This window comes from Corynebacterium camporealensis, from assembly GCF_000980815.1.
GTDB lineage: Bacteria > Actinomycetota > Actinomycetes > Mycobacteriales > Mycobacteriaceae > Corynebacterium > Corynebacterium camporealense.
This window is the reverse complement of record NZ_CP011311.1, coordinates 1898154-1955824: the sequence shown is the minus strand read 5'-3', so window position 1 is coordinate 1955824 and position 57671 is coordinate 1898154. Positions and strand designations below refer to the sequence as shown.

General features: G+C 60.3%; 46 protein-coding genes and 4 tRNA genes (2 of these 50 cut by a window edge). 29 read left to right on the top strand and 21 right to left on the bottom strand.

The genetic code is table 11. The features are described from left to right. Both UL81_RS09105 and UL81_RS09100 read right to left on the bottom strand, forming a co-directional pair. On the bottom strand, nt 1-1608 hold the 5' portion of the coding sequence (locus UL81_RS09105) for an ATP-dependent DNA helicase (RefSeq protein WP_035107221.1). 300 nt of this gene lie to the left of the window's left edge; 1608 of the gene's 1908 nt are visible here — the first part of the coding sequence; its start codon is at nt 1606-1608; the stop codon falls past the left edge of the window. A gap of 3 nt (nt 1609-1611) precedes the next feature. Beyond that, nucleotides 1612-2934: a nicotinate phosphoribosyltransferase gene (locus UL81_RS09100; RefSeq protein ID WP_035107220.1), complete on the bottom strand. Its 1323-nt coding sequence runs from the start codon at nt 2932-2934 to the stop codon at nt 1612-1614. 69 nt (nt 2935-3003) lie between these two features. Here UL81_RS09100 and clpS point away from each other — a divergent pair, with 69 nt between their 5' ends. Genes clpS through rdgB form a run of 7 tightly spaced genes read left to right on the top strand, consistent with a single transcriptional unit; the run spans nt 3004 to nt 7403 of the window. Continuing rightward, entirely contained in the window at nt 3004-3330 is a 327-nt protein-coding gene (gene clpS / locus UL81_RS09095; RefSeq protein ID WP_236684462.1) for an ATP-dependent Clp protease adapter ClpS, read from the top strand. A gap of 6 nt (nt 3331-3336) precedes the next feature. After that, entirely contained in the window at nt 3337-3849 is a 513-nt protein-coding gene (locus UL81_RS09090; RefSeq protein WP_035107218.1) for a DUF2017 domain-containing protein, read from the top strand. A gap of 24 nt (nt 3850-3873) precedes the next feature. Beyond that, complete coding sequence (locus tag UL81_RS09085) at nt 3874-4488, top strand: rhomboid family intramembrane serine protease (protein WP_046453511.1); 615 nt, start codon at nt 3874-3876, stop codon at nt 4486-4488. After that, on the top strand, nt 4481-5257 hold the full coding sequence (gene murI, locus UL81_RS09080; protein WP_035107216.1) for a glutamate racemase: 777 nt from the start codon (nt 4481-4483) through the stop codon (nt 5255-5257). The genes UL81_RS09085 and murI overlap by 8 nt, the downstream gene beginning before the upstream one ends. Nucleotides 5258-5312: 55 nt before the next feature. Continuing rightward, the gene (locus UL81_RS09075) at nt 5313-6068 is read left to right on the top strand and encodes an MBL fold metallo-hydrolase (RefSeq protein ID WP_046453510.1); all 756 of its coding nucleotides are present in this window, start codon (nt 5313-5315) and stop codon (nt 6066-6068) included. A 13-nt stretch (nt 6069-6081) separates the two neighbouring features. Then, nucleotides 6082-6810 (top strand): ribonuclease PH, encoded by a 729-nt coding sequence (rph, locus tag UL81_RS09070; protein WP_046453509.1) that lies wholly within the window; start codon nt 6082-6084, stop codon nt 6808-6810. Then, nucleotides 6804-7403: an RdgB/HAM1 family non-canonical purine NTP pyrophosphatase gene (gene rdgB / locus UL81_RS09065; protein WP_046453508.1), complete on the top strand. Its 600-nt coding sequence runs from the start codon at nt 6804-6806 to the stop codon at nt 7401-7403. Before rph ends, rdgB begins: the two co-directional genes overlap by 7 nt. Here rdgB and UL81_RS09060 read toward each other — a convergent pair. Then, on the bottom strand, nt 7400-7747 hold the full coding sequence (locus UL81_RS09060) for a DUF3817 domain-containing protein (RefSeq protein WP_035107215.1): 348 nt from the start codon (nt 7745-7747) through the stop codon (nt 7400-7402). The genes rdgB and UL81_RS09060 overlap by 4 nt on opposite strands. An 11-nt stretch (nt 7748-7758) precedes the next feature. Then, nucleotides 7759-8169, bottom strand: a complete 411-nt coding sequence (locus UL81_RS09055) for a hypothetical protein (protein WP_035107214.1) — start codon at nt 8167-8169, stop codon at nt 7759-7761. 62 nt (nt 8170-8231) lie between these two features. Here UL81_RS09055 and UL81_RS09050 point away from each other — a divergent pair. Further along, nucleotides 8232-8316: transfer RNA gene (locus UL81_RS09050), tRNA-Leu, on the top strand. Nucleotides 8317-8391: 75 nt separating this feature from the next. Here the strand turns inward: UL81_RS09050 and UL81_RS09045 are convergent. Next, nucleotides 8392-9351, bottom strand: a complete 960-nt coding sequence (locus tag UL81_RS09045; RefSeq protein ID WP_035107213.1) for an HNH endonuclease signature motif containing protein — start codon at nt 9349-9351, stop codon at nt 8392-8394. Between the two features lie 458 nt (nt 9352-9809). Between UL81_RS09045 and pflB the strand changes: the two genes are divergently transcribed. The 3 genes from pflB to pflA are packed head-to-tail and all read left to right on the top strand — an operon-like array spanning nt 9810 to nt 13035. Continuing rightward, complete coding sequence (pflB, locus tag UL81_RS09040; RefSeq protein WP_035105822.1) at nt 9810-11900, top strand: formate C-acetyltransferase; 2091 nt, start codon at nt 9810-9812, stop codon at nt 11898-11900. 13 nt (nt 11901-11913) lie between these two features. Beyond that, on the top strand, nt 11914-12165 hold the full coding sequence (gene grcA2 / locus UL81_RS09035) for an autonomous glycyl radical cofactor GrcA2 (protein WP_035105823.1): 252 nt from the start codon (nt 11914-11916) through the stop codon (nt 12163-12165). After that, on the top strand, nt 12166-13035 hold the full coding sequence (gene pflA / locus UL81_RS09030) for a pyruvate formate-lyase-activating protein (protein ID WP_035105825.1): 870 nt from the start codon (nt 12166-12168) through the stop codon (nt 13033-13035). It begins immediately after the preceding gene. Between the two features lie 46 nt (nt 13036-13081). On the opposite strand, the gene UL81_RS09025 is transcribed toward pflA, so the two are convergent. After that, nucleotides 13082-13480 carry a hypothetical protein gene (locus tag UL81_RS09025; protein ID WP_035105827.1) on the bottom strand — a complete coding sequence of 133 codons (399 nt, stop codon included), beginning with the start codon at nt 13478-13480 and terminating at the stop codon, nt 13082-13084. A gap of 37 nt (nt 13481-13517) precedes the next feature. Between UL81_RS09025 and UL81_RS09020 the strand changes: the two genes are divergently transcribed. The 5 genes from UL81_RS09020 (at nt 13518) to acpS (ending at nt 25605) form a co-directional block, all read left to right on the top strand. Further along, the gene (locus tag UL81_RS09020; protein WP_035105828.1) at nt 13518-14753 is read left to right on the top strand and encodes an alpha/beta fold hydrolase; all 1236 of its coding nucleotides are present in this window, start codon (nt 13518-13520) and stop codon (nt 14751-14753) included. A gap of 43 nt (nt 14754-14796) precedes the next feature. Next, a complete protein-coding gene (locus UL81_RS09015) occupies nt 14797-15906 on the top strand; it encodes an SPFH domain-containing protein (protein ID WP_035105829.1) in 1110 nt (369 codons plus the stop codon). Nucleotides 15907-16023: 117 nt separating this feature from the next. After that, on the top strand, nt 16024-16215 hold the full coding sequence (locus UL81_RS09010) for a hypothetical protein (protein ID WP_046453507.1): 192 nt from the start codon (nt 16024-16026) through the stop codon (nt 16213-16215). 106 nt (nt 16216-16321) lie between these two features. Next, nucleotides 16322-25198, top strand: coding sequence for a type I polyketide synthase (locus UL81_RS09005; protein WP_046453506.1), 8877 nt, complete (start codon nt 16322-16324; stop codon nt 25196-25198). After that, entirely contained in the window at nt 25195-25605 is a 411-nt protein-coding gene (gene acpS / locus UL81_RS09000; protein ID WP_236684461.1) for a holo-ACP synthase AcpS, read from the top strand. The genes UL81_RS09005 and acpS overlap by 4 nt, the downstream gene beginning before the upstream one ends. On the opposite strand, the gene UL81_RS08995 is transcribed toward acpS, so the two are convergent. Then, nucleotides 25602-26246 (bottom strand): TetR/AcrR family transcriptional regulator, encoded by a 645-nt coding sequence (locus tag UL81_RS08995; RefSeq protein WP_035105832.1) that lies wholly within the window; start codon nt 26244-26246, stop codon nt 25602-25604. The genes acpS and UL81_RS08995 overlap by 4 nt on opposite strands. A 3-nt stretch (nt 26247-26249) precedes the next feature. Further along, on the bottom strand, nt 26250-26720 hold the full coding sequence (gene bcp / locus UL81_RS08990) for a thioredoxin-dependent thiol peroxidase (protein ID WP_035105951.1): 471 nt from the start codon (nt 26718-26720) through the stop codon (nt 26250-26252). Nucleotides 26721-26873: 153 nt separating this feature from the next. Between bcp and UL81_RS08985 the strand changes: the two genes are divergently transcribed. Continuing rightward, on the top strand, nt 26874-27152 hold the full coding sequence (locus tag UL81_RS08985) for a DUF3618 domain-containing protein (RefSeq protein ID WP_035105833.1): 279 nt from the start codon (nt 26874-26876) through the stop codon (nt 27150-27152). A 45-nt stretch (nt 27153-27197) separates the two neighbouring features. Here UL81_RS08985 and UL81_RS08980 read toward each other — a convergent pair whose 3' ends face one another. Further along, nucleotides 27198-27743, bottom strand: a complete 546-nt coding sequence (locus UL81_RS08980; protein ID WP_035105835.1) for a nicotinamidase — start codon at nt 27741-27743, stop codon at nt 27198-27200. Between the two features lie 36 nt (nt 27744-27779). Here UL81_RS08980 and UL81_RS08975 point away from each other — a divergent pair, with 36 nt between their 5' ends. Continuing rightward, a complete protein-coding gene (locus UL81_RS08975; protein WP_035105837.1) occupies nt 27780-29066 on the top strand; it encodes a glutaminase in 1287 nt (428 codons plus the stop codon). 131 nt (nt 29067-29197) lie between these two features. On the opposite strand, the gene UL81_RS08970 is transcribed toward UL81_RS08975, so the two are convergent. Continuing rightward, nucleotides 29198-29270: transfer RNA gene (locus tag UL81_RS08970), tRNA-Lys, on the bottom strand. Nucleotides 29271-29540: 270 nt separating this feature from the next. On the opposite strand from UL81_RS08970, the gene UL81_RS08965 reads away from it, so the two are divergent. Then, the gene (locus UL81_RS08965; RefSeq protein ID WP_046453505.1) at nt 29541-30749 is read left to right on the top strand and encodes a L,D-transpeptidase; all 1209 of its coding nucleotides are present in this window, start codon (nt 29541-29543) and stop codon (nt 30747-30749) included. Nucleotides 30750-30771: 22 nt separating this feature from the next. On the opposite strand, the gene UL81_RS08960 is transcribed toward UL81_RS08965, so the two are convergent. The 4 genes from UL81_RS08960 to orn all read right to left on the bottom strand — a co-directional run bounded on the left by UL81_RS08960 (nt 30772) and on the right by orn (nt 33186). Beyond that, entirely contained in the window at nt 30772-31362 is a 591-nt protein-coding gene (locus tag UL81_RS08960) for a hypothetical protein (RefSeq protein WP_035105839.1), read from the bottom strand. 117 nt (nt 31363-31479) lie between these two features. Then, a complete protein-coding gene (locus tag UL81_RS08955) occupies nt 31480-32130 on the bottom strand; it encodes a hypothetical protein (RefSeq protein ID WP_035105841.1) in 651 nt (216 codons plus the stop codon). 283 nt (nt 32131-32413) lie between these two features. Continuing rightward, a tRNA-His gene (locus UL81_RS08950) sits at nt 32414-32489 on the bottom strand. A 49-nt stretch (nt 32490-32538) separates the two neighbouring features. After that, nucleotides 32539-33186 carry an oligoribonuclease gene (orn, locus tag UL81_RS08945; protein WP_035105843.1) on the bottom strand — a complete coding sequence of 216 codons (648 nt, stop codon included), beginning with the start codon at nt 33184-33186 and terminating at the stop codon, nt 32539-32541. Nucleotides 33187-33431: 245 nt separating this feature from the next. On the opposite strand from orn, the gene UL81_RS08940 reads away from it, so the two are divergent. Further along, on the top strand, nt 33432-34931 hold the full coding sequence (locus tag UL81_RS08940) for an alanine/glycine:cation symporter family protein (protein WP_035105844.1): 1500 nt from the start codon (nt 33432-33434) through the stop codon (nt 34929-34931). Here UL81_RS08940 and cmrA read toward each other — a convergent pair. Beyond that, nucleotides 34928-35740 (bottom strand): mycolate reductase, encoded by an 813-nt coding sequence (gene cmrA, locus UL81_RS08935; protein WP_046453504.1) that lies wholly within the window; start codon nt 35738-35740, stop codon nt 34928-34930. The two genes, UL81_RS08940 and cmrA, sit on opposite strands and share 4 nt — an antisense overlap. A 66-nt stretch (nt 35741-35806) precedes the next feature. Further along, entirely contained in the window at nt 35807-36436 is a 630-nt protein-coding gene (locus UL81_RS08930; RefSeq protein WP_046453503.1) for an alkaline phosphatase family protein, read from the bottom strand. A gap of 243 nt (nt 36437-36679) precedes the next feature. On the opposite strand from UL81_RS08930, the gene UL81_RS08925 reads away from it, so the two are divergent. Both UL81_RS08925 and UL81_RS08920 read left to right on the top strand, forming a co-directional pair. Continuing rightward, nucleotides 36680-45349, top strand: a complete 8670-nt coding sequence (locus tag UL81_RS08925) for an SdrD B-like domain-containing protein (protein WP_035105846.1) — start codon at nt 36680-36682, stop codon at nt 45347-45349. 134 nt (nt 45350-45483) lie between these two features. Continuing rightward, a complete protein-coding gene (locus UL81_RS08920; RefSeq protein ID WP_035105847.1) occupies nt 45484-45909 on the top strand; it encodes a hypothetical protein in 426 nt (141 codons plus the stop codon). A gap of 122 nt (nt 45910-46031) precedes the next feature. On the opposite strand, the gene UL81_RS08915 is transcribed toward UL81_RS08920, so the two are convergent. Then, nucleotides 46032-46105, bottom strand: a tRNA-Arg gene (locus tag UL81_RS08915). Between the two features lie 92 nt (nt 46106-46197). Between UL81_RS08915 and UL81_RS08910 the strand changes: the two genes are divergently transcribed. The 5 genes from UL81_RS08910 to UL81_RS08890 all read left to right on the top strand — a co-directional run bounded on the left by UL81_RS08910 (nt 46198) and on the right by UL81_RS08890 (nt 52049). Next, nucleotides 46198-48261, top strand: coding sequence for a cytochrome c oxidase assembly protein (locus UL81_RS08910; RefSeq protein ID WP_144407180.1), 2064 nt, complete (start codon nt 46198-46200; stop codon nt 48259-48261). A gap of 222 nt (nt 48262-48483) precedes the next feature. Beyond that, the gene (locus UL81_RS11520; protein ID WP_052097747.1) at nt 48484-49179 is read left to right on the top strand and encodes a single-stranded DNA-binding protein; all 696 of its coding nucleotides are present in this window, start codon (nt 48484-48486) and stop codon (nt 49177-49179) included. 89 nt (nt 49180-49268) lie between these two features. Continuing rightward, the gene (gene ettA / locus UL81_RS08900; protein WP_035105849.1) at nt 49269-50939 is read left to right on the top strand and encodes an energy-dependent translational throttle protein EttA; all 1671 of its coding nucleotides are present in this window, start codon (nt 49269-49271) and stop codon (nt 50937-50939) included. A gap of 20 nt (nt 50940-50959) precedes the next feature. Next, on the top strand, nt 50960-51388 hold the full coding sequence (locus tag UL81_RS08895) for an acyl-CoA thioesterase (protein ID WP_035105850.1): 429 nt from the start codon (nt 50960-50962) through the stop codon (nt 51386-51388). A 28-nt stretch (nt 51389-51416) separates the two neighbouring features. Then, nucleotides 51417-52049, top strand: coding sequence for a hypothetical protein (locus UL81_RS08890; RefSeq protein WP_046453502.1), 633 nt, complete (start codon nt 51417-51419; stop codon nt 52047-52049). On the opposite strand, the gene chrA is transcribed toward UL81_RS08890, so the two are convergent. Then, on the bottom strand, nt 52046-53212 hold the full coding sequence (gene chrA, locus UL81_RS08885; protein ID WP_035105958.1) for a chromate efflux transporter: 1167 nt from the start codon (nt 53210-53212) through the stop codon (nt 52046-52048). The genes UL81_RS08890 and chrA overlap by 4 nt on opposite strands. 141 nt (nt 53213-53353) lie before the next feature. Here chrA and ald point away from each other — a divergent pair, with 141 nt between their 5' ends. Further along, the gene (ald, locus tag UL81_RS08880) at nt 53354-54445 is read left to right on the top strand and encodes an alanine dehydrogenase (protein WP_035105851.1); all 1092 of its coding nucleotides are present in this window, start codon (nt 53354-53356) and stop codon (nt 54443-54445) included. A 49-nt stretch (nt 54446-54494) separates the two neighbouring features. Here the strand turns inward: ald and UL81_RS08875 are convergent, their stop codons facing one another. Together UL81_RS08875 and UL81_RS08870 are read right to left on the bottom strand one after the other, a co-directional pair. After that, nucleotides 54495-54878, bottom strand: coding sequence for a globin (locus UL81_RS08875; RefSeq protein ID WP_035105852.1), 384 nt, complete (start codon nt 54876-54878; stop codon nt 54495-54497). Nucleotides 54879-54882: 4 nt separating this feature from the next. Beyond that, nucleotides 54883-55890: a mechanosensitive ion channel family protein gene (locus UL81_RS08870; RefSeq protein ID WP_035105853.1), complete on the bottom strand. Its 1008-nt coding sequence runs from the start codon at nt 55888-55890 to the stop codon at nt 54883-54885. A 127-nt stretch (nt 55891-56017) separates the two neighbouring features. Between UL81_RS08870 and UL81_RS08865 the strand changes: the two genes are divergently transcribed. Next, entirely contained in the window at nt 56018-57166 is a 1149-nt protein-coding gene (locus UL81_RS08865; protein ID WP_046453501.1) for a cystathionine gamma-synthase, read from the top strand. On the opposite strand, the gene UL81_RS08860 is transcribed toward UL81_RS08865, so the two are convergent. Further along, a protein-coding gene (locus UL81_RS08860; RefSeq protein ID WP_035105854.1) for an FAD/NAD(P)-binding protein crosses the window boundary here: on the bottom strand, nt 57163-57671 show its 3' portion. 1363 nt of this gene lie beyond the right edge of the window; only the last 509 of its 1872 coding nucleotides appear in the window; its start codon lies beyond the right edge, outside the window; its stop codon occupies nt 57163-57165. The genes UL81_RS08865 and UL81_RS08860 overlap by 4 nt on opposite strands.

Here is a 57671-nt window from a genome sequence, read left to right as displayed (position 1 = left end):
ACGATCAATCAGCACCAGCGAGCACGCAGGACCTGGCACATCCACGCCCTGCCACAGCGTCAGCGTGCCAAACAGACACGAGTTCTCATTCTTGGCAAACTTTTCCACCAACGCGCCGATGGAGTCTTCGCCTTGGACGTAGACATCGAAAGGCACGCGCGCCCGTAGCTCTTCTGCGGCCTGCTCTGCTGCACGCCGCGAGGAAAACAACCCCAACGTGCGCCCACCGGCAGCCATGATCAGCTCGCGCATTTCTTCCAGCGTCTCGTCTGCTAGACCATCGCGGCCCGGCTGCGGCAGATGCCGCGCGACGTACAAGATGCCCTTCTTCTGTGGGTCAAAGGGGTATCCCACATCGAGTGAATCCCAGTCTCCCTGCGGCATGCCCCACTGCGCGGCCATCGCATCAAAGCGCCCACCCAGCGCCAACGTCGCTGACGTCAGCACCACGGTCTGCTCACCAAACAGGCGCTCCCGCAGCAACTCCGCAATCGACAGCGGCGCCACCGCCAGCGAGTCGTCCTCCAACCACACGACGTCTTCGTCGTTACCGGCAAAGACCTCCAGAATCCGCGCCACGGTCTGAGCCATCACCGCCAGGTGGTTGGCCAGATTCTGCCGCTCCGCGAACTTCTCCGGGTCGCTGGTCTGTTCACCCTCCGGCGTGCGCGCAACCTCCTCGCGCGCACTCGCAATCGTCTTGCCCAGCGCCTCAATTTGCGACTGCGCATCCTCCGGCAAATCCGTCAAACGGCCTGGCTCGTATTCCGCCAACAACTGCTGAAACTCATCGGCCTGCTCTGCTAGACGATGCCCCTGCGCACCCAACGACTTCACACGATTCGCCGCCATCTTGATACCGCGCGCCGTCAGCTCCGCCGTCGAGACCGAGGTAATGCGCCCGTCGAGCTCATGCGCCTCGTCGATAATCACCACGTCATGTTCAGGTAGCACGTTGACGTCCGCGGCAGCATCGATAGCCAGCAACGCGTGATTGGTCACCACCACATCGGCCTTGTTCGCCCGCCGACGCGCCAGCTCCGCAAAGCATTCCTCCCCGTGCGGACAACGCGACGCCCCCAGACACTCTGCCGAGGTCACCGACACCTGCCGCCAGGCCTCCTCCGAAACACCCAACTCATCGCGGTCGCCGGTCTCGGTTTCCTCGGCCCATTCATGGAGGCGCTTCACTTGTTTTCCGATGCCATAAGCTTCACCCCCGAGCCCATCATCCAGCATCTCTGCCTGCGCAATCTTATTCATGCACAGGTAGTTCGACCGGCCCTTCATAATTGCGAAGGTCGGCTTGACCTCCAGCTCGTCTTCGAGCGCTTCCACTAGCCGCGGCAGGTCGCGCTCGACGAGCTGCCGCTGTAGCGCCAACGTCGCGGTCGAGACAATCACCGTCGTCTCAGATTCCTGCGCATGCCGAATCGCTGGCACCAAATACGCCAGCGACTTACCGGTACCCGTACCGGCTTGCACCGCCAGGTGGCGCTCCTTCTCGAGCGCCTCCGTAACGGCATTGGCCATGCGAATCTGGCCCTCGCGGCGGGAGCCTCCGAGGGCGGTGACGGCGGCATCGAGAAGCTGCTCGGTCGAGCTCACCGGCTACCCCTGAGTAAAGCCGACCATGCGGGTCGGCACCGCCGGCTCGTCGCGGGTCAGCGCCAGGCCCTCCCACGGCAGCGTCTTGCGTGCCGCAGCCAGGTACTCGCGGGATTCTTCCAGCGTTGGCAGGCCCTCGACCGTCTGGCCGTCGCGCATGAGCGGAATGGTCATCTCGCGGGCCTCGAGATGCTGCTCCGGTGCCTCCTGCGACATCGGGTAGACCTGTTCCTCGACGGCCACGCCAGTGGAACGGTAGGTGCGCTGCGCACGCTTCGCCCCGCCCACAGAGCGCTTCGAACGCGAACGCTTTGCGACGGGATTACCCTCCACCTCCACAACCTTGTAGACCATGCCTGCAGTCGGCGCACCAGAACCCGTCACGACGGAGGTGCCGACACCGTAGACGTCGACCGGGTCGCCGCGCAGCCCCGCAATCGCGAACTCATCCAAGTCCGAGGAGACGACAATCTTGGTGTTGTGGTTGCCCAACTCATCGAGCTGCTTGCGCACGCGCCGGGTCACTGCACCCAGGTCGCCGGAGTCGATGCGCACGCCACCCAGCTTCGGACCAGCCACGCGCACGGCAGTCTCCACGCCCTTGGTGATGTCGTAGGTATCAACCAGCAGAGTCGTATCCACGCCGAGAGTCTCAATCTGCGAGCGGAAAGCGTGCTCCTCGTTCGGGGTGCCGTCGTCGTTGACGTGCCCCAGCGTCCACGCGTGCGCCGCAGTACCCGAGACCGGAATGCCGTAGCGGTGGCCCGCCTCCAGGTTTGAGGTGGCCTGGAAACCTGCCAGGTATGCCGCACGTGCCGAGGTCACAGCCGCGTACTCTTGGGTGCGACGCGAACCCATCTCAATAATCGGTCGACCATCCGCGGCCGTGACTATACGAGACGCCGCCGACGCCACCGCCGAATCGGAGTTCATAATCGACAAAATGACTGTCTCCAACACGATGCACTCGGCAAACGTGCCACGCACGGTCAGCAGCGGGGAGTTGGGGAAGTAGAGCTCGCCTTCGCGGTAGCCGTCGATATGCCCGCTAAACCGATAGTTGCGCAGGTAGTCCTTGGTGTCATCGTCCAAAAAGTCCAAAAACTCCAACTGCGCTTCGGAGAAACGGAAATCCTCCACGGCGCGCAGGACGCGAGCAGTACCCGCAACGACGCCATAACGACGCTCGTTGGGCAAGCGGCGGGCGAAAACCTCACAGGCGACCTGGCGGTTCGCTGTACCATCCCGCAATGCGGCCTGCAGCATGGTCAGCTCATACATATCAGTCAAAAGCGCAGAAGAGCGCCCGGTATCTACGGTATTCACCCCGCTGACTTTACTCCCCGCCCGGCCAGAAATGCACGGAGCGTTAAGGAATTGGTTAGGCTAGTGGGCATGAATGCACAATTCCAACCCGTATGCATGGGCTCCCCAATGGCTACGCCGGAGCTGGACGAGGACCTCGAGGTCGACGTCGCGACCAGCGAGAACCTGCCATGGATGTGCATTGTCTGGGATGACCCAGTCAACCTGATGAGCTACGTGTCTTACGTCTTCCAGACCGTTCTGGGATACGACAAGAAGCGCGCCAATGAGTTGATGATGCAGGTCCATACCGAAGGCAAGGCCGCCGTATCCTCCGGCGAGCGCGATAAGATCGAGGCCGACGTGAAAAAGCTGCAGGTCGCCGGCCTGTGGGCAACCATGCAGCAGGCGGGGTAGTAGCGAATGCAACCATGGAAGAAGAAAAAGTCGCTCATGCGCGCACCGAAGTTCGTCACGGTGTTAGAGCCCATGGAACGCGAAGTCCTAGGCGATCTCACCTCCTCGGTCGCTGAGGCGATCATTAAGCGCGCACAGTCGGCCCCGCAGGACGAACTGGCCGACATGCTCGACATGCCCTCTGGCCATACCGAAGCACCCGAGGACCCCTCGCTCGCGCGCCTGTTCCCGGACTTCGAAAAACCGGGCGATGAAGAATACGACGGCGACAACGCCCTGTTGCGCTCCCTGCATGAAAACGACATCGCGCGCTCCAAGCTGCAGCACTTGCAGGTCATCAACTCCGCGCTCGGCCCCACCGGCGGGGTAGAAGTGGCCATCTCCGAAGAAGAAGCCCACCAATTCGTCGCCGGCCTCAACGACCTGCGCCTGTACATCTCCGCAGGCGAAGGCGATGAAAACCTCGTGGAGTGGCTGGCATATTGCCAGGACAGTCTCCTCCAAGCGCTGATGGACTAGACCTGCGCTAAAGTAGGGCGCATTATGACTACGACGAATCAGGGCGCCTCGCATAACTACACCCACCGCGGCAGAATCTCGACGGGAATCCGGCTCGCGGTGGGCTTTTTGGTCGTGACCTGGGGTGTCCACCTGGTCAATTTCATCCTCGGTGGCACCTTAAGCGTCTTCGGTATCCACCCGCGCGACCCGATGGGTCTACTCGGCATCATCTTCGCCCCTATCCTGCACGGCAACTGGGAGCACCTGATTTCCAACTCCGTCCCGGGTGCTATCTTCTGCTTCCTCATCGGTCTGTCCGGCCGCAAGGCGTTCTGGGAGGTCACCGCGATTGTCGCCCTGGTCGCGGGCATGGGCACGTGGCTCTTCGGTGGTGTTGGCACGCTGCACATCGGCGCCTCCAGCTTGGTCTACGGCTGGCTGGCCTACCTGGTCATCCGCGGCATCTTTAACCGCTCCCTGCTGCAGATTCTGCTGGGCATCGTCATCGGCTTTATGTACTCCGGCCTGATTTGGGGCGTGCTGCCCATCTACGAGGGCGTGAGCTGGCAGGGCCACCTCTTCGGCGCTATCGGCGGCATCCTCGCCGGCATGGCCATTACTTCCGACGACCCGGTCAAGGCGGTGCGCCGTGCCTGATGCCAGCGCACCGATTGGCATCTTCGACTCCGGCGTCGGTGGGCTTACGGTTGCGCGCACCATCGCCGAGCAGCTGCCGCAAGAATCCATCATCTACATCGGCGATACCGCGCATAGCCCCTACGGCCCGCGCCCGATCGCGGAGGTTCGCCAGCTCTCCCAGCGCATCGCCGACGAGCTCATCGAGCGCGGCTGCAAGATGATTGTCATTGCCTGCAACACCGCCACCGCAGCATTCCTCCACGATGCACGCGAGCTTTACGATGTCCCCGTCGTCGAAGTCATCCGGCCCGCCGTCCGCCGCGCCATGGCAACCACCCGCAACGGCAAAGTCGGCGTCATCGGCACCGAAGGCACCATCAACTCCGGCGCGTATCAGGACTTGTTCGCCATCAACCCGGCCGTCGAGGCGCACGCGGTGGCCTGCCCGGACTTCGTGCCTTTTGTCGAGCGCGGCATCACCGCCGGCCGGCAAATCCTCGGCGTCGCGGAAGGGTATCTGGCCCCGCTGCAGTCTGCGGGCGTCGATACGCTCGTTCTGGGCTGCACCCACTACCCGCTGCTGACCGGCATCTTGCAGCTAGCGATGGGCGACAACGTCACCCTTGTCTCCTCTGCGGAAGAGACCACCAAGGACGTCATGCGCGTGCTCACCCAGCAAGATCTGTTCGCCCCAGAAGGCAACGTGCCCACACGCGTCTTCGAGTCCACCGGCGATCCGGAAACCTTCGCGCGCCTGGCAGAACGCTTCTTAGGCCCGCAGATCTAGGAAAAGTCGTCTCGTAATACAGCAAATTGTTAGCTTTCATGGAACTATTGAGTCCATGAAGCTGACCATCCTTGGCTGCTCCGGTAGCGTCCCCACCCCGGCCAATCCGGCCTCGGGTTATCTGCTGTCCTTCGACAATGCGCCCTCCATCATCATTGATATGGGCCCTGGCACGCTGGCTCAGTTGCAAACGCACCAGGACCCTTGCGATGCGCACGTGCTCTTTTCCCACCTGCACGCCGACCATTGCTTGGATTTCCCCTCGTTGATGGTGTGGCGTCGTTTCCACCCGACGGCACCGGCGGCAAGTCGTAATTTCTGCATCGGCCCTTACTACGCCCCGGACCACCTGGGCAGGCTGTCCTCGGATGAGGTCGGCGGCGTCGATGACATGTCCGATACCTTTGCGTTTAGCCAGTGGGTCGACGGGGAGCGCCAGCTTATCGATGACGTCTACGTCACCCCCTACCGCGTCCTGCACCCCGTGGAGACCTACGCGCTGCGCATCGAGCACCCGACGCGCACCATCGTTTATTCCGGCGATACTGCGTATACCGAGAACTTGGTCAAGGCCGCCGAGGGTGCCGACCTCTTCTTGTGCGAGGCCGCCTGGGGCCCGACGTCGGAAGGCAAGGTCGCTGACATGCACATGTCCGGAGCCGAGGCCGGCCGCGCAGCGCGCGAAGCTGGCGTGAAGAAGCTCGCCTTAGTCCACCTGCAGCCCTGGGGCGATGCCCAGGCCACCCTGGATGCCGCCCGCGCGGAGTTTGATGGTGAGATAGTCCTCGGCGACCGCGGCATGGTGCTTTAGTACGCTAGGGCGTATGACTGAATTTACTCGTGCTGATGGACGCGCCCTGGACCAGATGCGCAGCGTCCGCATTACCCGCAACTTCACCACCAACCCTGCCGGCTCCGTGCTGGTGGAATTCGGCAACACCCGCGTGATGTGCACCGCCTCGGTAGAAACCGGCGTGCCGCGCTTCAAAAAGGACTCCGGCGAAGGCTGGCTGACCGCCGAGTACGCCATGCTGCCGTCTGCAACGCATGACCGCATGCCGCGTGAGTCCATGAAGGGCAAGGTCAAGGGCCGCACGCACGAGATTTCCCGCCTGGTGGGCCGCTCCCTGCGCGCTGCAGTGGACCTGCGCGAGCTCGGCGAGAACACCATCCAGCTCGACTGCGATGTCCTGCAGGCTGACGGCGGCACCCGCACTGCTTCCATTACCGGTGCCTACGTTGCGCTTGCCGATGCCATCGCCGAGCTCAAGGAACGCGGCGTCGTCCCAGGCGAGCCTCTGCTGGACCCGATTGCCGCGGTATCCGTGGGCATCATCGATGGCGAGGTCTGCCTGGACCTGCCGTACGAGGAAGATTCCCGCGCGGAGGTCGATTTGAACGTCGTCATGCAGTCCAGCGGCAACTTCGTCGAGATTCAGGGCACCGGCGAGCACGGCCTGTTCGGCCGCAAGGAACTGGACAAGATGCTCGACGTTGCCGAGAAGGGCTGCTACGAGCTCATTGAGGCACAGAAGGCGGCACTCGAGTGCTAATTCTGGTTGCCTCCAATAACCCGAAGAAGCTGGGCGAATTGGAACGCATTCTTTCCGATGCCCACATCACCAACGTCGACCTCGTCCCCTTAAGCGACGTCGAAGCCTATCCCGAACCCGTTGAGGACGGCCGCACCTTCGCTGATAACGCCCTAATCAAGGCGCGCGCCGGGGCGAAGGCCACCGGAATACCCTGCATTGCGGACGATTCTGGCCTGGCTGTGGAAGAACTCAACGGCATGCCGGGCGTGCTATCCGCGCGCTGGTCGGGTGGCCACGGTGACGACGAGGCCAACAATGAGCTGCTGCTGGCGCAGATGAGGGATGTGCCGGAGGAGCGTCGTCAAGCGGCGTTCGTGTCCGTGTGCGCCCTGGTGACCCCGGAGGGCGCTGAGCACCTTGCCGAGGGCCGTTGGGAAGGCACCTTGCTGCGTGAGCCCCAGGGTGAGAACGGATTTGGCTACGACCCGATTTTCCAACCAGAAGGTGAGAACCGGTCGTCGGCACAAATGAGCCCGGCCGAAAAGAATGCGGTCTCGCATCGCGGCCGGGCCCTGGCGCAGTTGGTGGCGCCGATTGCTGAGTTGGCTTAAGCCAGCTGGAATTGCTCCTTGACTTCGGCGCTGCGCTTGCGCTCCATGTAGAAGGAGAAGAACGGCACCACACCGGCCAGTGCGGTGGTAAACAGCTTGCCCACTGGCCACAGCGCACGCGGGCCCAAAATCAGAATCGACAGCAAGTACACCATGTAGGCAATGCCGTGTGCCTGGGCGATGATGGTGGCCCAATCCGGGATGTCCATGCCCACGATGTACTGCAAAATCATGCGAATGACCAGTGCGATGAGGAACAGACCGGTGATGGTAGCGGCGATCTGGAAGAACTTCAGCGGGCCGCGAATTCGGTCCTGACGTTCTGGGTGTACGGAGTTAGTCATGAATGCTCTTTCTAGTCTTCGTGGTGGCGACGACGCGGTCGGTTGAGTTCGTTGTAGGTCTCAACATCGATCTGCGGTCGCTGGGGGAGAAAATCTTCGTCGATTTTGGTGGCTGATTCCTCGGCCTGATAACCGGCGTTGTCTCCGTTTTCCTCGGCGGCATTTTCGAAGTCGATACGCTCGTTCTCATAACGCATCGCCGTGCGATAGGCGTAGATGACAAAGACGGCGAACAGCGGCCACTGGAATGCGTAGCCTAAGTTCTGGAACGTGCCGGAGCCGGACTGGAAGCGTGTCCACTGCCACCAGGCGAGGAACAAAAACAGAACGACGAAGACGGCGATTAGCACAATGTGCCACCACTTGACCTTGATCTTCTTCCGCTGCTTGTTCGTGCTCACGTAGCTAACCCTACCTGTCATCCATCGAAATGTGGATTCGATTCGCGCCGGTGCTTTCGCGGCGTGTACACTACCTACAGTCCGCGCCCGTGGCGGAATTGGCAGACGCGCTAGATTTAGGTTCTAGTGTCTTATGACGTGTGAGTTCAAGTCTCACCGGGCGCACCACGATAAGCCGTTTATCCAGCAGGATAAGCGGCTTTTTCGCATGTTGAACTGCGGAATTGCTTGTGCTATTCCGCGTTAATAGAAGGACGGCGGGACCCATTGGACTTCGCCTCTAATTCTGAGGAGGCGCCCGTATCTGGGAACCCCGTCATCGTCGTTTCTGCCGTTATGGAATTTACAGGCAGTTGTTAAGTTGCTTTGATTGGTTTCGCCGCCGTATTTCCAGGCCACTATGTGGTGAACCTGACACTCATCAGCGCCTTTCAGGCAGTCTTTCCACGGACACACCGGGTTTTCGGCCGCGGCCATCATTCTTTGTTTCCAGCTGGCCTGCCGCTGCGTCCGATAGAGGTTCACAGGTCCCTCAACAGGGTGGATCAACGTGGCGTAGCCGTGATCGGTAAACATCTGCTGCACCAGCTGCGCACCAGTTAGCTTGGCACCGTTAGTCATCTGCAGCACAATGTCATCGCCGTCGCCGTCAACGATCTTGTCCAACTCGTCGAGTTTAATGACCACATTGGTGGTCACAGCAGTGCCCTTGGTCGTACCGGTCTGGAGGAACTCATCGACAGCTTCCGTGTCGGGGAAGGCATCGTTGAGCTTCGAAATCAGCTCTGATCGGCCGGTGACAGTCCAGGACCACTTGTCGGTCTTCGAACGTTTCATCTTGGTGCCCTCTTTAGGCTCCGGCGGTGGAGGCAGGAACTCCTTCGCTAGCGCGTTGAGGTCGTCTTCGTGGACTTCTGCGCAGGCGATGCGGAACTTGTAGCGCTGGACTGGGTCTTTAATGCGACGGGCTTTGTTCTCAATGTCTTTGAGTACCAGTAGGGAGTGCGGGGTGTTGCGGGCCGTGGCCTGCAGGCGCGTGTATGGCGTTTGTCCGAAGTAGACCTCCGCCAAAGACATCAGGGCCGTGATTTCCTTCTGTGGCAGTCCCTCGAGTTGCAAGTGGGCACGCGTCAGCATGGCCACCTCGGACAGGATGTCCATCGGGGTGGCAAGCGATGCTGCGTATGCCTTGACTGCTTTCATACCTCTAACGCTAAAAGAGGTTTGTCAACCCCCGCTAGAGGAAATTTTCAAACCTGTGGATAACTCTTAAAACCGCCAAAAATTGCCGAAAACTCGATGACGTGTCAACGAAAAACCTGTGGATAACTTGTAGTCGGCGGCATGGTTTTAGGGCGGTTATTTACCTGCCGACCTATTGAAAAGGCCAGGTGAGGGCATATTTTCTGGGGTGTCCCACCTCACCGACGGGGCTAGACTACCCCCGATGTATACCGAACGTGCGTATTGGTAGAAGTCGCTGACCAGCAGACGTATTACGTCCTTCCGGAACTGTCCGAAAAGTTGGAATCTCGACTAGTTAAGCGGGAGAAATACACATAGGATCTTGCATGTGGGGCTCGTCGCTAGGAGTTGATGGGTGAAGCGACAGGCGCCCCAGACGAACCTATACATCTTTAACTCAGAAGGGAGTCACATTCGTGACCACCGCAACGCAGCCGCTGCAGTTCGAAGCCTGGGAGGGTTTCGAAGCTGGCCCGTGGACTGAAGAGATTAACGTCCGCGACTTCATTCAGCGCAACTACACTCCTTACGACGGCGATGCCTCCTTCCTGGCGGGCCCGACCGACAAGACGGAGCGCACGTGGCAGCACCTGGAAGATAACTACCTGTCGATTGAGCGCGAAAAGCGCGTCTACGACGTCGACACTCATACTCCTTCGGATATTGACGCTTTCCCGGCGGGCTACATCAGCGAAGACGATGACGTCATCGTGGGCCTGCAGACCGATACTCCACTCAAGCGCGCCATGATGCCTTATGGCGGCTGGCGCATGGTGGAGCAGGCCATCAAGGAAGCCGGCAAAGAGGTCGACCCTGAGGTGAAGAAGATCTTCACCCGCTACCGCAAGACCCACAATGATGCGGTCTTCGATATCTACACCCCGCGTATTCGCGCGGCTCGTTCCTCGCACATCATCACCGGTCTGCCGGATGCTTATGGCCGTGGCCGCATCATCGGCGACTACCGCCGCGTGGCCCTGTACGGCGTGGACTACCTCATCGGGGAAAAGAAGCAGTCCCGCGACGCCGTCGCAGAGGTCGGTTTCAGCGAGCACTGGGCTCGCTACCGCGAGGAGCACTCCGAGCAGATCAAGGCCCTGCAGAAGCTCAAGGTCATGGCTGAGTCCTATGGCTTCGACATCTCAGGACCTGCTAAGAACGCTCACGAGGCAGTGCAGTGGACCTACTTCGGTTACCTGGGCTCGGTCAAGTCCCAGGATGGCGCCGCCATGTCCATTGGTCGTCTGTCTGCTTTCTTCGATTGCTACTTCGAGCGCGATTTCGCCGCAGGCACCTTGACTGAGGAAGAAGCACAGGAAATCATCGACCAGCTGGTCATCAAGCTGCGCATCGTCCGCTTCCTGCGCACCATCGACTACGACCAGATCTTCTCCGGTGACCCATACTGGGCAACCTGGTCCGACGCTGGCTTTGGCACTGACGGTCGCCACATGGTCACCAAGACCTCCTTCCGTCTGCTGCAGACCCTGATTAACCTGGGTCCTTCACCGGAGCCGAACATCACCATCTTCTGGGACCCGGCACTGCCGGAGGGCTACAAGGAATTCTGCGCTCACATCTCGATTGAGACCTCGTCGATTCAGTACGAGTCCGATAAGCAGATTCGTGAGCAGTGGGGCGACGATGCAGCGATTGCATGCTGTGTGTCGCCGATGGAAGTCGGCAAGCAGATGCAGTTCTTCGGCGCTCGCGTCAATGCCGCCAAGGCTCTGCTGTACGCCATCAATGGTGGTCGCGATGAGGTCACCGGCAAGCAGGTTGTCGACGGCTACGAGCCCATCCAGGGCGACGGCCCACTGGACTTCGACGAGGTCTGGCAGAAGTACGAAGAGATGCTCGACTGGGTCGTTGGCACCTACGTCGAAGCACTGAACATCATCCACTACACCCACGACCGCTACGCCTACGAGGCAGTGGAAATGGCGCTGCACGATTCCAACATCGTCCGCTCCATGGGCTGCGGCATCGCAGGTCTGTCCATCGTGGCTGACTCCCTGGCTGCCATCAAGTACGCCAAGGTCACCCCGGTGCGTGACGAGACCGGCCTGATTGTGGACTACAAGACCGAAGGCGACTTCCCCTTCTACGGCAACGACGACGACCGCGCCGACGATATCGCCGCGACGATCGTTCACACCGTGATGGAGAAGATCAAGGCCATCCCGATGTACCGCAACGCCATCCCGACTCAGTCCGTGCTGACGATTACCTCGAACGTCGTCTACGGCAAGGCCACCGGTGCTTTCCCGTCCGGCCACAAGGCTGGCACCCCGTTCGCACCGGGCGCTAACCCGGAAAACGGTGCTGACAACCACGGCATGGTCGCCTCCATGCTGTCGGTGGGCAAGCTGGACTACAAGGACGCTCTCGACGGCATCTCCCTGACCAACACCATCACCCCGGCTGGTCTGGGCCGCACCCCAGAAGAGCGAATCAACAATCTTGTCGGCGTTCTCGATGCCGGCTTCATCATGGAAGACAACTAAGGAGACGCACACCATGGCAACCCCAACTTTTGAAGACCGTTTGGCCAGCATGAAGAAGAACCGCGAGGCTCACAAGATGGAGTCCGGTTTGTACCATGCCAACATCAACGTCCTCGACAAGGCCACCCTGGAAGATGCAGTTGAGCACCCGGAGAAGTACCCGAACCTGACCGTGCGCGTGTCGGGCTACGCGGTGAACTTCGTCAAGCTGACCAAGGAACAGCAGCTCGACGTCATCTCCCGTACCTTCCACCAGGAATCCTAAATGGCAGATGGCATTACTGGCGTCGTTCACCTCGACCCCCAAGAAGGTGAGCGAGTTCGTGGCGCGGCAGCGGGCCTGGGCACGGACAACGAGCTAGATCAGATCACCCGTCCGGAGTTGATGGAGGCCCGCCGCACCGGCGAAGTCGCCCTCGTACACTCCTGGGAGCTGGTCACAGCTGTCGATGGCCCCGGCACCCGCATGACGATGTTCCTCTCGGGCTGCCCACTGCGCTGCAAGTATTGCCATAACCCGGACACCATGGAGATGAAGACGGGCACGCTGGAGAAGGTAGACGACGTCGTTAAGCGCATTAAGCGTTACAAGTCAGTCTTCCGCGCCTCCGGTGGCGGCCTGACCATCTCCGGTGGTGAGCCGCTGTTCCAGATTGCGTTTACGCGCCGCGTGCTTAAGGAAGTGCATGACGCCGGTATTCATACCGCGATTGATACTTCTGGTTTCCTCGGCTCGCGTCTGCGCGATGAAGACCTGGACAACATCGACTTAGTTCTGCTCGATGTGAAGTCAGGCGACCCGGCTACGTACAAAAATGTCACGGGCCGCGAGCTGCAGCCGACGATTGATTTCGGAGATAGGCTGGCGGCCATCGGCAAGCGGGTCTGGATCCGCTTCGTGGTGGTGCCAGGGCTTAGCGATGACCCCGCCAACGTCGCCAAAGTCGCCGACATCGTGGGCCGCTGGACCGAGAACGTGGAAAGGGTAGAGGTCTTGCCTTTCCACAACATGGGCAAAGACAAATGGCAAGAACTGGGCCTGAATTACACCCTGGAAGACACAAAGCCCCCGCGCCCAGAGGACGTGGAGGCAGTGCGTGAGGTCTTCCGCACAAAGGGGCTGCAGACGTACTAAGTCCGCGCCCAAATCTTCACGGAAATGCCCGCTTCGGCGGGCATTTCTACTTTTTCTGCAGCAGCAAGGTCAGGCCGGCGGCAAGCAGCCAGCTGTCCTTGGCCAGGGAGAGGCCCTGCTCGGAAGGGCGGATGCCATCGTCAAGCGTGTTGTCGTCGTCGCCAAAGTAAAGGGTGAGCAGACCCGCACCAAAGGCGGTCAGGCCTGCGCCGGCGATGCGGTTGGAGACAAACGGTGCCAGCAGTGCGCCGCCGACTGCGATTTCGGATGCGCCGATGATCTGGCCGAACTTATCGGACGGCAGCTGCTTGAGCTCCTTGATGCCGGTGGCGGCGAAATCCTGCAGGCCCTTGGAGGACTCAGCGTCCATGCCGAGCTTGCCCAGGCCGGAATTAACAATGAAAGCGCCCGGAATGGCGCGCAGTGGGATATTCGAAAGCTTCATGGGTCCCCAGCCTACCTAAACCGCTAGCATGGGGCGCATGTATCGTCAGCTCGGATTGGACTTTAAAGAACACGTCATCACTGTGCCCTGGGACTATGACAACCCAGGCGAAACCTTCGAACTTTATGCGCGTGAAATTATCCCGCCGGGAGGAGAAGACTACCCGGTCATCGTGTACAACCAGGGCGGTCCGGGCTTTCCGGCACCGCGCCCGGTGACGAAGTCCGGTGTGATTGCCGCGGGCCTGGATCGCTTCCGCTGGATTCTGATGGACCAGCGCGGCACCGGTCGCAGTAATCGTCTGGATGCGGATACGGACTTGCCGCCGCTGCACCTGCTGCGCCAGGACCAGATTGTGCGCGATGCCGAGCGCCTGCGCGAGCACCTAGGCTTGGACAGCTGGTCGCTGTTTGGTCAGTCCTTCGGTGGATTCTGTATTACTGCGTATCTGTCGCAGTTCCCGGAGTCCATCGACTACGCGTTCCTCACCGGCGGTCTGCCGTCGCTGGAGAAGAGCGTCGATGATGTCTATCGCTCCACCTTCACTAAGCTGCGCACGCGCCACGAGCGTTTCTACCAGCAGTTCCCGTGGGCCAAGCAGCGCGTAGAAGAAATCCTGCACTACCTGGACAACTCCGATGAGCACTTGCCGACGGGCGAGCGGCTGAGCTCCCTGCGCTTTCGCACCATTGGCATCGAGTTAGGTCGCGGCACCGGCTTTAACTCCCTGGCCTACCTGTTGGAAGATCCTTTCCACACCGTGGGCGGGGAGAAGCGGCTGCGCAGTGACTTCCTCGGTGACGTTGGTCAGCGAGTAAGTTTCCAGAATGGTCCACTGTATGCGGTGATGCATGAGTCGATTTATGGGGGCATCGGAAAGCTTGGCCCCACCAACTGGGCTGCCCACCGCATCCGGGAGGAATTTCCGGAGTTTGCCGAGGAGGGTACGTATCTGACCGGTGAGCATATCTTCCCCTGGCAGTTTGATGAGGACCCGGCGCTGCGTCCGCTGAAGGATGCCGCGGAGGAACTGGCCCAGCATGACTGGCAGTCAAGCCCTTATGACGTGGATAACCTGGGCAAAGCCCGCGCGAAGGCGGCTGCAGCAGTGTATTTGGATGACATCTTCGTGCCTTTTGAGGAGTCCATGGCGACGGCGCAAGCCTACCGTGACCTGCGGCCGATGGTGACGAATCGCTATCAGCACAACGGCATTGCAGAGGATGGAGAAAAGATCTTTAAAGAGCTTTTTCGGCTTGCCGAGGATCACTAACTCTGAAATAGTGAAGCCTAACCAATGATGTAAGGGAGATAACATGCAGGGCTTTATCGTGGTCGTTATTATCCTCGTCCTTATTGTGATGACCTTGTTCGATGGTTACTTCACGGTGCGTACGCGGGAAGCGGCCATCCTGGAACGTTTGGGTAAATTCACCAAGGTTGCGCATGCGGGTCTGCACTTTAAGGTGCCGTTTATTGACCGCGTGCGGGACAAGATCAGCTTGCAGGTCCGTCAGCTCGATGTGATGGTTGAGACCAAGACCAAGGACAACGTCTTCGTGCAGATTCCGGTTGCGGTTCAGTACGAGGTCGTCGAAGGCCGCGAGCGCGAGGCCTACTACATGCTGTCCAATCACGAACAGCAGATCATTGCTTACGTGCAGGACAACGTCCGTTCCTCCGTGGCGAACATGGACCTGGATGACTCCTTCTCCTCGAAGGACACCATTGCGCGCAACGTGGCTATCTCGCTGCGTGACAACATGGCGGAGTACGGCTGGAACTTCGTTAACACCCTGGTTACCGACATCCGCCCGGATAGCCGCGTGCGTGAGTCGATGAACTCCATCAACGCCGCTCAGCGCGAGCGCGAAGCCGCAGTCGCCCAGGCTGAGGCTGAGAAGATCCGCGTGGTCAAGGAAGCCGAAGGTGCCGCTGAGGCTCGCAAGCTGCAGGGCCGCGGTGTTGCGGAACAGCGTAAGGAAATCGTTGAAGGTATCGCCGCCCAGTACGAGATGCTGCGCAAGGCCGGCGTCGAAGAATCGCCGGAAGCCCTCATGCTGGTCTCCCAGTACCTCGATGCCATGGTCGATGTCTCTTCCAACGGCAACGCCAGCGTCCTCTACATGCCCTCCAACCCAGCCGGTATGGGCGATCTTTTCGACGGCATGCGTGACGTGCTCATGGCCAACCACGCGCTCGGGTCGAGCGAGGGATCGAAGAGCAACGACAACAACCGCTCCCGTCACCAGCGCGAAGAATCTGCAAGCCGCCCGCAGAACTACGAGCAGGTGCAGCGCGCCGTGGAGCAGTCGCCGCATCGCGATGCATTCGACAACGCAGAATCCCAGGGGAGCGATATGCCAAACCGCCTGGGAGACCACTTCCAGCAGCTGCGCAAGCAGCTCCGCCCGGACGAAGACTAGGATCTCCTGACCTTTAAGCTGCCCATCTGGAACCAGGTGGGCAGCTTCTTTGTGTCTTCATCACCAGGGGTGCATATATCGCCCCGCAGGATCACTGCGGGGGTAGGCTCAGATGTGATGAGTATCGACAGATTTTTCGACGATTACACCGCAAAGAAGGGGATTTCACCCACCGCGGCGGTAGAAAAAGATCACAATTGTCAGATCTTCGATGAAGACGAAGAAACCCGCCTTCAGCAGGCGCGGGAGCTGATTAAGCACGGTCTGGAATCCCCTGCAGGTGGGGGTAAGAAGCCGCCGCGCGGCTAAAAGATGATGGAACCCTCATGATTTTGTGGCATGCTAGGGTTTCAGATTTTTCCTAAGCGAAACTTTTTCTGCACTTTCTTTTAAGTCCTGAGGAGCAGCACGCATCGTGAATAGTGCCCAGAATTCCCTGGTTAACGGCCAGCGCCTGATTGATTCCCAGCCAGCTTTCGCTCTGTCCTTCTCCGGGCAGGGATACCCGTGGCTGCCGACGCTGCGCAGTGCCCTAGCCTCCGGCGTGGGTGGACAATTGGCCAACTACCTGGCCGAGGCGTCCGACATCCTGCGCCCCGTGCAAGCAGATATCGACGTCGCCACCCCGCAGGGTTTCGATCCCCTGCTGTGGGCCCGCCGCGATGAGCCTGACGATGCCGCCGCCCCCGCTATCTCCACCCCGGGCATCCTCTTTGCTCAGCTCGCCGTCGTGGAATCCCTGCAGGGACAAGGCCTGGATACCTCGAAGGCCGTTACCGCAATCGGGCACTCCCAAGGCGAACTCGCCGCGCTCGTTGCCCGTGGCGAGGCCACCCCGGCACAATCGCTGGCCATTGCACAGCTCATCGGCGCTGCGATTAGCCTGCACGCTCGTGCTACCGGCCTGCGCAGCACCTCCGAGGGTCCTGCCATGCTCGCCGTCAGCGGTGTTAGCGAAGAACAGCTCACTCAAGCCGGCGCGGTTATCGGCCTGCGCAACGGCGCGGATCGCTTCGTCATCGTCGGCGCTCCGGCGGGCAACCAGCTGGTTCGACGTCGCCTCGAAGCTCAAGCCCAAGCCGACGCCAAGGCCGTCGAAAACAAAGAACATGGCGGCACCCCATTCAACCCGCGCTTTAGCCCACTGGACGTGCACGCTGCCTACCATCACCCGGACATGGCCGCAGCCGTCCAGCAAGTAGAGCAGTGGGGCACACAGTGCGAGCGTGATTCCGAACTCGTAGCCCATGCCGCCCGCGCGGTGCTCACCGACTTCGTCGACTGGCCGGCACGGGTCACCGAAGCCGCTGATGCTGGTGCTGAGTTGATTTTCGAATGCGGCCCTGCCAACGGCGTCGAGCCGCTGACCAAGGAACTGGTGGAAGGCCGCGGCATCGGCACGCTCGTGCTGTCGAGCACCGAAGGCCAAGCACAGCTTTTCGATGCCGGCCAAGCTCCTGCACGCCCTGGCACCTGGGAGAAGTTCCTCCCACACGTAGAGAACGGTCGTCTACGCAGCCGCTTTAGCGAGGTCACCGGCTATTCCCCGGTGATGTTGCCGGGCATGACCCCGACCACCGTCGACCCAGAAATCGTGGCTGCCGCTGCAAACGCCGGCCACTGGGCGGAACTGGCCGGTGGTGGCCAGAACCCCGCGTCCATCCTCGATGCCAACCTGGCTAAGCTCACTGAGCTGCTCGAACCGGGCGTGTCTGCGCAGTTCAACGCGATGTACCTCTCGGCTGCGCAGTGGCGTCGTCAGATTGCTGGCCAGCGCGCCATCCCGAAGGCCCGCGCCAACGGTGCCCCGATTTCCGGCGTCATCGTATCCGCCGGCATCCCGCCGCAGGACGAAGCCGTCGCCCTGGTCGAGCAGCTCCACGCCGACAACTTCCCGTGGGTGGCCTTCAAGCCGGGCACCGTGCAGCAGATTGAGCAGACCCTGCGCATCGCCGATGCGGTCGATACTCCCATCATCATGCAGGTCGAAGGCGGCCACGCCGGCGGCCACCACTCCTGGGAGGACCTCGACGAACTCCTGCTGGCCACCTACGCCGACATTCGTGAGCGCGACAACGTACTCCTCGCCGTTGGCGGTGGCATCGGTAGTCCGGAACGCGGCGCTGACTACCTGCTGGGCACCTGGGCCACAACCTACGGCCGCCCAGCCATGCCTGTCGATGCCATCATGATCGGCACCGCCGCCATGGCCGCCAAGGAATCCACCGCGTCTGCTGACGTCAAGCAGGCACTGGTGGCCAACGCCGGCATCGCCGCCGGCGACAACCACGGCTGGGCACCGGCCGGCAAAGCCACCGGCGCTGTGGTCTCCAGCCGCTCGCAGCTGGGCGCTGACCTCCATGAAATCGACAATGCCTGGGCACGCACCGGACGCCTCCTCGAAGAAGTCGCCGGCGATGCCGACTCCATCCAAGCCCGCCGCGGCGAAATCATCGATGCCCTCAACTCGACCGCAAAGCCTTACTTCGGCGACGTGGCTGACATGACCTACCGCGAGTGGCTCGAGCGCTACCTGGAGCTTTCCTTCCGTGGCAAGTGGGTCGATGTTTCCTGGTTTACCCGCTTCGTGGAGATGGTCGCCCGTACCGAATCCCGCCTGAGCTCCGTCGACCATGGCGAGTTCGAGGCCGCAGTCACGGTGGAGGAAGAAGATCCGGAGGCAAGCATCGCAAAGCTTTCCGATGCCTACAGCCACCTGCTTGACCTACCCGTCCACCCCGGCGACGTCGCCTGGTTTATCACTTTGCTCGAAGGCCGCGGCAAGCCTGCCAACTTCGTGCCGGTCATCGACGCGGAAATCCGCCGCCGCTGGCGTGAGGATTCCCTCTGGCAAGCCCACGACGAGCGCTACGCGGCGGATGAAGTCAGCATCATCCCCGGCACCACCGCCGTGGCCGGCATCGAAAGCGCCGACGAACCCATCGCTGACCTGTTGCGCCGCTTCGAGGACGCCGCGGCTCAGCAGCTTCAGGACGTCGGCCCACAACGACAGGAAGATGCCACCGAGCGCATCGCTGCTGCACCAGCGGTGACCTGGGCAGGCAAGCAGCGCGTTAACCCGGCGCGTGTGCTGCTCGGACACGAGACTGGTGCAACCCTGGAAGCCACGGGCGAGAACACCTTCGCCCTGCGCGTTCCGGTGGCCGGCAGCGAGCTGAACCTCGAACTACAAGAATCCACCATTCCGGGTGGCATTCCGGAGGTCACCAACGCCGCGGCTGCCATGCACGAACTCGCAGCGATGGCTGCTGGCGGCACCTTGCCGGAGGTCACTGGCAACCAGGCCACCTGCACCGCGAGCCTGGATACCGCGGGCTGGACCAGCTACAACGCGGTGACCGCAGGATGCGTACCTGCCGATGCTGCCCTCGGCGCCCAAGCCGCCGACGTACTTGTCGGCAAGGCCTGGCCAGCCGTCTTCGCGGTCATTGCTGATGCGCAGACCAAGGATGGCATTCCAGTCGTCGAGGGCCTGCTGGACCTGGTTCACCTCGAGCACGGTCTTACCCTGCATGACGAGCTTCCAGACTTAAGCGCTGGGCCAGTCGAAGTACAGGCCACCGCCACCGCGGGTGAAGCCCACGATACTGAAATGGGCCGTGAGCTGTACGTTAACGTCGAACTGGTTGCTAATGGCGAATCCTTGGCCACGCTGAAGGAACGATTCTTGCTCCGCGGCCGTGGCGGCAAGGAGGCTGCGTCCGCACCGCTACGAAGCGTGGAAACCACCCGTGAGACCCCACCGGCATTCCGCCATCAGGTCTCCGTGCGCGCACCGCGCACCATGGATGCCTTTGCACGCGTGAGTGGTGACCTGAACCCGATTCACCGCGACGACAATGCCGCACGCCTGGCTGGTCTGCCGGATGGTGTCATTGTCCACGGCATGTGGACCTCCGCGCTGGGACAGTTGGCGGCCGGTTTCGATGGTGCGGGGTTGGAGTCCTGGCAGTGCCAGATGCTCAACCCGGTTCTGCCGGGCCAGCTCGTGGATTATGAGGTCACCCGCGTCGGCATTGATGCCCACGGCGGGGAAGTCCGCCGCGTGACCGCCACCGTCGATGGTGTGCCGGTACTCAGCGGTCTGGCCGCGATGTCCGCGCCGAAGACCTTCTACGGCTTCCCGGGCCAAGGCATTCAGCACCCCGGTATGGGCATGGATGCCTATGCGGCATCGCCAGCAGCACGCGATATTTGGGACCGCGCTGACAAGCACACCCGCGCCAAGCTGGGCTTTAGCCTGCTTGAAATCGTGCGCAACAACCCGGCGCGCGTGGTCGTCGACGGCGAGGAATTCACCCACCCGGATGGTGCGCTGTACTTAACGCAATTTACCCAGGTCGCCATGGCGACACTCGGCTGCGCACAGGTCGCCGAAATGAAGGAAGCCGGCATTCTGGTCAACGGTGCTTTCTTCGCCGGTCACTCTGTCGGCGAGTACAACGCCCTGGCCGCCTACGCGCAGGTGCTCTCCCTGGAAGCAGTCATCGAGATTGTCTACCGCCGCGGTCTCACCATGCACCGCCTGGTCGATCGCGACGAGGCCGGTAACTCCAACTACGGCCTTGCCGCACTGCGCCCGAACAAGATGGGGCTGGGTTCGGCTGAGGTATTCGATTTCGTCGCAAAGCTCAGCGAGGACACCGGTGAGTTCTTAGAAATCGTGAACTACAACATCGACGGCGTGCAGTACGCCGTGGCCGGTACCCGCGCCGGGCTGAAAGCCCTGCACCAGGTGGCCGAGCAGCGCACGCCGGGCAAGCGGACGTTTATCCAAATCCCGGGCATTGACGTGCCTTTCCACTCCTCGCACCTGCTCGGTGGCGTGCCGGACTTCCGCGAACACCTCGAATCCCTCATCCCAGATGACATTGACCTGGACGTGCTGGTGGGCCGCTACATCCCGAACCTGGTTGCCCGTCCTTTTACCTTGGACCGCGAGTTCGTTGAGTCCATCACCGACGTTGTCGATTCGCCGGTCATCAACGACATCCTGGCTGATTTCGGTGCTCACGCAGCCAACCCGGTTCGCCTGGGCCGCACCCTGCTCATTGAGCTGCTGGCCTGGCAGTTCGCCTCGCCGGTGCGCTGGATTGAAACTCAGGACCTGCTGCTAGATAGCACTCAGGTGGCCGCCGATCGCTTCGTCGAAATCGGCGTGGGCAGCTCCCCGACGCTGGCAAATATGCTCGGCCAGACCCTGCGCCTGCCGCATTACGATGGCCACCCGATTGAGGTGCTCAACATCGAGCGCGACCGCGGCATTGTCTTCGCCGAGGACGCCGTCGATGCGCCGGCGACAGAAGTCATCGACGACGCCCCCGAGGCCACCGAAGAACCGGAGGAAACCCCAACCGAGGTCGTCCAGCAGACCGCACCGGCCGCCGCAGCCGCACCTACTGCCGAGCGCCCCACGGACCTGCCTGTCGATGCCGCCTTTGCCACCGAAGTCCTCGTCGCCGTGTGGACCAAGGTGCGCCTGGACCAGATGGGTCCGACCGACACCATTGAAGCCCTCGTCGAGGGCGTATCCTCCCGCCGCAATCAGCTGCTTCTCGATGTCGGCAGCGAGTTCGGCCTCGGTGCCATCGATGGCGCCGCCGACGCCCCGATTGCGCAGTTGGGTCAAACTGTCAAGGGGATGGCCAAGGGGTATTCCGCCTTCGGTCCGGTCCTCGACGCGCAGGTCAGCGAGGCTTTGCGCAGCCTGACTGGCCCGGCAGGCAAGAAGCCGTCCTATATCACCGAACGCGTCACCCAAACCTGGGGCCTGGACTCCGGTTGGGCTGACCGCGTTGCTGCGGAGCTCCTCCTGGGCACCCGCGACGGCGCATCCCTGCGCGGTGGTGACCTGGCCACGCTGCCGACGTCGGCAAGCAATGCCGGGGAGCTGGATGCACTTATCGATGCCGCCGTTCACGCCGCCGGCCAACGCGTCGGCATCGAAGTCACCCTGCCTAGCGCGGGTGCCAGCAGCGATGCCATGGTCGATTCCGCAGCACTCAGCGAACTGCGCGAGAATCTCACGGCTGACCTAGCGGAGACCGCCCGCACCCTGCTGCGTCGCCTCGGTGTTGAGGAGCAGGCAGGGGAGGAGAGCATCGATACTTCCGATGCTGATGCATTGCAGGACCTGGTCACCCAGGAACTGGGGCCGGACTGGCCGCAGTTGGTCACGCCTACTTTCGATGAGAAGCGCGCAGTGCTTCTCGATGACCGATGGGCCTCTGCCCGCGAAGACCTTGCCCGCGCCGCTGCCGGTGTTATCGATTCGTCCGAGCTGGATCTGCGCGGTACCGGCGAAGAGGTCGCCGCGATGGCCGAGTATCTCGGCTTTGGTGACCTGGCAGAGCAGGCTCGCAGCAGTGCGAGCGAGCTAGAACAGCACGGCAAGGTTGCCGTTGTCACTGGTGCGTCGCCGAGTTCGATTGCCGCTGCAGTCACGGCCGAATTGCTCTCTGAAGGTGCCACGGTTGTCGCGACCTGTTCGCGCCTGAACCATGACCGCTTGGAGTTCTACAAGCAGCTCTACCGTGAGCATGCTGTCGGTGAGGCCGCACTGTGGGTCGCACCCGCCAACCTGAATTCCTTCCAGGACGTGTCGGCTCTTGCGCAGTGGATTGGCAACGAGCAGACCACCACGGTGGGTGCCTCGTCGAAGGTCGTCAAGCCTGCACTGGTTCCAGACCTGCTCTACCCATTTGCCGCACCGTCGGTGCACGGCACCCTGGCCGAGGCCGGTTCGCCCTCTGAGGCACAGATGCGTCTGCTGCTGTGGTCGGTGGAGAAGCTCATCGCTGAACTATCCACCCTGGGTGGTCAAACTGACCTGGGTCATCGCCTGCATGTGGTGCTGCCGGGGTCGCCGAACCGCGGCATCTTCGGCGGCGACGGCGCCTACGGCGAGTCCAAGGCCGCACTCGATGCCCTGGTTAATCGCTGGAGTGTGGAACCACGCTGGTCGGCGAACACGACCTTGGCGCATGCGCACATCGGTTGGGTGCGCGGCACCGGCCTGATGGCCGGCAACGACCCACTGGTCGGCCTGGTCGAAGAACGCGGTGTGCAAACCTACAGCACTGAAGAGATCGCGAAGCGCCTTGTCAACGAAGCTGCCAGCTCCTCCACCCGTGAGAGCGCTGCTTCCGAGCCAGTAACACTCGACTTCACCGGTGGTCTGGCAGAGGCGAACCTGAACCTGCCGGAACTCGCCGCCGAAGCAGCAGAAAATGCGGAGAACGCCCAGGCTTCTTCCGAGCCAGAAGACACGGTCCCCGCGCAGACTTTGCAGGCACTGCCGAGCCCGCGTGCCGCAGTCGTGGAGACCGAGCCGGACTTTGGTGGTCTGACTCAGCGCCTCGAGGACATAGTGGTCATCGTCGGTGCGGGCGAGTTAGGCCCGCTGGGCTCGTCGCGTACTCGCTTTGAAGTTGAGGTCGGCGGTGACTTAAGCGCTGCTGGTGTGGTCGAGCTGGCCTGGACGACCGGGCTGATTACCTGGGATGAGACCACGCGCAGCTGGGTGGATGTGGAATCTGATGAGGCGGTTGCTGAGGAAGATATCTACGACCGCTACCACGATGAGGTCTTGGGCCGAATTGGTGTGCGTCGATTCCACGATGACTTCGGTCCGCACATGCCGATGGTCGATAACCTCGAACCAGAATTGACCACGATCTATCTGGATGAAGAGCTGCGTTTTAGTGTGGCCGATGCCGAGACTGCACAGTCCTTCGTGGATTCCGCACCGGGTGCCAGCGCGCACTTTGATGGTGAGGAATGGCAGGTTGTGCGCCCGGCGGGTTCGCCGATTAGGGTGCCGCGTCGTGTAGCGATGACGCGCTTTGTCGGCGGCCAGATTCCCGAAGGTTTCAACCCGGCGGTCTACGGTATTCCGGCAGACATGCTCGACAACTTGGATCGCCTGGCGCTGTGGAACCTGGTGTGCACGGTTGAGGCTTTCGTGACCGCGGGCTTTAGCCCGGCTGAGCTGCTCAGCGCGGTACACCCGGCGCGCGTGTCGTCGACGCAGGGCACCGGTATGGGTGGTGTGGAATCGCTGCGGTCGTTGTACATCGATAAGCTGTTGGCCCAGGCCCGCCCGAATGACATCCTGCAAGAAGCACTGCCTAATGTTGTCGCAGCGCACGTCATGCAGTCCTACGTCGGCGGTTATGGCCAGATGGTTCACCCGGTCGCAGCGTGTGCGACGGCGGCGGTGTCGGTGGAAGAGGGCGTCGATAAGCTGCGCCTGCACAAGGCCGACTTCGTGGTCGCCGGTGGCATTGATGACCTGTCCATTGAGGGCATTGGTGGCTTCGGTGATATGGCGGCGACGGCGGATTCGGCGTCGCTGGAAGCCCAGGGCATTGAGCACAAGTACTTCTCCCGTGCCAATGACCGGCGCCGCGGCGGATTCATTGAATCCGCAGGTGGTGGCACGTTGTTGCTGGCCCGCGGTGATTTCGCAGCTGAGCACGGTCTGCCGGTCCACGGCGTGGTGGGCTTTGCCGAGTCCTTTGCTGATGGTGCGCATACTTCTATCCCGGCGCCGGGTCTGGGCGCGCTGTCGGCGGCGCGCGGGGGAGTGCACTCCCGTCTGGCTACCTCGCTGGCGCAGTTGGGTGTGGGTGCCGATGACATTGCGATTGTCTCCAAGCACGACACCTCCACCAACGCCAATGACCCGAACGAGTCGAAGCTGCACGAGCGCATCGCCGCGGAGCTGGGCCGCAGTGCCGGCAATCCGCTGTATGTGATTTCGCAGAAGTCGCTCACGGGTCACGCGAAGGGCGGTGCCGCGGCCTTCCAGGTCATCGGTCTGACCCAGGTGCTGCGCCAGGGCATTATTCCGCCGAATCGCTCGCTGGACTGCGTGGATCCGGAGCTGCAACAACACAGCCATCTAACCTGGTTGCGTCAGCCGTTGGACCTGCGCGGCACTGCGCCGAAGGCAGGGCTGGTGACCTCGTTGGGCTTTGGTCACGTTTCCGCGCTGGTGGCCATTGTCCATCCGCAGGCCTTCTATGAGGCACTCAAGCAAGCCCGTGGTGAAGAAGCGGCGCAGCAGTGGCGTGAGCAGGCGAAGCGTCGTGAGGCAGCAGGGCAGCAGCTTATCGATGCCGCCATGTACGGCGGACCAGTCCTCTACAGCCGTCCAGCGGACCGCAACTTGGGTGCTGGCGATGTCGATGAGCGCGAGACTGCAGTGCTTCTGTCGGATGACGCACGACTGGTCGATGGCGTGCTCGACCCGAAGGCCCAGCAGTGAGCCCGCGGATAAGTGTGGGCACGGACTTAGTTCACGTGCCAGGCTTTGCCGAGCAATTAGCACGCCCCGGTTCGGTATTCGAGCAGGTCTTTAGCCCGCTCGAGTTGCGGGTGGCTGCGACTAAGGGTGCGCGCCGGGCAGAGCACCTCGCGGGGCGTTGGGCGGCCAAGGAGGCGTATCTGAAGGCGTGGTCGCAGGCTCGTTACGGCCAACCGCCCGTCATGGTGGAGCACGACGTGCGCTGGGAGGAAATTGAAACCCGCCCCGATGCGTGGGGGCGGGTGGAGATTCTGTTGCACGGCGCGATTGCTGGTGCGGTATCCCAAACCTTGGGAAAGTGGGAGGCGAGTGTGAGCATTAGCCACGATGGCGACTACGCTACCGCAACGGTGCTGCTCAGTTACTAGACCTCTGGTTCGGCCGTAGCCACGGAGAACAGGTAAGCGATGAGCATGCGCTTGATTTCGGCGACCACGCGGTCGAAGTTTTCCGGGGTTTCGGTCACGGCGTAGTTGAGCATCGATACGCACGCGTGCACCAAAAATGCCGCCAGCTTCAGGCGCTGGTCGTAGTCCTGATCCGGAGCCAACGGCGCCAGAATTTCGGCGAGCGGGCGGAGTAACTGCAACTCCGTATCCGCAGCCGTATAACGCGTGGCCGGGGTGGACTGCACCGCATGCCACACCGCACGACGCGACGGGTCCTCACGCCACATACGCGCTAAGTGATCGATGAGCTCATCAAGGAAGTCTGGCCACTGCAGCGCCGGGACATGCTGGGAAAAGCGCTCAATCTCCGCGAGGTTGTCCGCGACGTCTTGGCGGTCGAGCTCGCAAATCAGCACATACTTGTTCGCAAAGAACTGATACAGCGTGCCAATGGGGACCTCGGCGCGGCGGGAGACTTCGTCGAAGGTGAAGGACTCGAAGCCGACATCGACAAGCACGCTGCGTGCGGACTGCAGGATCCGGTTAAAACGCTCCCGGCTGCGGGCCTGGGCAGGCCTGCGGCGGGGAACGAGCAGCTCAGCATCGTCGGATGTGGTCACGGGTTAAGCAAGCCCCTTCATCACGCGGGCAACATGGCCAGTGGCCTTCACGTTGTACATAGCCTTGCCGATGGTGCCATCTTCTTCCACCAAGAACGTCGAACGGATAACACCCTGGACGATCTTGCCGTAGTTCTTCTTTTCACCAAACGCGCCGTAGGCAGTCATCACAGACTTATCCGGATCCGACAACAGCGGGAAGTTGAGGTCATGGTCCTCGCGGAACTTCGCCAGCTTTTCTGGCTTGTCCGGGGAAATGCCCACAACCTCAATACCAAGGTCATTCAGCTCGCCCAAAGAATCGCGGAAATCGCAGGCCTCCTTGGTGCAGCCTGGAGTATTCGCGCGCGGGTAGAAGTAGACCACAACGCGCTTGCCAGCGTAATCGCTCAAAGAAACAGTGTTTCCGGCGTCATCGCTCAGCTCAAAAGCAGGGGCGGTATCTCCAACGTCCAAACGAGTTGCTTCAGTCATGATAACAACCATACATTGCTCCCCGGCCGCACTTCCGGCGCTCGGGCAAGACGCGGACAAGACACAGTTAACCCAAGTCATGCACGCAGGTACACGTGCACTGTAGACTGTCCAACATAAAAGTGAACTTTTCAGCAATTCAGGAGTTTTAACGTGGCACGCACTATTGACGACATCCAGCGCGACATCGAGCGCACCCGCCGCCAGCTGGCCGGTACTTTGGATGAGTTGGCAGACCGCAGCAAGCCGCAGAACTTGGCCGAAGACGCCAAGCAGGCTGCAACCGTCAAGCTGCAGGACAAGAACGTGCAGATGGCCCTGGCTGGCATCGGCGTTGCTGTCGCCGGCATCGTGGCCTTCTCCGTCTTCCGCTCCCGCCGTCGTTCCAACGACCTCAAGGAGCTGCGCCGCCTCCTCGCGGAACGCCGTTAACTTCGCGACGCAGCGCTCCGTTAGCCGACGTTCCGGAGTAATCGCCTAAACGACCTTTGCCCCTGCCTCTTGCAGTTCGGCAAAGGTCTTTTTCGCGCGCTCTTCACTCACCGGCGAGCAGTATTCGCTTAACACCTCGACGTTGAAGCCCTCCTTCAGTGCATCCAGCACTGTGGCGCGCACGCAATGATCGGTGGCGATTCCGACTACCGCGATATCTTCGATGTTGCGCTCGCGTAGCCACTGCGCCAAGCCGACACCCTCGTACTCGCCTTCAAAACCGGAATACGCGGCGGTGTACTCGCCTTTGCGGAAGGTGGCGGCGAAAGGGGCATCGGAAAGCGCAGGATGCATCTGCGCACCCTCAGAATCAGCGACGCAATGCACTGGCCAAGTATCGACGAAGTCCGGGTTCTCGCTGAAATGCCCCTTCGGATCGATGTGCCAGTCCTGCGTGGCAATGACCGTCTCATACTCGGGCAGCAGCTTTGCGATGCCCGCAGCCACCTCATTACCACGGTCCGTGCCCAGCGAACCGCCTGGGCAAAAGTCATTTTGAACGTCTACAACCACTAGCGTTTGTGCACTCATGCACGAAAGCCTAGTTCTTTCCGTAGACTAAAGAGAGTGAAAACTCCGATTCCTTTTTACCTTGAAGAAATTCTCAAGCGCGTCCGCGACAACACCGACGGCGAAGTAGCCGACTACATCCCGGAGCTGGCCGAGGCCGACCCGGAAAAGCTGGGCGCTGCCATGTGTACCACCACGGGCAATGTGTATTCCGCTGGCGATGATGACGTGGAGTTTACGATCCAGTCCATCTCCAAGCCTTTTACTTACGCTCTGGCTCTGCAGGAGCTGGGCTTAGACCGCGTGCGTGAAATCGTCGGTATGGAACCTTCCGGTGAGGCTTTCAATGAGCTCTCACTGAATCAGGAAGACCACCGTCCGGTCAATCCGATGATTAACGCGGGCGCGATTGCCGTAACCCAGCTGATTAATGGCGTGGATTCGGAACCAGAAGACCGCGTGGAATGCCTACGCAAGTTCTTCTCCCGCCTGGCTGGCCGGGAGCTGCACATCGATAATGACACCTGCGCATCGGAGCTGGACCTGTCCGACCGCAACCTGTCGCTGGCACACATGCTGCGCAATTACGACATCATCGAAGATGAAGCTCACGATGCCGTGGCCACCTATACGCAGCAGTGCTCCATCGTGGTCACTGTGCGCGACCTGGCCGTGATGTCGGCGACGCTGTCCAATGGTGGCCGTCAGCCTGTAACAGGGGAGAAGATTCTCGATGCCGACGTTTGTCGCCTGACCCTGGCTGTGATGAGCTCTGCTGGCATGTACGACGGCGCGGGCCGCTGGATGGCCGAGGTCGGTATTCCCGCTAAGTCCGGTGTCTCCGGTGGCCTGATTGGTCTCCTGCCCGGCCAGATGGGTGTGGCAACCTTCTCGCCACGCCTGAATAAGGAAGGCAACTCCGTTCGCGGCGTCGATGCGTTCCGCATGCTGTCCAAGGACATGGGCCTGCACCTGATGTCTACTGAAGAGCGCTACGGTGTTGCCCCGATTCGTAACGTGGAGCAGGACGACAACCTCACCGTGTTCTTCCTACAGGGACAGCTCAACTTCAACGCTGCGGAGACCATCCTGCACGAGCTGGCCGACTTCGACTTCGACACCAGCACCGTCGTGCTGGAGCTTTCCCACGTTGCCGGCACCCACCGCATAGGCCGCCGCATGCTCAAGGAAGGCCTGCGCCGTATCCGCGAGTCTGGCTTCGAAATTGCAGTCATCGACCCGAACGAAATCTTGAGCAACCGCACCATGTCCGATGGCACCGAAGTCCCCGTCGGCGACCACGAGGACTACCAAATCAACGGCGAGACCATCGACATCCACTAAGGAAACTCGCACCGGGGCGGTAGTAGGGCAGTAGCCTACTGCCGCTCTTTTTCTTTACTTAGCCCGTGTCTGGCAACAATGCAGACACGCAAAATTCCCAGGTAGAATATTTCATCTACCTGGGATTATTGTGCGCCATCAGGGAATCGAACCCCGAACCCACTGATTAAGAGTCAGTTGCTCTGCCAATTGAGCTAATGGCGCATGCTGCAAGCTTTCGGCGTGTGCCCTGCTGTGCAACGAGATGTAACTTTAACACCCTCTTCTAAAAACTGTAAAATCGGCAGGTCATAACGTATTTCTGCAGCCATATGAACACTACATGAACTAGCAGAGGTACGTGGGGTAAGCACTAGGGGTATTTCTGGGTAACGAATGGATTAACAAGCGCGTCTTGTCTAGCCATTACGTGTAGGCAGGCGTTAGTCTGTTGTGGATATTTAACAGCCCCTCTTCCGCGACAAGAGGCCTCGAGTGTTTAATCCCCGTTCCTTCACCCGCCGGCTGCTTGCCCTGACCACTGTTACTGCAGTGGCTATCGCAGCGGTTGCTTGCACGATCGATTCTGCTGCCGAAGATCACGATGGTCAGCAGCAAGAGCAGACTGAAGAAACGACGCAGGACAAGCCGAAGGACAAGGCGCCGGAAATTTCCGTTAAGGACGGCGCCACTGACGTCGACCCATCCGAACCAGTAACCGTGACTTCCCAGGGCGAGGGCCTGGAAGAGGTCACCATGGTCAATGAGTCCGGCTATGTCGTCGAAGAAAAGCTTTCCGATGACGGCATGGAGTGGAGCACCGACGAAGTGCTCGGCTACAACCGCACCTACACCCTGACCGCCGTGGATGAGAACGGCAAGGAAAAGGACATCACCTTCTCCACTATGGAGGCCAGCGCAACTGCCGATGTCGCCTTGTCCCCCACCCCAGGTTCCGAAGTCGGCGTCGGCCAGGTCATCGCCGTGCGCTTTGGCGCCTACGTCAACGACCGTGAGGCTGCCGAGGAAGCCATCAAGGTCGAAACCTCTCCGGAAGTTGAGGGCGCGTTCTACTGGGTTAATGGCCAGGAAGTCCGCTGGCGCCCGCAGTACTACTGGGAGCCGGGCACCGAGGTATCCGTCAAGGTTGACCTCTACGGCACTGACCTGGGCGGTGGCGTCATGGGTGGTTCCGATGCGGAGACCAACTTCACCATCGGTGACCGCGTGGTCAGCATCGTTGACAATGCCACCAAGACCATGAAGGTCTACCGTAACCAGAAGCTGCTGCGCGAAATCCCGGTCTCCCTGGGCCGCGATGGCCAGTGGGATACCCCGAACGGCCGCTACATCATCGGCGATGAGCACGAGCAGCTGCTCATGGACTCCTCGACCTTCGGCTTGGCCAAAGAAGACGGCGGCTACGAGACCCTAGTCGACTACGCCACCCAGATGTCCTACTCCGGCATCTACGTCCACGCCGCCCCGTGGTCGGTCTGGGCCCAGGGCAACACCAACACCTCGCACGGCTGCATCAACGTCACCACCGAAGCAGCCGCCTGGTTCCAGGACGTCGTTAAGCGCGGCGACATCGTCCGCGTCAAAAACACCAACGGCGGCACCCTCAACCCATTAGACGGCCTGGGCGACTGGAACATGTCCTGGAAGCAGTGGTCCAAGGGCAACGCCGACGAGAATCAGTAACTAGCCCGCCGGCGCTAAGCCATTAAGGGTTGAGGTAAATCGGACCAGGGTCCTCACCTCTAGAGAGGGGTCCGGTCGAGTTTCTCGTAATGCTTACTGAAGCATCATTGCCACCAGAGCAAGTACCTGCAACTCGGCTGGAGCCGATCAAGCAACGCATTTCGTAAGTTTCACCAGTTGTGGGGCTGGTCGCGGTAATGTCGGCTGCAGGCACACCGGTGACCGTTGGATCAGGCGTCCAAATATAAAATTCAGCCGCGGCCGCAGCGCTAGCGACGTTAGCTGCGAAACCGCAGGACGTATTTTCGTTAGCACTGAAAGACAGCTGCCCAATCGTGCCGCAATTGCCGCCAACCTGGTCGGCAGATGCAGAGAGATTTAGATCAGCTGCGACGGGAGCCGGCGCGTCGTCCTGGGCTGCTTCGAAATCCTGGTCAGTATCGGAGTCGTCATCAGGTTCCGAGTCATCTTGGGAGTCATCGGGTGCGGACATGGTGCTGGTAACGGTGATGGTCTGTGGGCCATCGTCAGCATCGTCTGAGCCGCACGCAACGAGTAGGGCAGTGGAGCCAAGTAGGGCAGTGGTTACCGCAAGCGGTCGGGACAGGCGCATGAGAGTAATCCTCGTTAGGGGAGTAGAGAGATTACTAAGATTTTAGTGCTAAAAACCTGTCCTGGTATGGGAATTCGTGCTCTAGTACAGTGCTGTTCGCCACGTATGGGAGTGCGGCTAGTAGTTGAGGTACAGCGGGCCGGGGCGTTCACCGGTTACGAGCGGGCCATGTGACTGCTCAGTCAGTGAGATGTCTACGATGGCGCCATCAGCACCGGTGCAGGTGGTGCCTTTGCCGGGGGGATTAACGATGCAGTCCATTTCGTAGTTTTCACCGGTGATAGGGCTGGTTGCCGTCACGGTGGCCTTCGAGATGGGATTTGCATGACGGTCGCGCTCAACCTCGTGGAACTCGGCTTGGACAGCCGCGCTAGCGACGTTGGCGGCAAAGCCGCACGATGCGTCGCCGTCAGCGCCGAAGCGAAGTTGTCCGATGGTGCCACACTCACCTGAGATCTGGTCTGCTGGCGCAGTGAGGTTCACACTCTCTGCCACGGGTGCCCGCTCTTCTGGGGCGTCATCGGATTCTTCTTCAGGGGCGGGATCCTCTTCTGCTTCAGAGGTTTCCGTGTCTTCTTCTGCCTCGGTGGTTTCCGTCTCTTCTTGGGACTCTTCGGCAGCTGGGGCTTCGCTGGTGACGGTCGTAGTCTCGGGTGCTTCGTTGGCCTCGGGAGCATCGTCAGTGTCGTCGAAGAAACCACAGGCGGAGATAAGAGCTGCGGTGCTGACGAGGGCGGTAGTTACGGCAAGCGGTCGATTCTGGCGCATGAGTAATCCTGAAATCGGGAGCAAAGAGCTTAAGCAGAATCTTAGCGGCAGTATGTGCGCCCTGCCACAGGAGCGTGTGAATTAAGACACTTTTTGCTTTTATGTAAAAACGGTGGAGAGAAGCTCAAAGTGAAAGCTGGCTCCGGCCTCAGTTGTGAGGTCGAGTCCGGGCAACAGGCAGTAGAACAATTAGTAGTTTTCGGAACCAAGAGCTACACGAAGAGCTACATGGTCTAGATATGAGTTAACCCCCTGGGCTGTTGTAGCAGCTCAGGGGGTTCGTTGGGGTGGCTGACGGGGCTCGAACCCGCGACACCCAGGATCACAACCTGGTGCTCTACCAGCTGAACTACAGCCACCATCGCTGCTCGAAAGCAGCAGAGATAAGATTAACGCACGCTCTGGAATTTACAAAAACGCCTGGTAGGCAGCGGTTGATTCATCCTTGGCGGTGGCTGCTTCCTCGGAGGTGGGGCCCTCGTCGGTGCGGAAAATGCTGCGGCGGTAGAAGTCCAGCTCGCGGATGGATTCGATGATGTCCTGTAGTGCGCGGTGGGCCAGGCCCTTGTTGGGCTGGTGGTAGTAGGCGCGCGGGTGCCAGCGGCGGGAGAGCTCCTTGACGGTGGATACGTCAATCATGCGATAGTGCAGGGCTTCGTCGAGACGCTGCATGTAGGCGCGGATAAAGGCGCGGTCGGTGGCAATGGAATTGCCCGCCAGCGGTGCAGGGTGGGCCGGATCGCAGTGCTTGGCGATAAGTTCCAGGACAGCGTCCTCAGCATCCTTGATGGAGGTGGTAGAGGAGCGGATTTCCTTATCCAGGCCCGACTTGGCGTGCATGTTGGTCACGAAGTCGTCCATCTCGCCGAGCTGTTCCTCGGTGGCGTGGACGACCATGTCGATGCCTTCGCCCAGGATGTTCAGCTCGCCATCGGTGATGACGGCGGCGACCTCCACGATGACGTGGCGGTCTGGGTCCAGACCGGTCATCTCCAGGTCGATCCAAACCAGGCGATCGTATTTAGCGGGAATCTCATTGTCAGACATGCGGACCATTCTACGCGGTATTACCTTCCCCTCAATGGGGGTAAACCTATTGGTTATCTGTCGAAATCCTGTGGTTGAGCGGGGAATTTCTTTGACTCCAATAATCCCCGGTTGAAGGATAAATTTTCATCCGTGTTGTTGAACACTTCCAGATTTATGCGTGATTCGTCTCACCTATGGCTGTGTTCTGGGGCATGATTTTTTCATCAGCTTCTCGCACCCGTGAGTGGCGACAACTTAGGAGTTCACAGACTATGGCTGATTTCCTCGACAGTCTCAATGGCATTATCTGGTCACCCGCACTGGTGTTCTTGTGCCTAGGTGCCGGAATCTATTTCACTATCGTTACTCGTTTCCTGCAGGTCCGTTGTATTCCGGACATGATTCGCCAGCTTGCCTCTGGTGAGAAATCTGAAAGCGGCGTTTCTTCCTTCCAGTCGCTGATGATTTCCCTGTCTGGCCGTGTCGGCGTCGGCAATATTGCGGGCGTTGCCACGGCTATTGCTTTTGGTGGCCCAGGTGCAGTGTTCTGGATGTGGGCAGTGGCCCTGCTGGGTTCTGCAACCTCGTTCATCGAATGTACACTGGCGCAGGTCTACAAGGAGAAGGACCGCGACACCGGTGAGTACCGCGGTGGTCCTGCTTACTACATCGAAAAGGCGTACTCGCACACCAAGGCAGCACCTGTGATGCTGATTTACGGTGTGGTCTTCGCTGTCGCGATGATCCTGGCTACTAGCTACTTCCTGCCGGGCATCCAGGCCAACGCTGTGGCTGATGCAGTGTCCAACGCCTGGGGCATCGAGGTCGGTTGGTCCGCATTCGTTCTGGCCGGCATCCTGGCCATCATCATTATCGGTGGTGTGAAGCGCATCGCGACCTTTGCTTCCATGGTCGTTCCGTTCATGGCGGTTATCTACATCGTGGTGTCCATCATCGTGATGTTCATGAACTTCAACCAGATCCCAGAGGTCTTCGGTCTGATTTTCCGCTCCGCATTCAACCTGGAGGCTGGCTTCTCCGGCATGCTGGGTGTCGCCATCATGTGGGGTGTTCGCCGCGGTATTTACTCCAACGAGGCTGGCCAGGGTACCGGCCCGCAGTCCGCAGCAGCAGCTGAGGTGTCCCACCCGGCTAAGCAGGGCTTCGTCCAGGCCTTCGCGGTCTACATCGACACCCTGTTTGTCTGTTCTGCAACCGCGTTCATGATCATCTCCACCGACATGTACACCGTCTACCGCGGTGAGTCCGAAGACGGCGAAGTCGTCTACCCAGGCTCCCTGCCAGAAGGCGTTGCGGTTGGCCCGGGCTATGTTCAGAACGGCCTGGATTCTGTTGCTTCCGGTGTTGGCCCGACCTTCGTCGCACTGGCTATTGCATTCTTCGCGTTTACCACCGTGCTGGCGTACTACTACATGGCAGAGACCAACCTGACCTACTTCAACCGTTGGATTAAGTCCCACGGTCTGCGCCGCGCACTGGTCTGGATCCTGCGCGTCCTCATCATTGTTTCGGTCATCATCGGTGCAACCACCACCCCGGGTGCTGCATGGACCCTCGGCGATATCGGCGTGGGTGCTACGGCATGGCTCAACATCATCGCCATCCTCATCCTGCAGGTCCCGGCGCTGAAGGTGCTGCGCGACTACGAAAAACAGAAGAAGGCTGGCAAGGACCCGCAGTTCGATCCTGCTGCAGTAGGAATTAAGAACGCGAACTTCTGGGAAGAGCGCGAAAAGAACCGCCGCGCTTAACTCATCTTCGAGTAGAAGCTGCCCACCAACGGTGCAATCACCGGGGTGGGCAGTACCTGTCCCAGGGTGTTCATTGCCTTAGACAGAGGTCCCGGCACTACGCGGCGCTGGTTCTTCTCCATCGCTGCCAAGGTTTCCTGCGAGCAGGACTCATAGGTGGTCCAGAGGAAATCAGGCACCACCTTATCGACGATGGACTGTTCTTCTTCCGGAACCACCGCATCGCGCACTGGGCCAGGGGCTAGCAGGGTACAGGTCACGCCTGTGCCCTTTAATTCGTAGTGCAGGGCCTCAGTAAAGGCATTCACACCGGCCTTGGTGAAGACGTAGGTGGCGTTATTAGGGATGGAGACGTTACCTGCAGCAGATCCCACATTGCAGATGGCACCGCGACGACGCGGCAGCATCTGATCCAGTGCCGCACGGGTCAGGCGGTGCACCGCAGTGCCGTTGAGTGCGAACTGGTTGGTTTCATACTCCCAGTCCTGGTCCATGAACTTGCCAAAGCTAGCGATGCCAGCAGAGTTAATAATGATGGAAATCTCCCGCTCGGCCATCAGCTCAATGACACGGTCGACGTCCTCGGCCTTGGACAGGTCAGCGGGGAAGGCGATGGCGTCGATGTCGTGAGTGCGCTTGAGGTCATCGGCAAGCTGCTCCAGCACTTCCCGACGCCGCGCAATCAGGATCACGTTGTGACCACGGGAGGCCAGGTCCTTGGCCATAGCCTCGCCGATGCCTTGGGAAGCACCGGTAATCAGCGCGTAGGAATTGCGGGTGGGGGAGGGCAGTCCATTCGAAGTAGCCATGAATTCTTCCTTAATATGTGTGCGTCTAACTCAGGCGCCCAGCTTAGACGACTGCCCTGGGGCTCGTTATTGCAGCGGCCCGTATCCCATGAATTGCTTCCACAACTGCCACTCATCTTCTAAGGCTTTGTGCTTGTCGGGGTGGGAGCAGTGGCCATCGATAAGCCATGCATCCTGGGTGCGGATGCCATTGTCGAAGAAGAGAGCGGCATGCCCATCGGCACCGTAGCGCAGCACCGGAACCAGGTTGAGGCCATCGAAAGACAGCGCTGCGTTGGGACGCACATCCAAACCGGCAATCGCTGCCAGCGTCGGCGCCAGGTCAAGCGGGGAGACCAACTCAGCAGACTCGCCGTCTTCAGCAACACCAGGCCAGTAGATATAAAGCTCGCAATCGCCTGTGGCCAAGCCGGTGGCAACGGCAATAACGCCGCTGTCAGGTAAGGAATCCGGCTCTTCCAGCAGCCGAAAGGTCGGGCCCTCGGTATCCAGGCCCTCGGTGGTATGCCATCCTGCGTTGGAAAAAATTGCAGAAATTGTCGTTAATGCTTCGCGCTGCGGGTACTGACCAGTCAACGTGGCGCGGCGATTACTGGGATAGTCCGGACGCGGCGCGAAGGTGCGGGTGAAACGCTTGCCATGCAGGGCCAACGATGGTGTTCCGCTAAACGTTGCGAGCGTGATTTCTTCTGGCATGACTTCTCCTTAATTCAGTATCCAGTGTAGGCCTGACCTGCAGGCATGTCTCTACGTAGGTTTTAGGTGCGGCGAACATTAATAATCACTGAACTATTATTGTATTTTTACTGAAAGCTATAAGGTTCCATTAAGGGTATCTGTATATTTTTAGCTGTTGTCTATAAAATGTAAAGCCCTGATTGGTCTACCTTTCGTGCGGCGGCAGACGGCAGCCGTGAAGAGGGGATTGTGGGCGTAAATATGCACAGCAATCGCAAGATCAAGCCAGTCTGGTGGGTCATCGTGGCGATTATCGCCATCGTAGGACTCGTCATCACCCTGGCTCCTGTGGCGACCTCACATCAGTCCGGGCCAGACCGTTTCCGTTTGGGAATTGATCAGGTGATCACCGGAACGGGCCCGAATGGACAACCGACCGAGACTAAGGCGAGCGCGACTAACCGCCAGCCTCTTGGTGTTGGCGATGGCGGCCCGCTCAATGGCGGTGGCGCGCTGAACCTGCGCTACCGCGTGAACTTCACCTGTGACGTTCCACCGCCAGGCCAGACGAACTGCGCCGGTGCGAAGATTACGATGAAGATCCCGGACGCAGCCTACCGCTGGGATTCCGACCTGCAGCCCGGCGTCGAAGGACGCCTTTTGCAGCAGCCATCCTTCGAGCTGCGCACCGGCGACAAGACCTACTTCACTTCCGAAATCGACGAGGTTAACCGCACCGTGACGTTGACGGTGACCGAGGGCTGGACCAGCACCTCGGCCGTCGGCTACGTCAATTTCCCCACCTCCGTGCATGCCTCTATCCCTGGCACCGAAGAACTGCCGGTCGAGGCAACACTGGGTGACACTGAGCGGGAATTCACTACCTTCGCTTACACCTATGGCGAACCGAAGCCGACCGTATCGAAGACGAAGAACGTCAACGACGTCAACTGGGTACGTCCAGGCGAGATTTTTAGCTTCTCTCTGCTTGCTAACCGCGACAAGGCACAGGGCACCCAGGCAGTCGACGGAGTGCTCGTCGATAAGCTGCCTCCGGGACTGAAGTTCCTACAGTTCAACGAACGCCCCAACATCTCCAACTACAGGCTGTCGCGTACGGGTGAGACCTTACGCGTCGAGCCGAGCTACGACCCGGACACGCGTGAGATCCGCGTGGTGATTCCGGAGGACTTTGCGGCGCACTACGTGCGTGTGCGCAATATCGGTATCGACGTGTTGGTGCAGGTCGAGGACGCCGAAACACTGAATGAACTGGGTATTACCCACAACACCGTTATTAACAACACGGTCGACTTTGAGTGGACCTCAATCGATGACCAACAATCCGGCACTGTGACCGCGAACCAAGGCGTTCGCTTGTACAACCCGGTCAACCCGGGGTCGGGCACAGTCCAGAACAACAAGCGACTGGGAAGCAACAGAGAACCAGTGTCGGAGGCGATCTCCGATCGCAGTTTCATCCATGACTTCTCCAACCCGACCGCGGGTGCGGACCTTGAGGTCGCGGATATTCCGCAGCGGTGGGCACGCAACGATAGGGTCACGTTCTCGCCAAGAGTCATTCAGCTGCGTGGCTTCCCGGTCAACTATGAGCAAGATTCCGACGGCCGCTGGGTTCCCGCACCCAAGCAGGGACTGACCACCGTCTTCACCTACGACGACGAAACGACGCGCGAGGTCCCGGCCGAATACACCGCTGAAAATGACTGGTACGTGTTCACTAATCCGCGCGCTGATGAGCATCCGCGGGTTCGCGTCACTAAGACGCAGATGAAGATCCCGAATGCCCTGGCTGGTCGCTACAGTGCCACGATCATCACGGACGCTGTGACTTCCTCTGGCATGCCGGCAAACTACCGTCCACAAAACTGCGCGGAGTACCGCATCAACGGGGTGTTGCAAAACCGGACTGGCGCTAGTACTCCGAACTCCCCTGTCACCCGCAGCTGCGTTGACCTGCCAATCACGACAACTTCGCCGGACCCTTGGGTCAACATTGGCGACGGCCCGGCTGGTCAAAATTTTGAAGGCAACCGCGAGAACCTGCTGGCAAGTCTCAAGCCGGACGGCGAGCGCGGCCCCGGTGTGCCTCAGGCGCGCATCAGCTTCGGCCTGCACAATTCCGGCCCTAACGCTGGTGCGGCCGATCCGGTGGCGTACCTGACCACGCCTCCTGGTCTGATGTTGAACCCCGACTCGGTGCAGCGCCGTAACCCTGGCAATAACGCGTGTGTCCTTAACACTGAGGACCTCATCATCACGAACGCTGGCGCATCCCCCAACGGCGGACACCGCTACCGCATCGAGCTTAACGAAGAGACTAAGCCGGACGGCCTGCCGGTGGTTTCCCGTGTGTCCAACCCGACAGCTGCCCGGCTGAATGAATGTGGTTTTTCCATCCAGGTATTGCGCGATATGGACTCTGACGTGCAGCTAATGGGTGGTAACTACACCAGCGCTAATCTGACCGAACGCCTGTCCGCGTTCGCCATCACGGTTATGGAGCGCAACCAAGACGAGTACCTGCAGACCAAGGAACAGAACCTGCGCGACACTTACGGTGTGGTCCCCCGCTCGGACTACCCAGCAGGTGTAACGCAGGCACCAAAGGTGCACCAGGCAACCTATGGCGTGACTATCCCGGCCGTTAACGCCCGCGTGGTCCGCAAGGAAGTCAAGGGCGACCGCGACGATCACTGGAAGACCCAGGTGGACTGGAGCACGTGGACTCACCCGTTCGGCGACGAGAACAACCCAGGCTTCTGGAATGACTCCGTCAACCGCAATAATCACTTAGGCATTGGTGCAGAAACCGTCCAGTATCGCCTCAGCGCTGGCACGGAGGGCACCATCCCGCTTAGCCAGGCCTACCTGTATGACTTCCTGCCAAGCAATGATGATCTCAGCCGCGGCAGCAAGACTGGTTCGAGCTACGAGAACCAGCTTGAATTGGACAACAACCAGTTCCCGCGCAATGGCCTGATCCCTACCTTGGCCGGTCCGGTGGTCCCGGAAACGTTGCCGGAAGACCAGGTCCGCATTGAGTACTCCCGTAGCTCGAATCCGTGCCGCCCGAATCTTCCTGACGTTGACTCAACAGGATGCGATCCCAACTGGCTGAACAAGGAAGCAATCGGCGACGATTGGGCTTCGGTGAAGGCCATCCGCATCGCTTTCGAACACGGCGTGGACCGTGTGCATGACTTCACGTACACGATGAATATGCCGGATACGTCCACGCGTGACGGCGAGCCACTGCGTCGTTCCGACGTGGCCTACAACTACGTGGCGTTCGACTCCTTCCAGGGTAATGCCCGTATGGAACCGCTCGGCCCATTCATGACTGCCGCGCGCTTCAACCCGACGGTATCGGTGAACAAGGAAATCGACCTGGATGAAGAGCGTGCCGAAGAGCTTGGTCCGAACGAGCTGCCAAGCTACACCGCCGGCGAGGAGGTTAGCTTCCTTATCCACGCCCGCAACATCTCGACCCGCTACGTCGCAGAAGACGTCGAGGTCGTCGACCGCATGCCGAAGCAGCTGGAATTCCTGCGCGCCGAGCTGATTGACCCGAACAACAACAATGCGGTTATCCGCGTACTCGGCGAGGATGAGTTCCACTTCGACACCGAGGACGAGAGCGTCAACCTCTACGACTGGGAAGTCGGCGATCTGCAGCCGCGTGAGCAGGCACATCTGCGCATTGTGACCAGGCTGCTGCCACCAGACGAAGGTGCGACGTCTGGCGAGACCACAAACTTCGCGCGCATCTCTACTCAGGATTCTTGGGATCCAGATGAGCCAGAAGCTGCTGAGTGCACCCCAGATCCAAACAGCACCGATGCATGCGACGGGGTTGACCTACAGCTCGACGCCCGCGATGGCGTGATTTCTGGTACCTACTTCCGGGACGCCCAGGCGGGCAATGCGGATGGTGCCAATATCCTCGACGGCGATGATGCTCGCATGGGCGGCCAGAAGGTCATCCTGCAGGTTGTGGACTGGAACGAGGGTGACCCAGCTCCGTTCGTCACTGCCAATGGTGAGCCGGTGCTTAACGACGATGGCTCCTTCGCCACCGAGATCGAAACGACCACGGACGCCAACGGCAACTACGCCTTTACCCGCCTGATGCAAGGCACCTACCGGGTTGTGTTTGAAACCCGCGACGGATTGCCTTTCGTCGAACCACTCGTGGGCAACGATCCACTGGTGGATTCCGATGCTGCTACCCGCGTTGATGGCGACCCGAACCGTCTGCGTACGGGTGATATTGAGCTCCGTGCCGGTGATAACCGACCGGGCTACAACGCCGGTGTGCGCGGCGAAGCCGGCACGATTAGCGGTAAGTTCTGGTACGACCGCGACGAAGACGGCTTCCAGCAGGACGGCGAGGGTGAAGTCATCGCCACCGAAGATGTCATGGGGGATCCTGTGACCGTGGAACTGCTCAAGGATGGCGAAGTTGTCGCCAGCCAGGAAGTCACCGACGGCACTTATTCCTTCTCCGGCCTGGAGCCGGGCAACTACCAGGTGCGCGTGGTCGATCTGTCTGAAGGCTGGAGCATCACCGACAACCCACGCGGCCACGACGGCAACCTCGTGGAGGCCGAAATCGAGGACAACTCCACCGGTTCTTCCGATGTCATCGAGATGGACTGGGGCGTGACCACTGAGCGCGACGTGCCAGTGGTGGACACTGCCTCCTTGTCCGGTGTGGTCTACCGCGAGAATGACCGCAATGGTCGCGTCGAAGAGGGCGCTGCAACCGTTGCCGGTGCGATCGTCTACCTGCTGGATGAAGAGGGCAACTTCGTTGTCCGCAACGGCCAGCTGGCCGCAGCAGTCACCGACGCCAATGGTGCCTACAGCTTCGAAGGGCTGACCCCGGGCACCTACGGCGTGCAGATTCAGCCACCACGCGGTTACGTTCTGTCCGAGCAGGCCGGCGGTCTGGACAACCTGGACGCTGAGTACCTCTCGGATGTCGACCCAACCGACGGTCGCCTCACCGGCATTGAACTGTCAGGTTCTGAGAACCAGGTCAACGTCGATGCTGTGGTCAACAATCGCCTGAGCATCTCCGGCACGGTCGTCAATGACGCTAATGCCGATGGTCTGCTCGACGAGGGCGAAGGCAGCTACGCCAACATCCGCGTCGTACTGACCGACCAGAATGGCGAGCCAATCGAGGGCATCGATGCTGTTCAGACTGATGAGCTTGGTAACTACGCCTTCACCGATATTCCTGCCCGCGCAGGCGGCTACCAGGTGCAGTTCATCAGCCCAGAGGGCACGGTGTTCTCCCCGGTTCAGACCCGCGGCGACATCACTGAAGAGGGCCGCAACGACGCCAACGCCGACGGCTTCACCCGCACCATCCGCGCCGTTGCTGGCGAGGACAAGCCGAACGTTGATGCTTTCATCAACAACCAAGGCTCTATCACCGGCCACTTCTACCTCGAGCGCGACCGCGACGGCATCGTCGACGCAACCAACGAGCGCATCGATGAAGTTCGCGTGTCCACCATTGTCGGCGGTGAAGAAGTCTTCGCCACCGTCAACGAGGACGGCACCTTCGCCTTCACCGGTCTCCCGGCCGGCGACTACGACCTGACCTTCCACATCCCAGCTGGCTACCGCATCTCCGCACACGCCGGCGAGGAGCAGGAGCTTACCGACGGCCTGCGCAACGACATGCCAGAAGATGGCATCATCCGAGGCGTAACCGTCACCGCAGGTGAGACCGTAGAGAACGTCGACCTGGTCGTCCACCGCGTCGGTGGTGTGAGCGGTACCGTCTACGTCGAGTCCGACCGCGATGGCCGCGTCGAGTCCGATGCACCAACCCTGCCGACTGTGCTGGTTGAGTTGCTGGACGAGGACAACAACGTCATCGACTTCACTAGGACCGATGACAACGGCAACTACGAGTTCACCAATGTTGTGGCCGGCGACGGCTACCGCGTCCGCATCACGACGCCGGAGGGCTACCACCTGTCCGCACAGGCTGGAGATGCCGACGACATCACCGCTGAAGGACTCAACGACGTGGCGCCGAACAACGGCACCACGCCTGCCTTCGAGGTGACTACCGGCGCTATCGTCGAGAACGTCGACGCAGTCGTGCACCAGCTTGGTGGCCTGTCGGGCCGCATCATCGCTGAGTCCGAGCGCGACGGCATCATCGAAGATGACGAAGCTATCTCCGGCGTAGCCAATATCGAGGTGAGCCTGCTCGACGCGGCCGGCAACCCTGTCACGGATGATGAGGGCAACCCTGTCACCACAACTACCGACGAGAACGGTAATTACGCTTTTGCCGGTCAGCTGGCTGGTGACTACCAGGTTGAGTTCACCATGCCGGATGGCTACCGTTCCTCGCCGACTACCGGAGACGAAGACAACGTCACCGAGCCGAATCTAAACGATTTCGCTGCTGCAGAAGGAGCGAACAACTACCGCGCTACCGTGACGGTAAGCCCCAACGAGACTGCCGAGAACATCGACGCAATTGTCTACGGCGTCGGTGCAGTCAGCGGTACCGTCTACGTCGAATCGGATCGCGATGGTCAGGTTGAAGCAGACGCTCCAACCTTGGAAGACGTCAAGGTTGAGCTGCTCGACAGTGAAGACAATGTCGTCGCTGAGACCATGACGGATGAAAACGGTGCCTACGAGTTCACCGATGTCCCAGCCGTTGCTGGCTACACGGTTCGCATCACGCCGCCGGAGGGATACCATCCATCCGCGCAGGCTGGCGATGCGGACAACATCAGTGGAGGACTGCTTAACGATGTCGACCCAGAATTCCTGACCACCGCAGAGTTCGAGGTGACCACTGGTTCCACCGTCGAGAACGTTGATGCAGTGGTTCACCAGCTGGGTGGCATTTCCGGTCGCATCATCGCTGAGTCTGAGCGCGACGGCCGCATCACCGATGGTGAAACCACGATCGGAGTCGAAGGCGTCGTAGTGCGCCTGCTCGACGCCGAAGGTGAACCCGTCACCGACGAAACTGGCAACGCCATCACCACCCGCACTGACGCCGAAGGAAATTACTCCTTCGGTGGCCAGCTCGCTGGTGACTACCAGGTTGAGTTCGACCTGCCGAGCGGCTTCCGACTCTCGCCAACAACTGGTAGCGACGACGTCACTGAGTCCGGTCTGAACGACTTCAGTGGAGAAGACGGCGAGACCACAGTCCGGGCGTCTGTGACCGTGGCTGCAGGTCAGAATGCTGAGAACGTCGACGCAATTGTCTACGGTGTCGGCGGAGTCACCGGCACCCTGTGGCAGGACGATAACTCCGACGGCACCATCGACGCCGATGAGTCTGAGCGCTTTAGCGGCGTGACCGTGCAGCTGGTCGATGCTGCAGGTGATGTTGTCGCTGAAACCACGACCAATGAAGACGGCGAATACTCGTTCAACGGCATCCCGCAAGGCGAGTACACGCTGCGCATCGGTAACCCGGAGGGTGAGTTCGAGCAGACTTCCGACCCGGTCAGTGGAACCGATAACCCATCGCGCGAGGTAACTGTGACGATCGAGTCCGGTGAGACTCAGGAGGGACAGGACTTCGGCTTCCGCGAGGTTGCAGAAGAGCCAAGCGAGACCGAGGACCCGCCAGTCCCGCCAACGGATCCGAGCGAGCCTTCTGAAGAACCGACTGAACCGTCGACTACTGAGGAGTCCACGGAACCTTCGGAGCCAGAAGAGCCTACCGAACCGACTTCCACCGAGGAATCCAGCGAGCCAGAGGAGCCGACGGAACCAACGACGGAACCTGAGGTCGAGGATGCGACGATCTCCGGTACCATCTGGCGCGACGATAATCGCGACGGCACCATCGATGACGGTGAGCAGCGCCTGTCTGGTGTTGTGGTTGCGCTTGTCGACGACAACGGCACCGAAGTGCAGCGCGTCACCACTGGCACTGATGGTGGCTACCTCTTCGAGGATGTTGAGCCTGGTCAGTATCGTGTGGTCGTTGTAGACGGACCGGAAGACTTGGTGCTGGTCTCTGACTACGACCCAAGTGATGGCTTGAGCAATGAGCAGTTGATCGAGGTTGAAGCCGGCGACGAATTCGACGGCCTGGACTTCGGTTATGCCGAGCCAGAACCTGTAGTCATTCCGCCTGCTGGTTTGTCTGGAGTGATTTTCCACGACACCAACCGCGATGGCGATAAGACTATGGAGCCAGGAATCGCAGGTGTCACGGTGACCGTCTACAACGAAGATGGTGAGGTCGTTGCCACGCTGACTACCGACGAGTTCGGCCAGTACAGCGTCGGCGACCTGGAACCAGGTACCTACCGCGTGGTCGTGGAGTTCCCGGATGGCTTCGACGGACAGTCCGCAGATCCGGACGGTCCTGTCAGCACTCAGGCTCTCGAGTACGAGATCACTCTGGAATCCGATGAGGTTGCAGAAGGCATTGACTTCGGCTTCGTTACCGACGAACCAGAGGAGCCGATCGTCCCGCCGACCACGGATCCGAGTGAGCCAACGGAACCGACCGAGACGACGGAGCCGAGTGAAACTACGGAGCCGAGTGTTCCGGTTGAGCCGACCGAGCCGTCGGAGTCTGAGGAGCCGACGCAGCCATCTGAGTCGACTGAACCGACTGAGACGTCGGGTGTGGTGCCGGGTGATGAGCCGGAGGCATCGGAAAGCGATGCGCCGGTAAGCCCCGCACCGGTCGCGCCGGGTGAGTCTGGCGGCAGCCCGCAGCAGGGCGGTGGTGCTTCTGACGCACCGTCTGCTGGTTCGGATGCACAGGATTCCTCGTCGGGAGGCATCCTGGCTGAAACTGGTGCCAACGTGCTGTGGCTTGCCCTGGCAGCGCTGCTGAGTATTGCAGCTGGTTTGTTGCTGGTGACGAAGCGTCGTAAAGATGCTTAAGGCTTAAGCCGCGCACGACATAGCGCCCCTTCTACTGGAAACAGTGGGAGGGGCGTTCTGCGTTCTACAGCGATGTCCGGGGCCCTCGCTACTATGCCGGATGAAAGAGGCTGTGTGTAGGAAGGGAAAGTGACATGGATAGACAGAACTTGCCGGAGTATCGTCTCCGCGTGTGTGCGGCTATGTTGTGCCGTCGATTTTTGCATGCTTATGGTGAGCGTCTGCGGAAAGAGACAGGCCAGGACGATTCATTGGTGATTGTTCCGGCGCTACGGGATACCTCGATTGAGGAAGTGCGAGAGACCGCGGGGCGCTATTTTGCGCAAGGAGATAAGGCAGTCGTCGTCCCAGTATTGGACATGGAGAAGTCCACGGATAGTGCCGAGCTGACTGTGCTGGTCGTTTCTGGGAGTGCTGTAGGCGAGCGCGTGATTGGTTTGGAAAGCATCCCTGAATCCGGTGACATGCTGCAGGCGGTAGAGAATCTAGCGTCCGCGCAGAAATGGGGCGTGGAGAGGGTGAGCCTGCAGGATGAGGAAGTGGCGAAGGCGCTGGAGTAGTCCTACTGGGACCGTGCTTGCGCGGTAAGTTCGCGCAAATTGTGGTCAAAATGTGGTCAAAAAGTGATCAAAAGGCTCACGTTGACAAGGTTCGAAGGGGGTAAAACCCCTTCTGACCTGGGTGCCCCCAGCAGGATTCGAACCCGCGACCAATGGGGTAGAAACCCACTGCTCTAATCCACTGAGCTATGGAGGCGTGCGGCTATGCATTCTAGTCCAGACGGCCGTGATGGTGATAACTCGGTTAGCTTTAGGTTTGCCTATACCAGGGGCGTTAGAATGCGGGGCATGGATTTGAGTCAGCACTCTGCTGAGCAGAGCACCGCACCGGCCAAGGACACGAGGGCAAAGTCGTCGACTGTAATCAACATTGCGGCGATGGTGGTGGCTGGTTTTGTCGCCGGGTTCATCTCCCTGTTTTTCCTGGCAGACTCTCTTGCGGCGTTGGGTATTCCGGATCCGGGACGCTTAACGACGTTCGGCCTGCCCTTCTTCCGCGGCGCCGCCTGGATCCTGATGGCCCTGGCGGTGGGCTCATTTATGGTGTCGGCTTTCCTGATTCCGCCGGATGTGCCGGATAAGGACAATGAGCGCCTCATCGAGGCGCCGCTGACTGTCGATGGTCACTTGGCAGCCCGCACGGGTGCCCTGGCAGCGCTGGGTGTGGCGCTGGTGGCACTGGTCGAGGTGCCGCTGGTTCTGTCGGACTTGACTGGTACACCGTTCTTCCAGACCTTTAGCCCTGACATGATGTCGATTGCGCTGGGGCAGATTCCTACCGCGCAGGTGTGGTTGCTGACTGCCGGTATTGCGCTGCTAGTCGGCATTATGGGCTTGGTGAGCAAGCACTGGCGCATGCAGCCGATTCTGTTCGTTCTGGCCGTGGCTCAGGTGATTCCACTCGGTATGGAGGGCCACTCCGCTGCCGGTGGTGACCACGACTACGGCACCAACTCCTTCCTGTGGCACTTGGTGCTCATCGTGCTGTGGGTGGGTGGCCTGCTGGGACTGATTGCGCACGGGCGTCGTTTGGGCCCGAATATGCAAACTGCGGTTCGTCGTTACTCCAACGTGGCGCTGTTTGCGATTATCGGCCTGGCCATCTCAGGCTTGATTAACGCCGCTATCCGTATTGAGTTCGGCGATTGGTTTACCACTCGCTACGGTCTCATCATCGTCACCAAGACGGCGTTGACGATTGCACTCGCGCTGTTTGGCTTTGCGCATCGTCAGATCACTATGCCGCAGCTGAAAAACAAGCCACAGCTGTTTATCCGCGTGGCTATTGTTGAGGTCCTCGTTATGGCCGCCACCGTCGGTGTGGCCGGCACCATGGGCCGTACCCCGCCACCGCCACCGCGTGATCCGAACTTGAACTCCATGCAGATCCTCATGGGTTATGAGCTGCTGGAAGCACCGACGATGACGAATATCTGGACGATGTTCCGCTTCGACATCATGTTCGGCACCATCGCGCTGCTGCTGGCAGGTTTCTACCTCTACGCCCTCTACCGCCTGAAGCAGCGCGGCCTGACCTGGTCCGTAGGCCGCACCGTGTGGTTCATGCTGGGCTCACTGACGCTGTTTGTCGTCATGTCCACCGGCATTGGCCTCTACATTCCGGCGCTGTATTCCTATCACATGCTCGGCCACATGATTTTGTCCATGGTCGTGCCGCTGTTCTGGGTACTCGGCGCGCCGCTGACTCTGATTTTGGAAGCCTTCGAACCGGGCGAACCAGGCAAGCCCACCCTGCATGATTGGGTTGAGGCACTGACGAAGTCGAAGCTGCTGCGCTTTGTGACGAATCCTATCGTCAACCTGTTGCAGTTCCTGTTCTTCTTCTACGTCATCTACCTGTTTGCTGACCTGTATAACTTCGCCATTTCGGAGCATGCCGGTCACTTGATCATGAACTTCGCGTTCCTGATTTCTGGCTACATGTACTTCTGGGAGGTCATCGGCCCCGACCCACTGCCGAACCGTCGCCCGACGCCCATTCGTCTGCTGGTGCTGTTCATTTCCATGCCGATTCACCTTTTTGCCGGCGTATACCTCATGCAGCTGCAGACCATCCTGGGCTTGGAGTTCTACCAGTCCCTGCAGTTGCCGTGGGAGCCGGACCTGCGCATCGACCAGCGCGTTGGCGGCGGCATTGCCTGGGGCTTCGGCCAGTTCCCGCTGGTGATTGTCTTTGCCAAGCTGTTTATTGACTGGCTTCGCGATGACCGCGCCGACGCCGTGCGTTACGACGCCAAGGCAGACATTGACGATGACGCCGAGCTCGAGGAGTACAACCGCATGCTCCAGCAGATGCGCGGCGGCGATGATTCCAGCTTCCGCCAGTATTAGGAGCCGCTCTTTTTGCTTCGGAAGCGCGCTCTAGGACGCGCTTCTGTGGATAACCCGTCGTGAAAACGGCGGGTTTTTACCGTTTTAGTTTGGCTGCATGTAGTTATCCACAGGCTTTCGGCTTTGTGCTTGTTGGGGGTTGCAGTGCTTGGCGATGATGCACTTAAGGCACATCACCCGATGCGCCAGCACTTGATAACTCTTCACTGAGGAAGGAATCTCATGTCCCAGCTACCCATTACTATTAACGGCCACGTTGCAAAGGAACCGGAACTTACGAAGTACGCCGGTGATAAGTTCAAAACGCGTATGCGCGTGGCGTCGTCGCGTCGCTACGTAGAGCGCAATGACGACAAGGAAAAGAAGAACCAGTCGCCGGATTCTGCGGACCCGCAGGCGGCGCAGCAAAGCTCCAATGGACCGATTTGGCGCGATACTGACAATCTTTTTATTGAAGTAGAGATGTGGGGTCAGCTCGCCATTAATGTTCGCCGTTGTGTGGAAAAGGGCATGCCGGTGATCGTCATGGGTGCGCTGAACTCTTATGAGTGGACCGATGAGCAGGGCAAGAACCGCGAGCGGGTGGTAATCCGCGCGCAGTTCGTGGGCCTGGATTTGAATAAATTCGTCATTGGCGCGCATAAGGTCGAACGCTCAATGAACCCGCTGAAGTTGCCGCTGCCGGGCGATAGGGAAGACGAGCTGACCCCGGATAGGGACTTCAGCAATGCTGCTGAGGCCGCGGAGAAGGAAGCGGCGGAAGGGGAGTCCGCGCAGGGTGCGTCGCAGAGCTCCGCGCAAGATGCGACGAAGGATAGCGCGAAGGATACAGCTGCCGATGCCCAGTCGGCTCAGCAGTCTAGCGGTAGTTCGCAGCAGCGGCCGTCGAATCCGCGTCCGGCGCAGATGACTGCTTAGGCGCCCGGGGCGCATTGCCCCTGGAACTGGGGACTTGATGTACTCTTTGTGGTGATAAAAAATGTCCCAAAAATCTGCAAAGGGGAATCATGGGCGAATTCATCTACACGATGAAAAACGTGCGCAAGGCCATTGGTGACAAGGTCATTCTGGATGACGTCACCATGGCCTTTTACCCAGGCGCCAAGATTGGTGTGGTTGGCCCCAACGGTGCTGGTAAGTCTTCGATCCTGAAGATTATGGCCGGTTTGGACCAGCCTTCCAACGGCGAGGCTTTCCTCGATCCGGGTGCCACCGTGGGCATCCTGCAGCAGGAACCGCCGCTGAATGAGGAAAAGACTGTTCGTGAGAACGTCGAAGAGGGCCTGGGCGATATCTTCGAAAAGAAGCAGCGCTTCGAGGCCATCGCGGAAGAAATGGCCACCAACTACACCGATGAGTTGATGGAAGAAATGGGCAAGCTCCAAGAGGAGCTGGATGCTGCCGATGCTTGGGAGGTCGACTCCAAGATTGAGCAGGCCATGGAGGCTTTGCGCTGCCCGCCTTCCGATGCCCCGGTGAACAACCTTTCCGGTGGTGAGCGCCGCCGCGTGGCACTGGCCAAGCTGCTGCTGAGCGAGCCCGACCTGCTGCTGCTCGACGAGCCTACTAACCACCTGGACGCAGAGTCCGTGCAGTGGCTGGAGAAGCACCTGGAAAAGTACCCAGGTGCCGTCCTGGCCGTGACTCACGACCGCTACTTCCTGGACCACGTCGCGGGCTGGATCTGTGAGGTCGACCGCGGCAAGCTTTACCCGTACGAGGGCAACTACTCCACTTACCTGGAGAAGAAGCAGGAGCGCCTCGAGGTTGCTGGCAAGAAGGACGCGAAGCTGCGTAAGCGCCTGAAGGATGAGCTCGCATGGGTTCGTTCCGGTGCGAAGGCACGCCAGGCCAAGAACAAGGCCCGTCTGGAGCGCTACGAGGAGATGGCTGCTGAGGCCGAGAAGTACAAGAAGCTCGACTTCGAAGAAATCCAGATTCCAACCCCGCCGCGCCTGGGCAACAAGGTCGTCGAGGTCAAGAACCTGGTCAAGGGCTTCGATGATCGCGTCCTGATTAAGGACCTGTCGTTTACCCTGCCGCGCAACGGCATCGTCGGTGTCATTGGCCCGAACGGTGTGGGTAAGACCACCCTGTTTAAGACCATCGTGGGTCTCGAGGAGCCGGATTCCGGCACCGTCGAGGTCGGCGAGACCGTCAAGCTTTCCTACGTCGACCAGGGTCGCGAGAACATCGACCCAGAGGCCACCGTGTGGGAGGTCGTCTCGGGTGGACTGGATTACATCCACGTCGGCCAGAACGAAATGCCGTCTCGTGCGTACCTGTCCGCGTTCGGTTTCAAGGGCCCGGATCAGCAAAAGCCTTCCAAGGTGCTCTCCGGTGGTGAGCGCAACCGCCTGAACCTGGCGCTGACCCTGAAAGAGGGCGGCAACCTGATCCTCCTCGACGAGCCGACCAACGACCTCGATGTCGAAACCCTGGGCTCGCTGGAAAACGCTCTGGAGCAGTTCCCGGGCTGTGCAGTGGTCATTTCCCACGACCGCTGGTTCCTGGACCGCACCTGTACCCACATTCTGGCCTGGGAAGGCAATGTGGAAGAAGGCAAGTGGTTCTGGTTCGAGGGCAACTTCGGCGATTACGAGAAGAACAAGGTGGAGCGCCTCGGTGAGGAAGCTGCCCGTCCTTCCCGTGTCACCCACCGCAAGCTGACTCGTTAATTCGCGAAGGGAGAACACACATGGCAGAGAAATCAGTCGTTCATACTCACCGCATTCCGGTGCGCTGGTCCGATTTCGATATGTACCGGCACATGATGAATGCCAACTACATTGAGCTGGCACAGGAGGCGCGTTTCGCGTTCGCCAAGGACTACTTCTGGTCCCAGGACGCAGACTTTGCTTCCGTGGTCCGTCACCTGGATGTGGACTTCCGTTATCCGCTGATCTGGAATGGCAACCACACCGTCACCGTGGAATCCCAGGTCACCCGCGTCGGCAACACCTCTTTCACCGTTTACCAGGAGGTCAAAGACACCCAGGGCACGGTTACCTGTGTCATTGAGTGTGTGCAGGTCGTGGTCAATGAGGCCACGCAGCTGCCGCGTCCGCTCACGGACAAGGAGAAGGACATCCTGCTCAACACCGCTGCTGTTACGGTAGATGAGTAATTTTTAAACACTAAGGAGGGCCCGCGCCATGGTCAATGAAACACTCGAAGTTCGAGGTGGAGGACCAGGGTTGCGGGCCCTTCTTGCGCGTGCAGTTGGTCTGGACGCTACGGCTTCAGCACGGCTGCGCCAGCTTGACGATGACTCCGTCGACATCTTCGTCACCACCCCCTTCGAAGTCGTTGCCTCCCGCCGCATCCAGGGCACCGTCTCCCGCGATGGGGCAGTAGTCTCCGCCCACACCTTCCAGCAGGCACTCGAGACCGAAGCCACCACCTTGGACTTAGGCCCTGCCCGGGATCCGTCCTGGCCCGGTGCGCTGCCACCTGCCCAGGGCTTCCAGTTGCTCGATACATTGCCTGTCGATGTCGTCCGCAACCTCGCCGACGAAGGCCAAAAATTAGCCCGCCAATTCTCCGGGCCCATGGGCCCACCATCGAGTCTGCTCAACCAGACCGTCGTGACGGTTACCGGCCCGAAGCAGGAAGTCGAAATCCCCATGCGGATGATTTTCGCCTGCACCAACCTAGGCCTTATCCCAAGCTTCGCCGCACCCCTGGACATCCCACGCCACCTGCGCGTGTCCGGCCTATCGCGCTGGGTGCGTATCGATGCCCCCTTCGGCAGCGTCTACCACTCCACTCGTTTATCCCTGTTCTAGAGGAACAATCCGCCCATAATCGCCGCACCGAGCGCAATCGCCCATGCCGGCGTCTTCGTCCACTGCAAAAGTGCAAAGACGACTACTGCGAGCAGCCCCGTGGCCCAACCGGTGATTCCGTGGGTGAGGATCGGGTCCCACCACGCGGCCACCAGTAGTCCGATGACGGCGGCATTGACTGCACCGAGCGCATTGTGGAGCCATTCCACCTGGCGCCAGCGGCTCCAGAAATACAACGCAGCGAGTGTCAGTAGCGCGCCGGGGAGGAAGATAAACACCGTGGCCAGCACCGCACCTCCGATGCCGCCATCCACAGCGCCCAGGTAGGAGGCAAAGGTAAACATCGGTCCCGGTACGGCCTGCGCGGCAGAATAGCCGGCTAAGAACTCCGCCTGGGTGACCCAGCCGGTGATGACAAAGCGCTCTTCCAGCAGTGGCAGCACGACATGCCCGCCGCCAAAGACGAGAGCGCCCGAGCTATAAAAGGCCGAGGCTCGCTCCCAGAAGTAGCCACCGATTACCTGCGCCAGTATTGGCAGCACCACCAGCAGGCCACCAAAGGCCGCCAAGGAACCCACGCCCAGCCGTGCGGAGACTGCACGCAACGGTGTTTCCTTCGAGGCATCGGCAGCTTCGTAACCCAACCTGCCTCGCAGGATCGTGGCGCCCAGGATGGCGGCTAAGGCGAGCATCGGCAGCTGCCAGGACGTACCGGCCAGAATCAACACCAAAGCTGTCACCGCTGCGATCGCCCACCCGAAACCGGTGCGCAGCAGCTTTCCGGCCATGCCGATGACTGCGTGGGCGACCACGGCGACGGCTGCGGCGAGAAGGCCGGCGATGATGCCGGGGGCATCGCCAAGATGGTAGGCAAGACCTGCGAGTGCCATCAATAGGGCAGAAGGCAGGGTGAATAGCAGCCAAGACAGCCCCATGCCGGCTAGTCCGCCGCGGTGATAGCCCAGTGCCATGCCCACCTTGGACGAGGCGGGGCCGGGCAAGAATTGCGACATCGATACCAGCGCGGCATATGCGTTTTCGCCGACCCAACCGCGGCGGTGCACGAACTCTTCGCGGAAGTAGCCTAAGTGCGCGGCAGGACCGCCAAAACTGGTCCACCCGAGTGGTCCGAAGCTACGCAAAATCTCGAGGTTAGGGCGCATGCCAGGGAGCATATCTCAAAGTATGCCCCCTGTGGGGTTAGTCATAGTGAAATAATTTCTTGACGTGGATTTCTGTGGCACACTTTTGGGAAGGACATAACCTGGTCCTAATAGTCTTTACACCCCACAAGGAGGACAACCATGCGTATCGCAGTGCCTGCGGAGATCATGAACAATGAAAACCGCATCGCCCTTACCCCTACTGGCGCTGAAACCTTGGTAAAAGATGGTCACGAGGTCTACATCCAGGCCGGAGCTGGTGAAGGTGCTTCCTTCCCAGACGCTGACTACGAGGCCGCTGGTGCAACCATCGTGCCGACCGCCAAGGATGCTTGGGAAGCTGCTGAGCTGCTGCTGAAGGTCAAGGAGCCACTGGAAGAGGAGTACAAGTACCTGCACTCCGACCTGAAGGTGTTTACCTACCTGCACCTGGCCGCGGACCGCCCGCTTACCGATGCCCTGGTTAACTCCGGTGCCACCTCCATCGCGTATGAGACCGTCACCGATCGCCACGGCACCCTGCCGCTGCTGACCCCGATGTCCCAGGTTGCTGGCCGTCTCGCTGTGGTGGAAGGCGTTCACCACCTGCTGTCCACCCAGGGTGGCCGCGGCCTGCTGGTCTCTGGTGTTCCAGGCACCCAGCCGGCTCGCGTTGTCGTCATTGGCGGCGGCCAGGTTGGTGCTTCTGCAGTTGCTATGGCCCATGGCCTGCGCGCTGAGGTCACCGTGTTGGACCTGGATCCGCACGTGCTGCAGCGTTTCGACGACCAGTATCAGGGCGGCGTGCGCACCATGATTTCGGATCCGGCCACCATTGAAAAGGAGCTTAAGGAAGCTGACCTGGTCATCGGTGCCGTGCTCATCCCGGGCGCTGCCGCACCGAAGCTGGTCCGTGAGGAGACCGTCAAGAAGATGAAGAAGGGCGCCGTGCTTGTCGATGTCGCCATCGACCAGGGCGGTTGCTTCGAAAACTCCCACAAGACCTCGCACGACGATCCGACCTTCAAGGTCCACGACACCGTCTTCTACTGCGTGGCTAACATGCCAGGCGCTGTGGCAAACACCTCTGCGCGTGCGCTGAACTCGGCCACCCTGCCATACATCCGCGCTATCGCCTCTGGCGGTCTGGACGCTGCTGTCGAGCGCTTCCCGGGCCTGGCCGGCGGCATCATGACCCGCGATGGCCAGCTCATCTCCGAGCCGGTCCGCAAGGCCTTCGACTGGAAGGATTAATTCCTTCCAGTTTCGATTGGAAGGACTAGTTCCTTCCGGCTAACGCTCGTTAATCGGGTCGATTAACGAGCATTCCCGCCACCCTTTGCATGTGGTCCCAGATCATGTGCCGATAGGCTGGCGGGATTGTTTCTTCGTCGATGCGGTCAAGCGAGTTCTCCATGAGCTCCAACCACCGCAGGGCGGCGGCGCGGTCGACGGGGAAGCGCGCGTGCCGCATCCGCAGGCGGGGGTGCCCGCGGTTTTCGGAGAAGTGTTGTGGTCCGCCCCAGTACTGCATGAGGAACCACTTGAGGCGGTCGTGGGCGCCGTCCATGTCATCTTCGGGATACATAGGTCCCAAGATGTCGTCGTCTTTGACTTGCTCGTAGAAGCCGCCGACTAACTTGTCGAAGGTCGGCTCACCGCCAATCGCGCTAAACACGCTGTCCATATATTTAGAACTCTTCTTCCTTGCGGGGGTCAGGGATACCGATGCCGTGCGGGTACGGGGTGGTAATGCCCTGTGCGTTCATGACGTTGAGGATACGGGACTGCAGGAAGCGCTGAACATCCCACTGGCGGCCTGGCATGGTGCGAATCGACACGCGGAAGGAAACGTAGTCCGGTTCGAAGTTGGACATGCCGTCCACGCGTGGTTCGGCCAAAACCAGGTCGCGAATCTTGTCATCCTTCGCGGCGTGCTTGACTGCTTCTTCGATGACGTTGCCGGCAGCTTCAGTGTCGTTGGACAGACCGACTGGGATCTGCAGTCGCGCGACGGAGTAGTCGGAGGAGTGGTTTGCCACTTGCAGAATCTCACCGTTGCGGACATACCAGAGTGCGCCGTCGATATCGCGGACCGTCGTCACGCGCAGGGAAATCGACTCCACGTCACCAAAGATGCCGTCGCCCAAGTCAATGGTGTCGCCGATGCCGTACTGGTCTTCGAGCAACATGAAGATACCGGAAAGGAAGTCCTTGACCAGGGACTGCGCACCGAAACCAAGGGCGACACCAATTACACCCGCAGAAGCAATCAGCGGCGCGACGTTGACACCGAGTTTGCTCAAAATGTCGAGCGCAGCCCAGACCCAGACGACGATGGCCGCAGCTGAGCGGGCCACACCGGCCAGCGTCCTAATACGCGAGACGCGTCGGCCTTCACGGGCCTTTTTCTGAGCGTCGGTTTCATCGGCGCGCTTGCCGCGCCGCTTGGAACGGCGCTTTGCTTTATCGGAGTCGATGCGGCCGTTTTTGATGCTGTTGTTGGCCACCTTGGTGATACCGCGGCGCAGCAGCCAGTGCAGTACCAAAGCGACGATCAGGGTAATGCCGATGCCGATGGGGGTTTCGATCAGCCAGCGCTGAGCCAGGTCGCTTTGCCACCACTGCTGTACTGCGTCGGCAGTTTCGGCCGCGGTTTGTCCGGCAGTGGACGCGGCCGCAAGAGTCTCTACAGTCATTGCAACTTTCTGTCGGTAGGGAATTGAACCTCATAGAGTCTAGCGACCCAGGATTAAGGAAGCCTGTGTGAATTTAAAGCCCGCTCGCCCTATTAAAAATGAACAGCTTGGTCTACACTGAGGCAGCATGAGTGAGAAGCGTGTCACAGGATTTTCCTCCCGTTCCATCCATGCTGGCTACCAGCCAGATTCCCACATGGGCTCCATCAACGTGCCGATTTACGCCTCCACCACCTTCGCCCAGGACGGCCTGGCACAGTTGCGCGGCGGCTTCGAATACGGCCGCGTGGCTAACCCCACGGTGCGAGCACTAGAAAACACCCTCGCCGCCTTAGAAGACGCCAATTACGCCCGCGTCTTTTCCTCCGGCATGGCTGCCGTCGACACCGTCCTGCGCATCCTCTTGCGCCCCGGCGCCCACATCATTTTGGGCTCCGACGCCTACGGCGGCATGTTCCGCCTGCTTCACAACGACTACGGCGATTGGGGAGTAGAACTCACCATCGTTGACACCTCCAACCCGCAGGCAGTCGAAGATGCCCTGCGCGAGAACACCAAGCTCATCTGGCTAGAAACCCCCACCAACCCCGCGACCACCATCACCGACATCGCCGAGGTTGCCGCCCACAAAGGTAACGCCCAGATTCTCGTCGACAACACCTTTGCCACCCCCTACCTGCAAAACCCGCTCGCCTTGGGCGCCGACCATGTCCTGCACTCGACCACTAAGTACCTCGGCGGGCATTCCGATGTCCTCGGCGGGGCAGTGGTCACCAACGATGCACACATGGACGAACGCCTGCTCTACTTCCAGGGCAACGTCGGCGCAGTTTCTTCGCCTTTCGATGCCTACCTCACCGCCCGCGGCATCAAAACCTTAGGCCTGCGCATGGATCGCCACTGCCAGAACGCTCAAGCCGTCGCGGAGTACCTCACCACCCGCCCGGAGGTCAGCGAAGTCCTCTACCCAGGTCTGCCGACCCACCCAGGCCACGACATCGCAAAGCAACAAATGAGCGGTTTCGGCGGCATGTTATCCATCCGCTTCCACGATCCCGCCCACGCCGAGCAAATCTGCAAAAACACCCGGCTTATCTGCCTGGCAGAATCCCTCGGCGGCGTCGAATCGCTCATCGAGCACCCTCGCAAAATGACGCACCTATCCGCCGAAGGTTCCGCACTCCTGCCCGGCGCTGACCTGGTGCGCCTCTCCGTCGGCATCGAAGACATCGAAGACCTGCTCGCCGACTTAGAGCAGGCCTTCGCCGCCCTTTAACCCAGCGCGATCCGCACCAGGGAGCCTGCCGTCCGGTCGGTTTCCTGCAGCATCAGCGGGTCTGTGCCCGGCATCGGCGAAATCGTCGTATCCGGCCATTGCGCGTACGTCGGGATGCCCACGATGTGCAAACGCTTATCGATGTCCCCATCACCCCGGACAACCAACCTCTCCCAGGTAGTCTCCGGCGAACCCGTGGCGTTGCCGTGGTCGACAAACGACCGCACGCGATCTGCAATCGAGACCGCCAGCGGGTCCGCCGCACGCCGAATATCCGGCTGATGCATCCACGCATCCACCAGCCAGTCCGAGCTCGCCTCGCCTGCACTACCGCGGAGCTCAAACTGCTTTCCGATGCCCAACCGCGGCCGCCCACCCACGAAGCGGACCAGACCCGCTTCGATGAGCGCCAGCAACTGTCGCGTGCGGAACAGCGGCGGACCAGAACCAACCATCTGACCAAAGGCCATCAACTGCCGGTACGCACCCTGCCGGGACTCCCAGG

What these genes read in the sequence shown, in the direction of transcription:
- UL81_RS08955 (WP_035105841.1), bottom strand. Translation starts at nt 32,130, where the DNA reads ATGCGCCAGAATCGACCGCTTGCCGTAACTACCGCCCTCGTCAGCACC.
- UL81_RS08875 (WP_035105852.1), bottom strand. Translation starts at nt 54,878, where the DNA reads ATGGACAGCGTGTTTAGCGCGATTGGCGGTGAGCCGACCTTCGACAAG.
- UL81_RS09085 (WP_046453511.1), top strand. Translation starts at nt 3,874, where the DNA reads ATGACTACGACGAATCAGGGCGCCTCGCATAACTACACCCACCGCGGC.
- ald (WP_035105851.1), top strand. Translation starts at nt 53,354, where the DNA reads ATGCGTATCGCAGTGCCTGCGGAGATCATGAACAATGAAAACCGCATC.
- UL81_RS08940 (WP_035105844.1), top strand. Translation starts at nt 33,432, where the DNA reads ATGGCTGATTTCCTCGACAGTCTCAATGGCATTATCTGGTCACCCGCA.
- UL81_RS09075 (WP_046453510.1), top strand. Translation starts at nt 5,313, where the DNA reads ATGAAGCTGACCATCCTTGGCTGCTCCGGTAGCGTCCCCACCCCGGCC.
- UL81_RS09010 (WP_046453507.1), top strand. Translation starts at nt 16,024, where the DNA reads ATGAGTATCGACAGATTTTTCGACGATTACACCGCAAAGAAGGGGATT.
- UL81_RS08895 (WP_035105850.1), top strand. Translation starts at nt 50,960, where the DNA reads ATGGCAGAGAAATCAGTCGTTCATACTCACCGCATTCCGGTGCGCTGG.
- pflA (WP_035105825.1), top strand. Translation starts at nt 12,166, where the DNA reads ATGGCAGATGGCATTACTGGCGTCGTTCACCTCGACCCCCAAGAAGGT.
- UL81_RS08920 (WP_035105847.1), top strand. Translation starts at nt 45,484, where the DNA reads ATGGATAGACAGAACTTGCCGGAGTATCGTCTCCGCGTGTGTGCGGCT.
- rph (WP_046453509.1), top strand. Translation starts at nt 6,082, where the DNA reads ATGACTGAATTTACTCGTGCTGATGGACGCGCCCTGGACCAGATGCGC.
- UL81_RS08960 (WP_035105839.1), bottom strand. Translation starts at nt 31,362, where the DNA reads ATGCGCCTGTCCCGACCGCTTGCGGTAACCACTGCCCTACTTGGCTCC.
- UL81_RS09060 (WP_035107215.1), bottom strand. Translation starts at nt 7,747, where the DNA reads ATGACTAACTCCGTACACCCAGAACGTCAGGACCGAATTCGCGGCCCG.
- UL81_RS08870 (WP_035105853.1), bottom strand. Translation starts at nt 55,890, where the DNA reads ATGACTGTAGAGACTCTTGCGGCCGCGTCCACTGCCGGACAAACCGCG.
- UL81_RS08890 (WP_046453502.1), top strand. Translation starts at nt 51,417, where the DNA reads ATGGTCAATGAAACACTCGAAGTTCGAGGTGGAGGACCAGGGTTGCGG.
- chrA (WP_035105958.1), bottom strand. Translation starts at nt 53,212, where the DNA reads ATGCGCCCTAACCTCGAGATTTTGCGTAGCTTCGGACCACTCGGGTGG.
- UL81_RS08980 (WP_035105835.1), bottom strand. Translation starts at nt 27,743, where the DNA reads ATGAGTGCACAAACGCTAGTGGTTGTAGACGTTCAAAATGACTTTTGC.
- UL81_RS08925 (WP_035105846.1), top strand. Translation starts at nt 36,680, where the DNA reads ATGCACAGCAATCGCAAGATCAAGCCAGTCTGGTGGGTCATCGTGGCG.
- clpS (WP_236684462.1), top strand. Translation starts at nt 3,004, where the DNA reads ATGAATGCACAATTCCAACCCGTATGCATGGGCTCCCCAATGGCTACG.
- UL81_RS08910 (WP_144407180.1), top strand. Translation starts at nt 46,198, where the DNA reads ATGGATTTGAGTCAGCACTCTGCTGAGCAGAGCACCGCACCGGCCAAG.
- UL81_RS09020 (WP_035105828.1), top strand. Translation starts at nt 13,518, where the DNA reads ATGTATCGTCAGCTCGGATTGGACTTTAAAGAACACGTCATCACTGTG.
- UL81_RS08865 (WP_046453501.1), top strand. Translation starts at nt 56,018, where the DNA reads ATGAGTGAGAAGCGTGTCACAGGATTTTCCTCCCGTTCCATCCATGCT.
- UL81_RS09025 (WP_035105827.1), bottom strand. Translation starts at nt 13,480, where the DNA reads ATGAAGCTTTCGAATATCCCACTGCGCGCCATTCCGGGCGCTTTCATT.
- UL81_RS09015 (WP_035105829.1), top strand. Translation starts at nt 14,797, where the DNA reads ATGCAGGGCTTTATCGTGGTCGTTATTATCCTCGTCCTTATTGTGATG.
- UL81_RS09055 (WP_035107214.1), bottom strand. Translation starts at nt 8,169, where the DNA reads ATGACAGGTAGGGTTAGCTACGTGAGCACGAACAAGCAGCGGAAGAAG.
- UL81_RS09045 (WP_035107213.1), bottom strand. Translation starts at nt 9,351, where the DNA reads ATGAAAGCAGTCAAGGCATACGCAGCATCGCTTGCCACCCCGATGGAC.
- UL81_RS09090 (WP_035107218.1), top strand. Translation starts at nt 3,337, where the DNA reads ATGCAACCATGGAAGAAGAAAAAGTCGCTCATGCGCGCACCGAAGTTC.
- UL81_RS08930 (WP_046453503.1), bottom strand. Translation starts at nt 36,436, where the DNA reads ATGCCAGAAGAAATCACGCTCGCAACGTTTAGCGGAACACCATCGTTG.
- grcA2 (WP_035105823.1), top strand. Translation starts at nt 11,914, where the DNA reads ATGGCAACCCCAACTTTTGAAGACCGTTTGGCCAGCATGAAGAAGAAC.
- bcp (WP_035105951.1), bottom strand. Translation starts at nt 26,720, where the DNA reads ATGACTGAAGCAACTCGTTTGGACGTTGGAGATACCGCCCCTGCTTTT.
- UL81_RS11520 (WP_052097747.1), top strand. Translation starts at nt 48,484, where the DNA reads ATGTCCCAGCTACCCATTACTATTAACGGCCACGTTGCAAAGGAACCG.
- ettA (WP_035105849.1), top strand. Translation starts at nt 49,269, where the DNA reads ATGGGCGAATTCATCTACACGATGAAAAACGTGCGCAAGGCCATTGGT.
- cmrA (WP_046453504.1), bottom strand. Translation starts at nt 35,740, where the DNA reads ATGGCTACTTCGAATGGACTGCCCTCCCCCACCCGCAATTCCTACGCG.
- orn (WP_035105843.1), bottom strand. Translation starts at nt 33,186, where the DNA reads ATGGTCCGCATGTCTGACAATGAGATTCCCGCTAAATACGATCGCCTG.